The organism is Methylobacterium sp. A52T, from assembly GCF_053346095.1.
Map to the genome: position 1 here is coordinate 1 of NZ_JBKFBI010000039.1, position 42,789 is coordinate 42,789.

A 42,789-nucleotide genomic window follows, 5' to 3' on the forward strand; every position below is an offset into this window, starting at 1 on the left:
GGCCTCGCCGCCCGCGCGTCCGGCGAGACCGGACCGGCCGGGCCGGGACTGGTCGAGCCCGCGGCCCGGGCCGCCGAGCGCGTCCCGGCCCGGCGGGCCGAGGAGCGGCCGGCCAGCAGCGTCCGGGTCGAGGCGGAGCGGCTCGACGAGCTGATGGACCGGGTCGGCGAGCTGGTCATCGCCCAGGCGCGGCTCAGCCAGCTCGCCGGCCTGCATGCCGATCCCGGCCTGAAGGCCATCGCCGAGGAGATCGAGCGCCTGTCCGCGCGGCTGCGCGATACCACGATGAGCATCCGCATGGTCGCCATCGGCGCCCTGTTCGGCCGCTTCCGCCGCCTCGTCCACGACCTCTCGCGCGATCTCGGCAAGCCGGTCGAGTTCGTCACCGCCGGCGAGGAGACCGAGCTCGACAAGACCGTCATCGAGCGCCTGGCCGACCCGCTCGTCCACCTGATCCGCAACGCGATCGACCACGGCATCGAGGCGCCCGAGCGCCGCGCGGCCGGCGGCAAGGCCGCCACAGGGCGGATCACGCTCACCGCCGAGCATGTCGGCGCGCAGGTGCTGGTGAGCGTGCGCGACGACGGCGCTGGGCTCGACGCGGCCCGCATCCGCGCCAAGGCCGAGGAGAAGGGCCTGTGCGCGCCGGGCGCGGTGCTCACCGACCAGCAGATCTATCAGTTCCTGTTCGCGCCGGGCTTCTCGACCGCCCAGGAGATCTCGGCCCTGTCGGGGCGCGGGGTCGGCATGGACGTCGTCAAGAAGACGATCGAGAGCCTGCGCGGCACGATCGACATCGCGACCGAGCCGGGCGGCGGCACCTGCGTGGCGCTGCGCCTGCCGCTGACGCTCGCGATCATCGAGGGGCTGCTGATCCGGGTGGGGGCGGGACGCTACGTCATCCCGCTGGCCGCGGTGGAGGAATGCGTCGAGCTGCCCGCCAGCGAGCGCGGCGGCCGCGGGCGGGACTTCCTCAACATCCGCGGCGCGCTGGTGCCGTTCCTGCGGCTGCGCAGCCTGTTCGGGGCCGCGGGCGAGCCGGACCTGCACCAGAAGGTGATCGTGGTGGCCGCCGGTGAGGCGCGGGTCGGCCTGGTGGCGGACCAGATCATCGGCAACCACCAGACCGTGATCAAGTCGCTGTCGAAGCTGCACGCGGACGTGGCGACCTTCTCCGGGGCGACGATCCTGGGTGACGGCACGGCCGCGCTGATCATCGATGTCGGCCGTCTCGTGAGCGGCGGGCGCGCCGAGGGCGTGCGCGAGTACCAGGAGGTGGCGTGATGAGCGGCGGCGTGGCGCGCGGAGTCGTCGAGGCCGGCCCGCAGGCGGCCGCCGAAGGCGGTCAGCGGGACGGTCGGCAGGGCGGCCAGCAGGTGGTGATGTTCCGGATCGGCTCGGAGAGCTTCGCGCTGGAGGCCGGGATGGTGCGCGAGATCATCGATCCGATCCCGGCCACGCGGGTGGCGGGGGCGCGCCCGCATATCGATCGGATCGTGAACGTGCGCGGCAACGTCGTGCCTCTGGCCGACATCCGCGAGCGGTTCGGGATGCCGGCGGCGTCGGCGAGCCCGGACACGCGCTTCCTCGTCCTGGAGGTGGCGGTGGCGGGCGACCCCGTGGTCGTCGCGCTGGTGGCCGACAAGGTGTTCGCGGTCACGGAGGTCGATCCGGCGCAGTGCGAGGCGGTGCCGCCCGTCGGCACGACCTGGCGCCCGGAATACATCCGCGCGATCGTCAAGGCGGGGGACGAATTCATCATCGTCCCCGAGCTCGAGCAGATCCTCAACTGAAGTATTTCCGAAGTCTTTCCGAAGTCCTGTCGGAATCTCGTGTTTGCGTAGGGGTAAAGGGCGATGCGTTTCTCGATCAAGGCCAAGCTCGGGGTCGGCTTCGGCGCGATCCTCGTTCTCCTGGGGACGGCCAGCGGGGTCGGCTACCAGAGGCTCACGGCCGCCGACGCGACGATGAAGTACGTCCTGAGCCGCGCCGAGATCCAGAAGCAGGTCCTTGAGGGCAAGGCGCACGCCGTCCGCAGCGCGTTCAACGTCCGCGGGGCCCTGATCAGCCCGGACGAGGCGCAGATGACGGAGTTCGCCAAGCGCTCGGCGACCAACCACGGTGACGCCCTGGCGTCCCTGGCCAAGGTGAAGGCCCTGCTCATGACCGACGAGGGCAGGAGGCTCTACGAGGACCTGTCGGCCAAGTACGAGAAGCAGAGCGCGCTGGGGAACCGGGCTCTGGAGCTGACCCGCGACAATTCCAACGGGAAGACCTGGGCCGAGATCAATGCGGCGGGTCGCCCGGCGCTGGCCGCCCTGCGCACGGACCTCGACGCCCTGATCAACACGGCGACCGACGCCCAGAGCCCCGCCGGAGAGCGGCTCGCCCGGGTCGCCGCGGTGTTCAAGAGCCGGGTCGAGCGGGCCTGGGGGCAGCTGACCTCGGCCACCGGGACGACGAGCGTCGAGGCGCTCCAGCAGCGCGTCGCCCTCGCCAAGCAGTCGCGCGAGGAGATCAACCGGTCGGTGGACGAGCTCGGGTCGGCGGCCCAGGCGGCGGGAATCGCCGTGACGGCCGTCCGCGAGCGGTTCGGGACCTGGGCGTCCTCCTTCCAGCGGGCGCTCGCCCTCGTCGAGATCGGCAGCTCGGTGAAGGCGGCCGAACTGGCCTCGGGCGAGTACGCGACGGTGAGCACGGCCGCGATCAACGCGTTCGAGGCGCTGGCGGAGCGGCAGAAGCGGTTCATGGACGACGCCGCGGCCCAGGCCACCGCGGAATCCGCCCAGGGTCAGACGATCCTGCTGAGCGTGGCGGCGGCCGCGCTCCTCATGGGCCTCGGCATCGCGACCTGGCTCGCTCTGTCGATCTCCCGCGGCCTCGGTCGCGCCGTCTCGCTGGCCGACGCGGTGTCGATGGGCGACCTGAGCCAGACCGCGACGGTCACGACCAACGACGAGCTCGGCGACCTCGTCGGCGCCATGGGCCGCATGACCGAGAACCTGAACGCGACCGCGGCGCTCGCCAACGCGATCGCCCAGGGCGACCTCACCGTGGAGGCCCGGCCGCTCTCCGACAAGGACACGATGGGCCTCGCCCTGCAGACCATGCTGTCGAAGCTGCGCACCGTCGTGGCCGAGGCGACCGCCGCGGCCGGCAACGTCTCGGCGGGGTCCCAGGAGCTCTCGGCCTCGGCCGAGCAGCTGTCGCAGGGTTCGACCGAGCAGGCCTCGTCGACCGAGGAAGCCTCGGCCTCCATGGAGGAGATGGCCGCCAACGTGAAGCAGAACGCCGAGAACGCCAGCCAGACCGAGACGATCGCCCGGCAATCGGCCCAGGACGCCGAGGCGAGCGGCATCGCCGTCGGCCGCGCCGTCGAGGCCATGCAGACCATCGCCCAGAAGATCACCATCGTGCAGGAGATCGCCCGCCAGACCGACCTGCTGGCGCTCAACGCCGCCGTGGAGGCGGCCCGGGCCGGTGAGCACGGTCGCGGGTTCGCGGTGGTCGCCAGCGAGGTGCGCAAGCTCGCCGAGCGCAGCCAGGCGGCCGCGGCCGAGATCGGCACGCTCTCGTCCGACACCGTCAAGGCCGCCCAGCAGGCCGGCGACATGCTCGGCAAGCTCGTGCCCGACATCAAGAAGACCGCCAGCCTGGTCGAGGAGATCACCGCCGCCTGCCGCGAGCAGGATGTCGGCTCGGGCCAGATCAACCAGGCGATCCAGCAGCTCGACAAGGTGACCCAGCAGAACGCCAGCGCCTCCGAGCAGGTCTCGGCCACCTCCGAGGAGCTGGCCACCCAGGCCGAGAAGCTGCAGGCGACGATCGCCTACTTCCGGATCGGCGAGACGGCCGCGCCGGTGGCCGGTGTCGATCAGGCGGTGACGCGGCTGCGCGCGACCGCGGCGCGGATGGGCACGCCCTCGGCGGCGATCCGCTCCCCGAGCCCGAAGCGGGCGGGCGCGCGCGGCCCGGCCGGGGGCGGCTTCGCCCTCGACATGGGCGAGGGCGACGCGCAGGACGCCGCCTTCTCCCGGGTCGCCTGACACCTCGCCCGAGGCCCGGATCCGCGCGGTGCCCGTGCCCGCGCGGATCCCGCCGTTGTCGTGAGCCGCCGTCGCGAGCCGCCGTCGCGCGCCGCGATCCAGCCGGAGACCCTGCATGTCCAGTGTGTGGCAGTACCTGACCCTCGGCCTCGGCGCCGAGACCTTCGGGATCGACGTCGAGCACGTCCACGAGATCCTCGACTACCGGGTCCCGGCCGCGCTGCCGCAGGCGCCGGCCTTCCTGCTCGGCATGATCGACGTGCGCGGGCAGAGCTACCCGGTGGTGGACCTGCGGACCAAGCTCGGCCTGCCGCCGGTGGCGCGCACGCCGGCCACCCGGATCATCCTGCTCAACGTGCCGATGCCCGGCCGGGCGCTGCGGGTCGGGTTCGTGGCCGACCGGGTGATCGAGGTGACCGAGCTCGACCGGGCCGAGATGGAGGCGGCGCCCGAGGTCGGCGGGCGCTGGAACGCCCGCTACATCGCGGGGATCGGCCGCCGGGGCGAGGCCTTCGTGGTGGTGTTCGACCTCGTCGCGCTCATGGACGGCGACGGCCCGGCCCTGGTCGCGACCCCGCAGGCCGCCTGAGGGATCCGCCACCATGGAGGCCGATCCGGGTCACCTGAGCGACCGGCATTTCCGCTCGGTCGCCGACCTCGTCCAGCAGCATGCCGGCATCCAGCTCCCGCCGGCCAAGCGCACCATGGTCGAGGGGCGGCTGCGCAAGCGCATGCGCGCCCTCGATCTCCCGACCCTGGAGGCCTACGGCCGCCACCTGTTCGAGGCCGGCCACCTCGCGGACGAGTTCCCGCACCTCGTCGACTGCGTGACGACGAACAAGACCGACTTCTTCCGCGAGCCCGCGCATTTCGACCTGCTGCGCGAGACGATCGTGCCGCGGCTGGCGGCGCGGGGCGACCGGCCGCTGCTCAAGGTCTGGAGCGCGGCGGCCTCGACCGGGGCCGAGGCCTACACGCTGGCGATGGTCCTGCACGACATGGCCGCCGACCGGTTCCGCTACGCCATCCTCGGGACCGACATCTCCGCGGAGGTGCTCGACCGCGCCCGGACGGCGATCTACCCGGCCGAGATGCTCGACGCGGTGCCGCCGGACCTGCGCCGCCGCTACGTGATGGTCGCGCGCGATCCGGCCCGGCGCGAGGGGCGGATCGTGCCGGAGCTGCGCGCCCGGGTGCGGTTCCAGCGGCTCAACCTGATGGACGAGACCTACCCGATCGACCGGGACGTCGACCTCATCTTCTGCCGCAACGTGCTGATCTACTTCGACAAGCCGACCCAGAAGGCGGTGGTCGCGCGCCTGGCCGGGCACCTGCGCCCCGGCGGCTACCTGATCGTCGGCCATTCCGAATCCATGGCGGGCGTCGGCGTGGCCGGCCTCGACCAGATCTCCTCGACCGTCTTCGGCAAGCTGCGGGAATCCGGCCGGTGAGCGCGTCCAGACCGATCCGCGTCCTGATCGTCGACGACTCGGCCTCCGTCCGCCAGACGCTGTGCAGCATCCTGGGGACGGCACCCGACATCGAGATCCTGGGCACCGCCGCCGATCCGTTCATCGCGGCGCGCCGCATCCAGGAGGAGATCCCGGACGTCATCATCCTCGATCTCGAGATGCCGCGCATGGACGGCCTGACGTTCCTGCGCAAGATCATGGCGCAGAAGCCGCTCCCGGTGATCGTCTGCTCGACCCTGACCGAGGCCGGGTCCCGGATCCTGTTCGAGGTGCTGGAGGCGGGCGCCGTCGACGTGCTGCCGAAACCGCGCGTCGACACCCGCCAGTTCCTGCTCGAATCCACGGTCCGGGTCTGCGACGCGGTCCGGGCCGCCGCCCGGGCCAAGCTGCGCGGGAGCCGGCCGTCCCGGCCCCTGGTGGAGGCGAAGCTCTCGGCCGACGCCGTCCTGCCGCCGCCCGTGCCCGGGCGCGTCGTGGCCGGGACCGACCGGATCGTCTGCATCGGCGCGTCGACGGGCGGCACGGAGGCGCTGCGCGACGTGCTCGAGGTGCTGCCCGCCGAGTCCCCCGGCCTCGTCGTCGTGCAGCACATGCCGGAGCATTTCACGGCGGCGTTCGCCAAGCGCCTGAACGGCCTCTGCGCGATCGCCGTCAAGGAGGCGGAGGACGGCGATCCCGTGGTGCGGGGCCGCGCCCTGATCGCCCCGGGCGGTCGGCACCTCATGGTCGAGCGCCGGGGCGGCAGCTACGCGGTGTCGGTGAAGGACGGTCCCCTCGTCGCGCGCCACCGCCCGTCGGTCGACGTCCTGTTCCGCTCGGCCGCCCGGGCCGCGGCCGCGAACGCGCTCGGCATCCTGCTGACCGGCATGGGCGACGACGGCGCCAACGGCCTGCTGGAGATGCGTCGCGCCGGGGCGCAGACGGTCGCCCAGGACGAGGCGAGCTGCGTCGTGTTCGGGATGCCCAAGGAGGCGATCGACCGCGGTGCGGCCGCCAAGATCCTGCCGCTGGAGCAGATGCACCTGGAGATCCGGCGCTTCGGCCTGCCCGCGGCGCGCTGAGGCCGGGGTGGGCGCCGGGGCCGAGTCAGGTTTAGGACTGGTCGCGTTGCCCGGGCTGCGCCTCCGCCTTCGCCCGGCGTCCGCGCGCGCGGCCGGACGGTTGCGCAGCGCCGCGCCGCGTCCCGCGGGGGCCCGCCTTCACCGGCCGGGCTCCGGGAAGCCCCGTGCTCCCGCCGCGCCGCGCGCCGCGCTGGGCGACCTGCCCGGGACGGTCACCCGCGTCCCGTGTCCCGGAATCCAGCAGGTCCTGAACGCCGGGCGGATGGTCGGGCACGCGGAACAGGCGGGCCAGCCCGTCGGCGACGCCCCGGAGAACGGCGTCTGCCTGCTCGTGATCGTCCTGGCCCTGTACGACGATGAAACTCATCTGCGCACCCGGATATGGTTCGTTCAGGTCCTCAACTCGACACGCTGCGATGGGTTGCCGGGCCTGTCGGAAGTCATCCGACGATCATGCGAATCCGCACGTCATGAACGTCATGTAATCAACCGGTGGTCGTATCGCGTTGAATAATGAATGACTGTGCGCGGTGCCGACGGCGACTCACGGCGATTCCCGGAGTCTTGCTCAACGCACGGTCGGATCGCCTTCGGTGCGATACTGGGCAGAGTTGTGCTGGTGCGCCACGGCACGCGCAGCGCAGCGCGACGGCGGTTCAGTGACCGAGCGACGGGGTGTCGGACCCGTCGGTGCCGACCCGGCCGGCCGGCTCACGCGGCGTAGCGGTCGAGGGCCAGATCGTCGCTCGCGATCTCGGGGGCCCGTCCGGACACGAGGTCGGCGAGCAGGCGGCCCGAGCCGCAGGCCATCGTCCAGCCCAGCGTGCCGTGACCGGTGTTGGTGAATAGGTTCCCGACCCGCGTGCCGCCGACGATCGGCGTGCCGTCCGGCGTCATCGGCCGCAGGCCGGTCCAGAAGGCGGCTCGGTCGAGGTCGCCACCGGCCGGAAACAGGTCCTGCACCGAGCGCGCGAGGGTCTCGCGGCGCGGCAGGCGCAGGGCGCTGCTGAACCCGGCGAGCTCGGCGGTGCCGCCGACGCGGATGCGGTCGCCGAGCCGGGTGATCGCGACCTTGTAGGTCTCGTCCATCACCGTCGAGACCGGCGCGGCCGCCGGATCGGTGATGGGGAGCGTGAGCGAGTAGCCCTTCACCGGGTAGACCGGCAGGGCGATCCCGAGGGGGCGCAGCAGGGCCGGCGTGTAGCTGCCCAGCGCCGCGACGTAGGCATCCGCCCGCAGGAGGTCGCCGTCGGCGGTCTCGACCGCCGTAACCCGGTCCCCGGCGTGGTGCAGGCGCGCGATCGCCGTGCGGTAGCGGAAGGTCACGCCGAGGCCCTCGCAGATCGCGGCGAGGCGCTGCGTGAACAGGTGGGCGTCGCCGGTCTCGTCGCCCGGAAGCCGCAGGCCGCCGACGAAGACGTCGCGCACGGCGGCGAGCGCCGGCTCGGCACTGACGCAGCCGGCCGGGTCCAGCACCGTGTAGGGCACGCCGTAGGCGTCGAGGACGCGGGTGTCGTCGCCGACATGGTCGAGCTGCTTCTGCGTCCGGAAGAGCTGCAGCGTGCCCTTCTCCCGATGGTCGTAGGCGATGCCGGTCTCGGTGCGCAGGTCGCGCAGCGCGTCGCGGCTGTACTCGGCGAGCCGGACCATGCGGCCCTTGTTCCGCTGGTAGGCCTCCTCGGTGCAGTTCGCGAGCATGCGCGTGAGCCACGCGTAGAGGCGGGGCTCGAGCCGCGGCCACAGCACCAGGGGCCGGTGCCGCATCATCAGCCACTTGAGCGCCTTCACGGGGATCCCGGGCGCCGCCCAGGGGGCCGAGTAGCCGGGCGAGACCTGACCGGCATTGGCGAAGCTGGTCTCCAGGCCGGAGCCCGGCTGGCGCTCCAGCACGGTGACCTGATGGCCGGCCCGGGCGAGGTAGTAGGCCGAGGTGACGCCGACGACGCCGCCGCCGAGGATCAGGACGTGCATGGCGGGCCTCAGGCTCCGAGATAGATGCGGTGGAAGCGGTGGCCGAGGTTCGTCAGGACCTCGTAGCCGATCGTGCCGGCCGCGGCCGCGACGGCGTCGACGTCGCGCTCCGGCCCGACGATGTCGACGAGCGCCCCCGGCCCGAGGGTGCCGGGCGCCACGTCGGTGACGTCGAGGACGAGGCTGTCCATCGAGACGCGCCCGACCACGGGCAGCCGGGCGCCGCCGCACCACGCCGCGCCGCCCGCATTGCTGCGGAAGAACCCGTCCGCGTAGCCGATCGCGACCGTGGCGAGGCGGCTGTCCCGGGCGACGGTCGCCGCGTGCCCGTAGCCGACCGGTGTCCCCGCCGCGACGCTGCGCGTCTGCATCACCCGGGCCCGCAGCCCGATCACCGGCCGCATCGGGTTCTGCGCGCCCTCCTGAGGGGCGATGCCGTAAAGCGCGGCGCCGGGGCGCACCATGTCGAAGTGGAAGTCCGGACCGAGGAAGATCCCCGACGAGGCCGCGAGGCTCGCCGGCACCGCGGGCAGGCGCTGCCGGACCGCCCGGAAGACGGAGAGCTGCGCCGCGTTGACCGGGCTGTCCGGCTCGCCCGCGCAGGCGAGGTGGCTCATCACCAGCCGCAGGTCGAGGCCCGCGAGGGCGTCCGGCCGGTCGAGGAGCGCGCCGACCTCGTCCGGGGCGAGGCCGAAGCGTGCCATGCCGGTATCGACCTGGAGGATCGCCGGCAGGCGCCGCGCGCGCCGCCGGGCCAGGCCCTGCCAGCCGCCGAGCTGGGACAGGTCGTTGAGGACGGGCACGAGGTCGTGGTCCGCGCAGGTCGCCTCGCTGCCCGGGGCGGCGCCGTTCAGCACGGCGATCACCGCGCCGGGCCCGAGGATGGACCGGAGGGCGACGCCCTCGCCGACCTGGGCGACGAAGAAGTGCCGGCAGCCCGCGGCGGCCAGGACCGGCGCGACCCGGTCGGCGCCGAGCCCGTAGGCGTCCGCCTTGACGACGGCCGCGCAGGCGGCCGTCCCGGCTCGCGCGGCGAGCAGGCGGTAATTCTCCGCGATGGCCGCCAGATCGATCGTGAGGAGGGCGGAGGCCGTCCCGGCCGGGCCCGCATCGGGCCGGAGCTCGCGGTCGATCATGCTCATGGCGGCCCTCGGAACGGCGCTCGGATGCAGTGCCGGAAGGCTACACGAAGGATCGTCGAACGAGCGTGCATCCTGTCGAAGAGATTTGAGTTTTGAGCTTGGCCGTGAAAAGATCTGCGGTCAGTTCGAAGATCCTGCGAGGCGCGCGTGGACGCGATCGACCGCCGCATCATCCAGGCCCTGCGCGGCGACGGCCGGATCAGCAACGCGGATCTCGCCGCGGCGGTCGGCCTGTCGGCGTCCGCCTGCCATCGCCGCGTGCGGCTGCTGGAGGAATCCGGCGTCATCCGGGGCTACACGGCGCTGATCGGCGGCGCGGTCGACGGGCCGGGCCTCGTGGTCCTCACGCAGTTCACCCTGGACCGACAGACCGAGGACTATCTCAACCGGTTCGAGGCGGCCGTCCGGCGCTGTCCCGAGGTGCAGGATTGCTATCTGATGACCGGCACGGCCGATTACCTCGTGAAGCTCAAGGTGATCGACGCGGCCGACTACGAGCGGCTGCACAAGGATGTTCTGTCGCGCCTGCCGGGGGTCGCCCGGCTGCAGTCGAGCTTCGCGATCCGGACCGTCGTGGCCGCCGGCCGGCCGCTCTGAGGAAGCCCCGCCATGACGCCGAGCACCGAACCGCGCGGGGACGCCCCCTGCGACCTGCGCCTCCACGACGCCGCGCTCGCCGAGGGAAGCCGGGCGACCATCGACATCCGGGGCGACCGCGTGACGGCTCTGCGGGATCGCGGCGCGCCGCTGCCGCCCGCCGGCCGCACGATCGATCTCGGCGGCGCCCTGGTGCTGCCGGGCCTGTCGGACGGGCACGTCCACCTCGACAAGTGCCTGCTCGGCCTGCCGTGGCGCCCGCACGCGGCGGCGGGGTCCGTCCGCGCGATCATCGACGACGAGAAGACGTTCCGCCGCGCCACGCGGATCCCGCTCGCCGAGCAGGGCGCCGAGGCGCTGCTGGAACGCATGCTCCGCGGCGGCACGACGAGCCTGCGGACCCATGTCGACGTCGACGACGTCACGCGGCTCGACCACCTCGCCCAGATCCTCGACCTGCGGGCGCGCTGGGCCGACCGCCTGCAGATCCAGATCGTCGCCTTCCCGCAGAGCGGGATCCTGGGCTGCCCGCCGGTCGCCGACGACCTGGACGCGGCCCTGCGGATGGGCGCGGACCTCGTCGGCGGCCTCGATCCCGTCGGCATCGACGGAGACCGCGACGGTCACCTGGACATCGTCTTCGCCCTGGCCGAGCGGCACGGACGGGGCATCGACATCCATCTCCACGAGGGCGGCGCGGCCGGCCTCGCCACGATCGCGGCGATCGCGGCCCGCACCGAGGCGGCCGGGCTCGGCGGGCAGGTCACGATCAGCCACGCCTTCGCCCTCGCGGAGGCCGACGACCTGGAGCTCGGCCGGATCGCCGAGGCCCTGAACCGGGCCGGCGTCGCGATCCTCAGCAGCGTGCCGGGCGGGGCCCGATGCCCGCCGATCCCGCGGCTGCGCGCGCTCGGCGTCCCGGTCTGCCTCGGCACCGACAACGTCCGCGACTGCTGGAACCCCGCGACGGTGACCAGCATGGTCGCCCGCGCCCAGCTCGCCGCCTACCGGTTCGACCTGCGCACCGACGCGGACCTCGCGGCGCTGCTGGCGCCGATCACCGCCGTCCCGGCGCGGGTGCTGGGCCTCGGTCCGGGCGCGGTGGCGCCCGGCGCGCGGGCCGACCTGATCGCCTTCGCGGCCGGCGGCGTGCCGCAGGTGATCGCGGAGCGCCAGGAGCCCGTGCTCGTCGTGGCGCGGGGCGCCGTCGCGGTCGACCGGCGCGCCGCCGCCGGGGACCCGCCGCCGTGAACGACCGCGCGCTGCGCTACCTGCTGGCCGTCGTGCGCGCGGGCTCGGTCCGGGCGGGCCCCCCGGGGCTGTGCGGCGCCGGCCCCGCGGGGGGCCCGCGGGCCGCCCCCCCGGCGGGCCGGGGGGGGGGGGGGCGGGGCCGGGGCGCCCGCCGAGGTGCTGAACGTCGCCGCCTCGGCGGTGAGCCGGCAGATCATCGAGCTGGAGGCGCAGGTCGGCGAGACCCTGCTCGAGCGCCTGCCCCGGGGCGTGGTCCCCACCGAGGCCGGCCGCCTCGTCGCCGAGCACGCGCAGCGGCAGGCCGACGAGGCGGCCCTGCTGGAGGACCAGCTGAAGCGCCTGCGCGGGGTGCAGCGGGGCACGGTCAGCCTGCGCTGCGGCGCCGGCTTCCTGATCGACCTCCTCGACAACGCCCTCGCCGGCTTCGCCCATGATCATCCGGGCATCGCCTATCAGGTCGAGATCGGCACCACCGACGGGATCCTGGCGGCGATCGCCCGGGGGGACGCGGATATCGGCCTCGTCTACAACCCGCCCGCGCACCCGGATGTCCGCGGGATCGTCTCCGCCCGGCAGCCGCTCCTCGCCATCCTGCCGATGGGGCATCCCCTCGCCGACGGCGCGGCCCCCGTCCCGCTGCGCAGCTTCGCCACCGAGCCCGCCGCCCTCCTGCCCCCCGACCACGGGGTCCGGCAGCTGATCGGCCGCGTCGAGGCCGACGGTGGATTCCGGCTGGTGCCGCGGCTGGAGACGGCGTCCTTCGAGCTGCACCGCCGCTTCGTGATGGCCGCCATGGGCGTCGCGTTCCTGCCCCGCTTCGTGGTCGCGGCCGAGCTGCGCGACGGCCTCCTCGAGGCGGTTCCCCTGCGCGACGCCATCCTGTCGGAGGCGAGCGCCCACCTCGTCGTCCGCGCGGGGCGGCGCCTGCCGGAGGGCGCGGCGCGGCTGCTCGGCTGGCTGGCCGACCACATGGTGGCGTTCCGACCGCCGCCGGCGTGACGCGAGCGTGCGGAATTTCCGCACGCTTCGTGCAGAAATCGGTTGTTGTCGCAACGCTCGTTTGCCGGAACGATTGGGCCGCTTCGTGAGGACGGATCGGCATGACCATCGCAACGGTAGGCGTCGTCGGGCTCGGCAACATGGGTCTGGGCATGGCCGCGACCCTGGCCCGCAAGGGCTTCGCGGTCCTGGGCTACGACCTCAGTCCGGCCCGGCGCCCCGCCGCCGAGGCGGCCGGCGTGACGACGGTCGACGCCCTCAACGACGTGCTCGGCCGGGCCGACGCCCTGGTCTTCTCGCTGCCGCTGGCGCGGGACGTGGAGGCGGTGGTCACCGCGGAGGGCGGCCTCCTGTCCCGGACCGACCGGAAGGTGGTGGTGATCGACACCTCGACCTCGGATCCCGGCACGACCCGGCGCCTCGCCGAGCGCCTCGCCGCGGCCGGTCACGCGCTCCTCGACGCGCCGGTGAGCGGCGGCCCGTCCGGCGCCGCCGAGGGCACCCTGACCATGATGATCGGCGGGGCGGCGGCGGATTACGAGCTGGCCCGTCCGGTCCTGGAGGCCATGTCGGCCCGGGCGCCGCATGTCGGGCCCTCGGGCGCCGGCAACATCGTCAAGCTCGTCAACAACCTGCTGGTGGCGGCCCATCTCGTGACCACCGGCGAGGCCCTGCGCCTGTCCGAGGCGGCGGGCCTCTCGGCCGAGGAGGCCGTCAAGGTCGTCAACACCGCCACCGGCCGCAGCGCGATCAGCGAGGTCATGGTCCCGCGCTGGGTCCAGTCCGGCACCTTCGACAGCGGCTTCTCGGCCGGCCTGATGCGCAAGGACGTGCGCCTCGCCCTCGAACTCGCCGCCGAATGCGGGATCGACCTGCCGCTCTCCGCCGAGGTGAAGCGGATCTGGCAGGCGACGCAGGCCGCCATCCCCGACACGGCCGACTTCACCCGCATGGCCGATTACCGCGATCCCAAGGGAGCCCACTGATGTCCGGCACGCCCCACTCGCCCGCCGCCGACCGGGTCGCCGCCCTCCTGGCCGACCTGCTGCCGGGCGGCCGCATCGGCAGCGTCGTGGCCGGCGAGATCCTCGGCGGGACCGGCGCCGCCCTCGATCTCACCAACCCCGCCGACGGCGGCGTGCTCGCGACCTTCGCCGATGCCGGGCCGCCGGTCGTCGAGGCCGCCATGGCGGCGGCAAGCGACGCCCAGCGCGCGTGGTGGGGGATGAGCGCCGCCGCCCGCGGCCGCGCGCTGTGGGCGGTCGCCGCCCTGGTCCGGCAGCACGCCGGCGCGCTCGCCGAGTTGGAGACCCTCTCGGCCGGCAAGCCGATCCGCGACACCCGCGGCGAGGTCGCCAAGGTCGCCGAGATGTTCGAGTACTACGCCGGCTGGTGCGACAAGCTGCACGGCGACGTCATCCCGGTCCCGACCTCGCACCTGAACTACACCCGCCACGAGCCCTTCGGCACCGTGGTGCAGATCACCCCCTGGAACGCGCCGATCTTCACCGCGGGCTGGCAGATCGCGCCGGCGCTCTGCGCCGGCAACGCGGTGGTGCTGAAGCCCTCCGAGCTGACGCCCCTGACCTCGCTGGCGCTGGGCCTGCTCTGCGACCGCGCCGAGGGGATGCCCCGCGGCCTCGTCTCGGTGCTGGCGGGCGCCGGCCCAACCACCGGCGCCGCGGCGGTCGCCCATCCCGAGACACGGCTGGTCGTGTTCGTGGGCTCGGCCGAGGCGGGCGCGCAGATCGCCGCCGCGGCGGCCCGCGCCGTCGTGCCGAGCGTGCTGGAGCTCGGCGGCAAGTCGGCCAACATCGTGTTCGCCGACGCCGACCTCGACCGGGCGCTGATCGGCGCGCAGGCCGCGATCTTCGGCGGCGCCGGCCAGAGCTGCGTGGCGGGCTCCCGGCTCCTCGTGCACCGCTCGATCCACGCGTCCTTCGTCGAGCGCCTGTCGCGCGCCGCCGCGCGCATCCCGGTGGGCGTCCCGACCGACCCGGAGACGCAGATCGGCCCGATCAACAACCGGCGGCAGCGGGACAAGATCGCCGGCATGGTCGAGGCCGCCGCGGGGGCCGGCGCGACCATCGCGGCGGGCGGGGCCTGCCCCGCCGCCTTGCGCGACACGGGCGGCTTCTACTACGGCCCGACCATCGTGGACGGCGTCGCGCCGGACGCGGTGATCGCCCGGGAGGAGGTGTTCGGCCCGGTTCTCACGGTCCTGCCGTTCGACGGCGAGGACGAGGCGGTCGCGCTGGCCAACGGCACGCCCTACGGCCTCGCCGGCGCGGTCTGGACCGGCGACGGCGGGCGCGGCCACCGGGTCGCGGCGGCCTTGCGGGCCGGCACCGTCTGGGTGAACGGCTACAAGACCATCAACGTGGCCTCGCCCTTCGGCGGCTTCGGCCGCTCGGGCTTCGGCCGCTCCTCCGGCCGCGAGGCGCTGATGGCCTACACCCAGACCAAGAGCGTCTGGGTCGAGACCGCCGCCGCGCCGGCCGTGACCTTCGGCTACGTGGGCTAGCGCTGTGCCCGACCGCGGACCGACAGACTGACGGGCGCGGCGCGGGTTCCGACAGCGCGACGGTCCCCCTCTCCCGTGCGGGAGAGGGTCGGGGTGAGGGTCGAGAAGGTTCAGAATCGAGCGCACCATCGCGGCGGGTACAGGTCACGCCTCATCCGGAAAGACCTGGATCCCTCACCCTGTCCCTCTCCCGCACGGGAGAGGGGACTCGCGCTCCATCCGGCTCGGGCACGCCCCTCGGCGTCGTCCGCGCAGCGATCCACCGACAAGCCGGCGATCAAGACCGGCACGCAGAGCAACGGGGAGCCCCCAAGGGGGCCAAGGAGGATGATGATGGCGGGGGAACTGTTTGCGACGAACACGCGGCCGGTCGCGCCGCCCGTCTCGGGCGGGGGTAAGCTGACGCTGTTCCTGCTCGCCCTCGTCATCGTCGTCATCGCGGAGGCGATCGGCAACGTCAGCATTCCGGTGGGCGCCGGCAAGATCGTGCTGCTCCCGCTGCTCTGGGCCCTGCTGCTGGGCGGCGCGCTGGGGCTGATGAGCCCGCGCCTGCCCGCGCCGCTGCGGCTGTCGGGCGCCCTGCAGAACGCGGCCGGCGCCTACCTGCAGCCCGCGCTCCTGATCTTCATCGCCAAGCTCGGCCTGCTGGTCGGCGGGTCGCTGCCGAAGATCCTCGCCTCGGGCTGGGCCCTGGCCTTCCAGGAATTCGGCCACTTCTTCGGCACGATGGTGTTCGGCCTGCCGGTGGCGCTCCTGCTCGGCATCAAGCGCGAGGCGATCGGCGCGACCTTCTCGGTGGGCCGCGAGCCCAGCCTCGCCATCATCGGCGAGCGCTACGGCATGGACTCGCCGGAGGGGCGCGGCGTGCTGGCCGAGTACCTGACCGGCACGGTGTTCGGCGCGGTGTTCATCGCCCTGCTGGCCGGGCTGATCGCCAGCCTCGGCATCTTCAACCCGCTGGCGCTGGCGATGGGGGCCGGCGTCGGCTCCGGCAGCATGATGGCCGCCGCCTCGGGGGCGATCGCGGCCCAGCAGACGCCGGAGGTCGCCAAGGACGTCGCCACCTTCGCGGCGGCCAGCAACCTCGTCACCACCACGATCGGCACGTACTTCACCCTGTTCCTGTCGCTGCCCTTCACGATCTGGGCCTACGGCAAGCTGGAGCCGATCCTCGGCCGCAACCGGCCGGACGCCGCCCGCCCGGCGGCCGCCGAGCCGCAGGACGCCGCGCCGGCTCATCAGGAGGTGCGGATCGGCCTCGGCGAGACCGTGCTCGCCTGGATCCTGATCGGCGCCTACGGGCTCATCGGCAACTGGCTGACCTATGGGATCGTCCCCGACGCGAGCGTCGTGGCCGGGATGGCGATCATCATCGGCACCGTGCTCGCCGGCTGGGGCCTCTACCTGCTCCTCGGCCGGCGCCTGCCCGCCGTCCTGTGGGTGTCGATCATCGGCATGGCGCTGACCTATCCCGGGACGCCCTACGCGGCCGAGATCGCGGCCCTGACCGGCAAGCTCAACTTCCTGGCGCTGGCCACGCCGATCCTGACCTTCGCGGGGCTCTCGGTCGCCAAGGACGTGCCCGCCTTCCGCCGCCTCGGCTGGCGGATCGTCGTGGTCTCGTTCATGGCCAATGCCGGGACCTTCCTCGGCGCGGCCCTCATCGCGCAGTTCTTCATGCACCCGCCGCTGGGGTGAACCGCCGCGCCGATCGGCGTAGGGTCCGGGCGGGGGATCGAGGCGCTCCGGCAGCCTCCCGTATCTGAGAGAGATCGCATGCGCATCGAGGCGGAGACCGTGGAGCGGATGGTCGCGTGGCGGCGCGACCTGCACGCCCATCCCGAGCTGGCCTTCCAGGAGGTCCGCACGGCGGATCTCGTCGCCCGGGAACTGGCCGCCTGCGGCCTGTCGGTGAAGACCGGGCTCGGGCGCACCGGCGTGGTCGGGACCCTGAGCCGGGGCGACGGCCCGACCATCGGCCTGCGCGCCGACATGGACGCCCTGCCGATCCAGGAGGCGACGGGTGCCGCTCACGCGTCCCGGACGCCCGGCGTGATGCATGCCTGCGGCCATGACGGCCACGTGGCGATGCTGCTCGGCGCGGCGCGGCACCTCGCGTCGCGCACCGACCTGTCCGGGACGGTCCACTTCATCTTCCAGCCGGCGGAGGAGTGCGAGGGCGGCGGGCGCGCCATGGTCGAGGACGGCCTGTTCCGGCTGTTCCCGTGCGATTCCGTCTACGGCCTGCACAACTGGCCGGGCCTGCCGCTCGGGACCTTCGCGACCCGGGTCGGCGCCATCATGGCCTCCCTGGACACGTTCGAGATCGCGGTCGCCGGGTTCGGCACCCACGCGGCCATGCCGGAGCGCGGCACCGACACGCTGGTGGTCGCCTCCGAGATCGTCCTCGCCCTGCAGACCATCGTGAGCCGCCGGATCGCCCCCACGGACCCGGTCGTGCTCAGCGTCACGCAGATCCACGGCGGCGACGCCTACAACGTCATCCCCGAGCGCGCTTTCATCCGCGGCACGGTCCGCTGCCTGGACGAGGCCGTGCGCAAGCGCGTGGCCGAGCTCGTCGAGGCGATCGCGGGCGGGACGGCCGCCACGCACGGCGCCCGCGCGGAGGTCGACTACCGGTTCGGATACCCCGCCACCGTCAACACCGCCGACGCCGTCGGCACCGCCCTGGAGGCGGCCGGGGCCGTCCCGGACATCACCGCGCGCCGGGGCGAGGTCGGACCCTCCATGGCGTCGGAGGATTTCGCCTACATGCTCGAGGCCTGCCCCGGCGCCTACGCGTGGATCGGGACCGACGGGACGCGCAAGAGCCTGCCGCTCCACAATCCGGGCTACGACTTCAACGACGAGGCCCTGCCGGTCGGCGCCGCCTACTGGGCCGCGCTGGGGGCGCACAGCCTCAGGTCGTGACGCGGCGCGCACCCTGAAAGACCGCCCGCGCCGGAGGCGCGGGCGGTCCCGACGGCGGGTCTCAGGCCGCCATCGGCCCGTAGCGCCGGTGACCCTTCACGTCGAAGCGGTCGAGCATCATGACCTTGTCCCAGGCCTTGACGAAGTCCGCCACGAAGCGCCGCTGGCCGTCGCTGCCCGCGTAGGCGTCGGCGATGGACCGGAGCTGCGCGTTCGACCCGAAGACGAGGTCGCTGCGGGTCGCCTCGAACTTCGTCTGCCCGCTCGCGCGGTCCTTGAGCGCGAAGGTCATCCCGTCCGGATCCGCTTTCTCCCAGACCAGGTCGACGTCGGTCAGGTTGCGGAAGAAGTCGGTCGTCAGCACCCCGACCCGGTCGGTCAGGACGCCCCGGCTCGACCCGTCGTGGTTGGCGTTGAGCGCGCGCAGGCCGCCGGTCAGGACGGTCCATTCCGGGGCCGTCAGCGTCAGCAGGTTGGCCTTGTCGAGGAACATCTCCTCCGGCGAGACGCTGCGCGTCATCTGCCCGAAGCCGTCGTCGACGTAGTTGCGGAACCCGTCCACCACCGGCTTCAGCCACTCGAACATCTCGAGGTCGGTGAGCGCCTGGGTCGTGTCCACCCGGCCCGGCGTGAACGGGACCGGCGTCTCAACCCCGGCATCGCGGGCCGCCTTCTCCACGGCGACGCAGCCGCCCAGCACGATCAGGTCCGCCAGCGAGATCTTCTTGCCGTCGCTGCGGCCGCCGTTGAAGGCCGTCATCACGCCGCGCAGGGCCTCGACCACGGGCGCGGCCCGCCGGTTGACGGCCCAGTCCTTCTGGGGCGCGAGGGCGAGGCGGCTGCCGTTGGCCCCGCCGCGCTTGTCGCTGTCGCGGTAGGTCGAGGCCGCCGAGAAGGCCGTGAAGGCGAGATCCGAGACCGACAGGCCCGTGCCGGAGATCGCCTGCTTCAGCGCGGCGATCTCCGCCTCGCCGACGAGGTCGTAGTCCCGCTCGGGCAGCGGATCCTGCCACAGGAGCCCGTCCTCGATCACGACCTCGGGGCCGAGGTAGCGGTGCTTCGGACCCATGTCGCGGTGGGTGAGCTTGTACCACGCCTTGGAGAAGGCCTGGGTGAAGGCGTCGAAGTCGTTGAGGAACTTCTCGCAGACCTTCCGGTAGTCGGGATCGACCTTCAGGGCGATGTCGGACGTCATCATCATCAGCGGGTGCATCTGCCCCGCGACGTGGGCGTCCGGCGTCCTCGGCGCGGCGGGATCCTTCGGCGTCCACTGGAGGGCGCCCGCCGGGCTCTTGGTCTGCTCCCACTCGAACTTGAAGAGGTTCTCCAGGTAGGCGTTGTCCCACTTCGTCGGATCCGGGGTCCAGCTGCCCTCGATGCCGTTGGTCATCGTGTCCTTGCCGGAGCCCGTGCCCTTCGGGTTGTGCCAGCCCAGCCCCATCGCCTCCATCGGCGCCATCTCGGGCGGCGGCCCGATCTCCTTGGCCGGCACCATGCCGTGGCTCTTGCCGAAGGCGTGGCCGCCGGCGATCAGCGCCACGGTCTCCTCGTCGTTCATCGCCATGCGGGTGAAGGTGATCCGGATGTCGCGCGCGGAGGCCAGCGGATCGCCGCTGGCGTAGGGGCCCTCCGGGTTCACGTAGATCAGCGCCTGGTGCGAGGCGGCCAGCGGGTTCTCGAGGTCGTAGTCGGCGTCGCCGTTCTTGCCCCGCCAGCGCTTGTCGCGGTTGACCATGTCGTCGAAGCTCGAGACCGAGCCCATCTCGACGACCTCCGGTCCCCAGTAGGTGGCGTCGTCCGCCTCCCAGGCGTCGAGGCGGCCGGCGGCGAAGCCGTAGGTCGGCAGGCCCATGATCTCGAGGGCGCAGTTGCCGGTGAGCACCATCAGGTCGGCCCACGACAGGGCGTTGCCGTACTTGTGCTTGATCGGCTGCAGGAGGCGCCGCGACTTGTCGGTGTTGCCGTTGTCCCACCAGCTCGAGATCGGGGCGAAGCGCTGCATGCCGGTGCCGGCGCCGCCGCGCCCGTCGGCGATCCGGTAGGTGCCGGCCGAGTGCCAGGCCATGCGGATCATCTGCGGGCCGTAATTGCCGTAGTCGGACGGCCACCACTCCACCGATGAGGTCAGGAACTGCTTGATGTCGCGCTTGAGCGCGTCGAAGTCGATCTTGGCGAACTCGGCCGCGTAGTCGAAATCCGGGCCGAGGGGATCGGCCGCCAGCCCGTTCTGGTGGAGCACCTCCACCCGCAGGCGATGAGGATACCAGTTCTCCAGCGTCGGCCGGTTGCCGTGGGCGCCGCCGATCCGGTCGCCGCCGAACGGACACTGGCCTGCCATGTGAAACGACGTCGTGTCCGTCTTGTCGATCGTCTCGCTCATCGGGTGGTCCCCCTAGGTGTTGAGTCGCCGTGGACGGCCCCGCGCCCGGAGGGCGACGGGGACGGGACGGTGCAGCGGTCCGAACCCTCGGGACATTCCCGTCACGCTCGAAGCTGCTGACGAAATGAGGCGGCCCCCGGCGGGATCAAGTTCGGAGTGCCCGGAAGTCTCACCCGCGGCTGTGACGGGATGTCCCGTAATCGAGGCGATGACGTCCTCGTGATCCGGAGACTGGCGACACGGCCGGACGATTTCGCGGTGACGCGTCGGCATCTCGTGATCGACGAGCCCGCCGCCACCGTCGCGCGGCAGCACAGGGAAGGACTACCCTGATCCCGGGGCGCGCGGCGGCGCGGGCCGACCCGGCGGCATCCGCGCCCGCGCGACAAAGGCCATTGGCTGCGCCCGGCGATGGTCATACAGTCATACACATGACCGCCACGTCCGCGCCGCAGCCCGATCTCCGCCTGCCACTCTACCAGCGCCTGCGGGACCAGATCGCCTTCCAGATCGCCCGCAACGTCTGGCGGTCGGGCGAACCGATCCCCACGGAGGCGGAACTGGCGGCGACCCACCGCGTCGCCATCGGCACCGTGCGCAAGGCGATCGACGTCCTCGTCGCCGACGGCCTCGTCGAGCGGCAGCAGGGTCGCGGCACCTTCGTCCGGCGGCCGCGCTTCGACCGGTCCCTGTTCCGGTTCTTCCGGCATCTCGGCCCGGACGGCACCCAGGCCGTGCCGGAGGGGCGGATCCTGTCGCGCGAGGCCTGCCCGGCCCCCGCGACCGTCCGGGAGGCCCTCGGGCTGGACGCGCGCGGCGACGCGATCCGGCTGATCCGGACACGCCACCTCCAGGGCCGCCCGATCCTGTCCGAGACGATCTGGCTGCCGGCCGCGCGGTTCGCGCCGCTCCTCCAGGCCCCGCTGACGGAGATCGGCGACCTCCTCTATCCCGCCTACGAGCGCCTCTGCGGCGAGATCGTCGCCCGCGCCGAGGAGACCCTGACCGTCGGCATCGCCGACGCGACCGACGCGGGGCGCCTCGCGATCGCCGACGGGGACCCGGTCGTCGTCATCGAGCGCCTCGCCTTCGGCTTCGATGCGCGCCCGATCGAGTGGCGGGTGACGCGCGGCGCCGCCCGGGACTTCCGGTATCACGTCGACATACGCTGAAAGGCCGGCGCCTTGACGTGCCGGCCGGCGCGTGCTCATCTATTCATATAAATGACTAGTCCTCTTCGGAGGACGGAGGAAAGCCCGTGTTCCGCTGGTACCGAGAGGTCGGTCCGGCCGAGCGTCGCACCTTCTGGGCCTGTCTGGGCGGGTGGTCGCTCGACGCCCTGGACGTGCAGATGTTCAGCCTCGCCATTCCCGCGCTGGTCGCGAGCTTCGGCCTGAGCCGCTCGGAGGCCGGCGTGATCGGCGCGGTCACGCTCGTGGCGGCGGCGATCGGCGGCTGGCTCGGCGGCCTCGCGGCGGATCGGATCGGCCGCGTCCGGGCCCTCCAGATCACGGTGCTGTGGTTCGCGGTCGCGACCTTCCTGGCGGCCTTCGCGCAGAGCTTCGCCCAGCTGCTGACCCTGAAGGCGCTGCAGGGGATCGGCTTCGGCGCCGAGTGGGCGGCCGGCGCCGTGCTGATGGCGGAGGCGATCCGGCCCGAGCACCGGGGCCGGGCGCTGGGCGCTGTCCAGGGCGGCTGGGCGCTCGGCTGGGGCGCGGCCGTGCTCCTGTCCACGGCGGCGTTCGCGGTGCTCGATCAGGAGACGGCCTGGCGAGCCCTGTTCGCCTGCGGCCTCGCGCCGGCGCTCCTCCTGCTCTACCTCCGCCGCTCCGTCCCCGAGCCGGTCCGGTCCGTGGCAGGGCCGGCGCCGTCACGGGCCGGAGGGCTCGCGATCTTCGCGCCCGGCCTGCGCCGGATCACGGTGCTCGCGACGCTGCTCGGCCTCGGCGCCCACGGGGGCTTCCACGCCCTGTTCACGTGGCTGCCCACCTACCTGAGCGTCGAGCGCGGCGCCTCGGTCCTCGGCACCGGGCTCTACCTCGCCATCATCATCGCGGCCTTCGGCCTGGGCTGCCTCGTCGCCGGCGGCCTCGTGGACCGGCTCGGCCGCCGCCGGACCGTGGCGCTCTACGCCGCCGGCTGCATGGCCCTGGTCGTCCTCTACCTGCTGCTGCCGGTCGGCGGGACGGGCCTGCTCCTCCTCGGGGCACCGCTGGGCTTCTGCACGGCCGGCATCCCCGCGAGCCTCGCGGCGCTGTTCAGCGAACTCTTCCCGGACGGGCTGCGCGGGACCGGGATGGGCTTCTGCTACAACGCCGGCCGCCTCGCCTCCGGCCTGCTGCCCCTCGGCGTCGGCCTGCTCAGCGAGATCCTCGGCCTCGGCCCGGCGATCGGCCTGTCGGCCCTCGGCGCCTACGGGCTCGTCCTCCTCGCCGTCGCGCTCCTGCCGGATCGGCAGTCCGGCGGCGCGCTGATCCCCCAGACCGTGAGATGATCCGATGAACCGGCGCCTCTTCTGCCGCACCCTGCTCGCGGGCGGCGTCACGCTCGCGCTTCCCGTCCGCGGCCGCGCGGCCGGGACCGCCGTCGCCGCCGACGACGGCGTCGCGGCGGTGGACACCCACGCCCACGTCTTCACCCGCTCCCTCACCCTCACGGGCGACCGGCGCTACGCCCCCGACTACGACGCGAGCATCGCCGATTACCGCGCCATGCTGGACCGGAACGGCATGGCCCGCGGCGTGCTGATCCAGCCGAGCTTCCTCGGCACCGACAACGGCTACATGGTCTCGGCCCTGCGCTCCGCGCCGGAGCGACTGCGCGGCATCGCCGTGCTGGCCCCGGAGGCCGAGACCGCGACCCTGCGCGACCTCGCCGGGCAGGGCGTCGTCGGCCTGCGCCTCAACCTGATCGGCCGGCCGGACCCGGATTTCGCCAGCCCGGTCTGGCGCGCCCACCTCGCGCGCGTCGCGGATCTCGGCTGGCAGATCGAGGTCCAGGCCGAGGCGCGGCGCCTCGCGCAGCTCCTGCCGCCGCTGATCGCGGCGGGCGTCCCCGTGGTGGTCGACCATTTCGGCCGGATCGACCCCGCCCTCGGCATCGCCGATCCGGGCTTCGCCAACCTGCTCGGCTTCGGTCGCGGCGGCCGCGTCTGGGTCAAGCTCTCGGGCGCCTACCGCATCGGCAGCGGCGAGGCCGGCCGGCAGACGGCGGTGCAGGCCGCCGAGCGCCTGCGCGGCGCCTTCGGGGCGCGGCGCCTGCTCTGGGGCAGCGACTGGCCGCACACGCAGTTCGAGACCAAGGCCAGCCCCGCCGAGGCCCGGCGCGACCTCGACGCCTGGGTGCCGGACCCGGCCGAGCGCCGGATCGTCCTGGCCGAGACGCCCGCCGAACTCTTCCGCTTCGACCGCTAGGCCGAGGCGGCCCCGCCCGAATTCCAGCGAGGACAGGACCATGGCAACACCGACCATGCCACACGCGGCGGACGCGGCCGCCTTCGAGAGCCGAACGATGCGGAAGGTCGGCCTGCGCCTGATCCCCTTCCTCGTGCTCTGCTACTTCATCGCCTACGTCGACCGGGTGAATGTCGGCTTCGCGGCGCTGACCATGAACCACGATCTCGGCCTCTCCGCCGCGGCCTTCGGCCTGGGCGGCGGCCTGTTCTTCGTGGCCTACGTCCTGTTCGAGGTGCCGAGCAACCTCGCCATGGAGCGCGTCGGCGCGCGGATCTGGATCGCGCGGATCATGATCACCTGGGGACTCGTCGGCATCGGCTCGGCCTTCGTCACCGGTCCGCTGAGCTTCGCCACCGCCCGCTTCCTGCTCGGCGCGGCCGAGGCCGGGTTCTTCCCCGGCGTGATCCTGTACCTGACCTACTGGTTCCCCAAGGCCTACCGGGCGCGGATCGTGGCGATGTTCATGGTCGCGATCCCGCTCTCCAGCTTCTTCGGCTCGCCGCTCTCGGCGGCGCTGCTCACCCTCGACGGCGCCGCGTCCCTGCGCGGCTGGCAGTGGCTGCTGATCATGGAGGCGGTCCCGGCCGTCCTGCTCGGCGTCGCCGCCCTCGCGCTGCTGCCGAGCCGGCCGGCCGAGGCGACCTTCCTCACCCCGGCGGAGCGCGGCTGGCTGACGGACCGGCTGGAGACCGAGCGGCGCGCCGCCGAGGCGAGCGCCGGGCACCACGCCCACGGCCTCGCGGCGGTCTGGGCGGTGCTCGCGAGCCGGCAGGTCTGGCTGCTCGCCGTGGTCTACGCGGGCAGCTCGGCCACCAGCAACACGCTGTCGCTGTGGATGCCGCAGATCCTCAAGGGGTTCGGCCTCAGCAACCTGCAGACCGGCCTGCTGAACATGATCCCGTTCGGCATCGCCTCGGTCTTCATGATCGTCTGGGGCCTGCGGGCGGACCGCAGCGGCGAGCGGATCTGGAGCACGGCCCTGCCGCTGGCGCTGACCTCGGCGAGCTTCGCCCTGACCCTCCTGACGGGCTCCCTCTGGGTCACGCTGGTCCTGCTGTCGCTGGTCCTGCTCGGCAACTACGCGATCAAGGGCCCGTTCTTCGCCCTCGCCACGGAGACGCTGCCGCCGGCCCAGACGGCCGCCGGCATCGCGGCGATCAACACCCTGGCGCATCTCGGCACCGGGGCGATCACCTCGCTGATCGGCGTGCTGCGCGAGCAGACCGGCAGCTTCCCCGTCGCCCTGCTGCCGCTCTGCGCGCTCACGGGCGTCGGCTGCGCCCTGGTCTTCTGGATCGGCCGGCACCAGCCGCGGGCGGCGACCGTCGGGGCGGCCCCGTCGATCGCCCGGGGCTGAGGCGGCGGCCCGTCAGGTCGGCTGGCCGAGGATCCCCAGGATCTCCCGGCGCAGCCGCACGATCTCGGCATCGTCGCGGTGGCGCGGATAGGGCGCCGCGACGGGCAGCTCGGCCCGGATCGCGGCCGGGCGGTCGGAGAGCACGATCACGCGCTCGGCCAGCACCAGCGCCTCCTCGACGTCGTGGGTGACGAGGAGCGCGGTGAAGCGCTTCTCCTGCCAGAGCCGCAGGATCTCGGCCTGCATGGCGAGCCGCGTCAGGGCGTCGAGCTTGCCCAGCGGCTCGTCGAGGAGCAGCAGCCGCGGCGCGTTGACGAGCGCCCGGGCGAGGGCCGCCCGCTGCGCCATGCCGCCGGAGAGCTGGTGCGGGTAGACGTCGGCGAAGCCCGTGAGGCCGACGAGCCCCAGCGCCTGGTCGACGAGGGCCGCCCGCGACCGCCCGACGCCGCGGGCCTCCAGCCCCAGGGCGACGTTGCCGCGCACGGTCCGCCACGGATAGAGCGTCGGGTCCTGGAAGACGAGGAGCCGGGACGGGTCCGGCCCCTCGACGAGGTCGCCGTCGACCCGGATCGCGCCCTGGTCGGGCGGCTCCAGGCCGGCGACGAGCCGCAGCAGGGTGGACTTGCCGCAGCCCGAGGGGCCGAGCAGCGCCACGAAGCCGCCGGGCTCCACGTCGAGGCTCACCCGGTCGAGGACCGGCAGCGGCGCCCCGCGGATCGCGAAGGCGTGGCTGACGGCCTCGACCGCCAGGCGGGCCCCGGCGCTCTGAGTGGCGGGGCGTTCGAGGATCGCGGCGGCTACCATTGCACCAGCCCCTTCTGCCACGCGAGCAGGCGGTCGCGCAGGCGGAACAGCAGCGTGATCAGGGAGGAGCACATCAGCGCCATCACGATCAGCGCCGCGTACATGTTGGCGTAGGCGGCCCAGCCCTGCGCCCACTGGAGGTACCAGCCGAGACCGGACTTCACGCCGAGCATCTCGGCGACGACCAGCACCGCGAAGGAGCCGCCGAGCCCCATGAACAGCCCGACGAAGACGTGCGGCAGCGCCGCCGGGATCGCCACGCGCAGGATCAGGAAGCCGCGCGAGGCGCCGAGCGTCCGCGCCACGTCGAAATAGGCCTTGTTGACGCCCGCCACCCCCGACCAGGTCAGCACCGTGACCGGGAAGCCGGTGGCCAGCGCCACCAGGAAGGTGCTGGCCGACCACGAGGACGGGAAGACGAAGAAGGCGAGCGGCAGCCACGCCGTGGCCGGCAGCGGCCCGACGAAGCGCAGCACCGGATGGGCCCAGTAGCCCACCGCCCTGAAGGTGCCGATGGCGACGCCCAGGACGAAGCCGGTCGCCGCCCCGATGGCGTAGCCGCCGGAGAGCAGGATCAGGGAGTTGAGGATGCTGCCGCCGAGCTTCGGCCAGTCGTCGAGGAAGACTTCCAGGATCGCCTGGGGCGAGGGGAAGAACGGCATCGGCAGCAGGGCGAGCTTCGCCGTGACCGCCTCCCAGGCGGTCAGCGCCAGGGCAAGCGCCGCGAGCCAGGGGCTCCCGTGCCGCAGCCGCGACCCGAGTGTGCCGAGGCGGCCGGCCACGGGCGCGAGGGCCAGGAGGGCGAGGCCGAGCGCCGCCGCGCCGGAGCCGAGGGCCGCGGTCTCGGGCAGGTCGTCCGCCTCGGGCAGGCCGAGGGTCACGCCGGCCAGGGCGAGCCAGGCGCCGCCCGCGAGGACGATCCGCCAGGGCGGCCGCGGCAGCCTTCGGGACGGGGCGGCGGCCCGCGGGGCGACGCCGGCGGTGATGCTTCCGGACATGGCGCGCCTCAACTCAGCACGTCGGCGTAGATCCGCTCGGCGAACTTCGCCGTGTCGGTGGACCGCCGCAGGACGTTCACCTGCTTCAGCTCGTCCCCGTAGAGCGCGAGCTGCTGCTTGAGATCGCCGCCGACCGGGCTGTCGCCGTGCTGCTGGCTGCGCAGCATCGCGGCGAGATCCGCGATCGAGCCCTTGCCGCCGTAGCCGGAGAAGGCCCGGGCCGCGGCCTCGGGATCCCGGTGGACGGCGTGGCCGCCCTCCAGGATCGCCCGGGTCAGCGCGCGCGCCACCGCGCGGTCGTTCCGGATCAGGCTGCCGCGGGCGGCCACGACGCAGCAGGTGCGAGTGGCGAACTCGCCCGACAGGTTGGTGGCGACCTCGGTGAAGCGCGGGTCCTTCAGCCAGATCCAGGTCCGCGGGTCGGAATCGGCCAGCGCCTGCGCCTCGCCCTTCTCGACCGCGAGGTTGAGCAGGTCGGCCGGGTACTGCCGCCACTCCACCCCGCTCTCCGGGTCGATCCCCGCCTTGGCGAGCAGCAGGCCGAAGAAGTTCTTGGCCGGGCTCGCCTGGTCGCTGATCGCGATGGTCTTGCCCTTCAGCCCGGCGATGTCGGCGATGCCAAAGGATTTGGCGCTGAGCAGCCGCAGGCAGCCGCCGTGCAGCCCCGCGGTGATCTTCACGTCGAAGCCCTGCTCCAGGGGCTTGAGCCAGCGCAGGGCCATGCCGATCCCGGCATCGGCCTTGCCGGTGGCGATCGCCTCCAGCAGGGCCTCGGTCGAGCCGCCGAAATTGACGAACTCCACGTCGAGGCCGTGCCGGGCGAAGATCCCCTGCTCCTTGGCGAGCGGCGCGGCCGCCGTGCAGATGGCTGTGGCGTTCCAGGCCAGCTTCACGGTCCGGAGCGGGCCCGCGGGCGCCTCCGCGGCGGCGGGCCGGCAGAGCGGGCCGGGGTCGAACGGTGCCCCCGGCCCGGGCGCCCAGGCCCGGCCGGTGCCCATGCCGAGGCCGAGCGGCAGGGCCGCGGCCGCGGCGCCGACCTGCAGCAGGCGCCGCCGGGAGGGCGCGGGATCGGAGGAGGGGCTGCCCGGTCGGGAGGGCGCTTCGGTCATCTCGGGTCTCCGGGCCGCGCGGCGGGAACGGCGCGCGTCACCGCTCCGGTGGCGCCACCGGGCGGATCTGGCGTCCTCGTCTTCGGGAATGATCCGTCGAGGGATCAGGGTGCCGAGTATTCGATCGCTGCGAGACCGAGTCAACGAAAGCGTTTCCTCTATTTTCGCGCGATCGGGTAAGATCATTCACGGATCGGCGCCGTCGCGCGGCGCTCGGGCGGCTCGGCTCATCGGCGCGGGGCGTCGTTCGTCTGTCTCTCGATGATGGGATGCCGAACGATGACGGGGAAAGGCTCGATGCCGGCCCCCTGTGGGCGGAGACACGTTCTTCTTCGCCGTCCGACGACGCGGCAACATCCTCCTGCCGATCCATGAATATTCGGAACGGCATTCCGTTGACGCGACCCGGGTCCGGGCGGACCATCGCGGCTCCCGGGATGGCGCCGCGCGGCCGCCCGCCGATCACGTCGCCGAACACCCCATGACCGTCGCCGTCCCGCCCCCCGACATCGTCCGCAGCCTCGCCGGACGGCTCGCCGCCCGCGCGGCCGACCACGACCGCGCGGGGACCTTCCCGCACGATTCCCTCGCGGCGCTCCGGGAGGCCGGGCTCCTGGCCCTCACCGTGCCGCGGCGTCTCGGCGGCGGCGGTGCGGGTCTCGCGCGGGCCGCCGCTCTGGTGCGCGCGCTCGGCGCCGCCGATCCGGCGACCGCCCTGGTCGTGGCGATGCAGTACCTCCAGCACGGGCTGATCCACCGGCCCGACACCCCGTGGCCGCGCGCGCTCGCCGACGCGGTCGGCGCGGCGGCGGTGGCGCGGGGGGCGCTGATCAACGCCCTGCGGGTCGAGCCGGAACTCGGGACGCCCGCGCGGGGCGGCCTGCCGGCCACGGTGGCCCGCCGCGACGGCGCGGGCTGGCGGATCTCCGGGCACAAGATCTACGCGACCGGGGCGCCGGGGCTCGCCTACGGCCTCGTCTTCGTCCGCACCGACGAGGCGGAGCCGCGCACCGGCACCGTCCTGGTGCCGTTCGACGCGCCGGGCATCCGCATCGCCGAGACCTGGGACCATCTCGGCCTGCGCGCCTCCGGCAGCCACGACGTCCACTTCACGGACGTGCCGATCCCCGGGGACCACGCCGTCGACCTTCGGCCGCCCGGCGGCTGGTCGGGGCCCGATCCCTGGCAGCAGGCCTGGAGCTGCACCCTGCTCGCGGCCCTCTACGACGGCGTGGCCCGGGCGGCGCAGGACTGGTTCACCGGCTTCCTGCGGGCGCGCCGGCCCGGCAGCCTCGGGGCGCCGCTCGCGAGCCTGCCGCGCTTCCACGAGGCGGTCGGCGAGAACGAGCGGCTGCTCGCCGTCAACGCGCGCCTCGTCGCCGGGCTCGCCGCCGAGGTCGACGCGGGACATCCCCCGCCGCCGCGCGAGTCCGGCTTCGTGAAGCTCACCGCCACGGAGAACGCCGTCGCGGCGGTCCAGCGCGCCGCGGAGCTGTCCGGCAACGCCGGCCTGTCCCGGGCGAACCCGCTGGAGCGGCACCTGCGCGACGTCCTGTGCGCGCGCATCCACTGGCCGCAAGGGGATGCCGTCCGCGCCGCCGCCGGCAGGGCCGCCCTCGGCGCCTGAACCCGCCCTCGACCCGGAGATCGCCCCATGAGCCTGCTTCCCCCCGACGCCGTCGAGTTCATCGGCTTCGTCGCCCCCCGCCACACCTCCGAGATCCACCCGGCGGTGGGGCCGTCCATCGACCGCGACTACCTGAAGCTCCTGGCGCAGGCGCACGAATGGGGCGGGTTCGACCGGGTGCTGGTGGCCTTCCACGCGACCACGCCGGACGCGCTGCTGCTCGCCGGGCAGGTCGCCGCCGTGACCGAGCGGCTGGGGCTGATGATCGCCCACCGCACCGGATTCACGGCGCCCACCGTGGCGGCGCGGCAATTCGCGACCCTCGACCAGCTCACCGGCGGCCGGGTCGCGATCCACGTGATCAGCGGCGGCGACGACCGGGAACTCGCCCAGGACGGCGACCACCTCACCAAGGACGCGCGCTACGCCCGCACCCGGGAGTTCCTCGACATCGTCCGGCAGAGCTGGACCGCCGCGGAGCCGTTCGACTACGCGGGCGATCACTACCGGGTGGAGCGCGGCTTCTCCGAGGTGAAGCCGGTGGACGCGATCCCGGTCTATTTCGGCGGCGCCTCGCCGGCGGCGCTGGCCGTGGCCGGCCGCCACGCCGACACCTACGCCCTCTGGGGCGAGACACACGCGCAGGTCGCCGAGCTGATCGGCCGGGTGCGGGCGGCGGCCGCGCCCCACGGGCGGGCGCCGCGCTTCAGCCTGTCGGTCCGGCCGATCCTGGCCGAGACGGAGGCGCGCGCCTGGGAGCGCGCCGAGGACATCCTGGCCCGGACCCGGGCCGTCCGGGCCGCCAAGGGCCTCGGCCCGGCGGCGACGCCGCAGAACGAGGGCTCGAGACGACTCCTCGCGGCGGCGGCCGCGGGGCCGCGCCACGACAAGCGCCTGTTCACCGCCATCGCGGCCGAGACTGGCGCGGCGGGCAACTCGACCGCCCTGGTCGGCACCCCCGAGCAGGTCGCCGACGCCCTGCTCGACTATCACGACCTGGGCGTGCGGACCTTCCTGATCCGCGGCTTCGACCCGCTGGAGGACGCGCTCCAGTACGGCCGGGCGCTGCTGCCCGCCGTCCGGGACGCCCTCGGGCGCCGCGGCGCCGCCGAGGCCGCCTGATGCGCGCCGTCATCCTCGCCCTGCTGGCGCTCCTGGCGGTCCGGCCGGCGCACGCGCAGGAGGTGCTGCGGGTCGGCGACCAGCGCGGCAACGCCCGCGCGCTGATGGAGGCGGCCGGCGTGCTCGACGGGCTGCCCTACCGGCTCGACTGGAGCGAGTTCCCGGCGGCCGCGCCCCTGCTCGAGGCGCTGAACGCCGGCGCGATCGACGCGGGCGGCGTCGGCGACGCGCCCTTCACCTTCGCGGCCGCCGCCGGGGTGCCGGTGAAGGCCTTCCTGGCCTTCCGCAACCGGCAGGACGGGCTGGCGATCCTCGTGCTCAAGGAATCGCCCCTCCGCACCGTGGCCGACCTGAAGGGCAAGCGCGTCGCGACGAACCGCGGCTCGATCGGCCATCAGGTGGTCCTGGCGGCGCTGGAGGAGGCGGGCCTGCCCGCCGACAGCGTGACCTTCAGCTTCCTACCCCCGGCCGACGCCAAGATCGCCCTGGCCTCCGGGGCGGTCGACGCCTGGGCGACCTGGGAGCCCTACACCTCCACGGCGGAGCTCGCCGGCCTCGTCCGGGTGATCCGCGACGGCAACGGCATCACCCCGGGCCTGACCTTCGCGGTGGCGAGCGACGACGCGATCCGGACCAAGCGGGCGCTGCTCGCCGATTTCGGCGCACGCCTCGCCCGCGCCCGGGCCTGGGCCCTGAAGGATCCGGCGCCCTACGCGTCCGTCTGGTCGAAGCTCATCGGCCTGCCGGAGGCGGTGCCGCTGCGCTGGTTCGGCCGCGCCGCCTACCGGGCCGTCCCGATCGACGCGTCCGTGATCGCCGACGAGCAGCGCAACATCGATCTCTACGTCCGCGCCGGGCTGATCCCGAAGGCCCGCGCGCCGCGGGCCGAGGCGATCCTCGACGCGAGCTTCTCGCAAACCGCCGCCGCCGTGCAATGATGGCGCGGGAGGACCCGACATGCACGACCACGGCGACGACCACGGCCACAGCCACGATCATGGCCACGCGCACGATCACGCCCACCCTCACGCCCGCGACGACGGGGCGTCCGAGCGCTGGAAGCACGACGGCGTTCGGGTGATCCCCGGCGACCGCCTCGACGCCAACACCGCGCAGACGCCCGGCATGTACCGGCAGGCCGCGATCAACGCCGCCCGGGTCGGCGCCCAGAAGATCTGGGCCGGCACGGTGGCGATCCAGCCCGACGCCAAGACCGGCGTGCACCACCACGGCGAACTGGAGAGCGTGATCTACGTGGTCTCGGGCCGCGCCCGGATGCGCTGGGGCGACAGGCTCGAATACGTCGCCGAGGCCGGGCCGGGCGACTTCATCTTCGTGCCGCCCTTCGTGCCGCACCAGGAGATCAACGCCTCGACCGACGAGCCCCTGCACTGCGTGCTGGTGCGCTCCGACAACGAGGCGGTGGTGGTCAACCTGCCCGACGTCGAGGCCGCCGAGGCGCCCGAGACGGTGTACTGGGTCGACCCGATCCACAAGCATCCGTGAGAGACCGGAGACGGCAGCGATGAGCCGGGACCGCCAGCTGCATCTCGGCGCCTTCATGCGCCCGGTCGGCATCCACACCGCGTGGTGGCGCTATCCGGGCGGCTATCCGGACGCGAACTTCAACTTCGAGCACCTGGCGCACTTCGCCCGGCGGCTGGAGGCCGCGAAGTTCGACGCGTTCTTCATGGCCGACCACCTCGCGGTGATGAACATGCCGGTGGCGGCGCTCCGCCGCTCGGCCACCGTCACGTCGTTCGACCCGCTGACCCTGCTGCCGGCGCTCGCCGTGCTCACCGAGCGGATCGGCCTGATCGCCACCGCGTCGACCACCTACAACGAGCCCTACCACGTCGCCCGCAAGTTCGCCTCGCTCGACCACATCTCGAAGGGGCGGGCCGGCTGGAACCTCGTCACCTCCGGCAACCCGGACGAGGCCCTGAATTTCGGCCGCGACGCCCATCTGGAGCACGCCACCCGCTACGCCCGCGCCCGCGAGTTCTTCGACGTGGTCACCGGCCTGTGGGATTCCTTCGCCGACGACGCCTTCACGATGGATCCGGCGAGCGGCCTGTTCTTCGATCCGGCGAAGATGCGCGCCCTCGACCACCGCGGCGACTTCCTGAAGGTGAGGGGGCCGCTCAACGTCGCCCGGCCGGTCCAGGGCTGGCCGGTGATCGTCCAGGCCGGCGCCTCCGAGGCCGGCAAGCAGATCGCCGCCGAGACCGCCGAGATGGTGTTCGGCGCGGCCTCGACCCTGGAGGCGGCGCGGGCCTTCTACGCCGACGTGAAGGGCCGGATGCCGGCGGCGGGGCGCGACCCGGACCAGCTCAAGATCCTGCCCGGCTGCTTCATCGTCCTGGGCGAGACGGAGGACGAGGCGCAGGCCAAGAAGGCGCGCCTCGACGACCTCGTCCATCCCGACAGCGGCCTCGCCAACCTCTCGGTCCGCCTCGGCGTCGACGCGACGGGCTTCGACCTCGACGCGCCGCTCCCGGAACTCCCCGACAGCAACGCCAGCAAGAGCGGGCAGGCCCAGATCGTCGACTACGCCCGGCGCACCGGCGCGACCGTGCGGGAACTCGCCCGCAAGGTCGGCGGCTACGGCGGCCTGCAGATGGTCGGCACGGCCGCGCAGGTGGCCGACCGCATGGAGGAGTGGCTGGAGACCCGCGCCTGCGACGGCTTCAACGTGATGTTCCCGTTCGTGCCCGAGGGGCTCGACGACGTGGTCGACCGGCTGGTGCCGGAGCTGCAGCGGCGCGGGCTGTTCCGCCGGGACTACGCGGGGACGACGCTGCGCGACCATCTCGGCCTCGCGCGGCCGGCCAACCGCTTCTTCTCGCCCGACGCCCCGCCTGACGCTCCGGCTCGGCCAGGAGGCTGATCGACCCGCCGCGCGGGCCGGCGCGGGCCGGCGCGGGCCCGCGCCGTCGGGGCGCGTGGCGGATCAGGCGAACGGCGCGAACCTCCGGTCGGGTCGCGCGGTTATTCTCGGATCGTCGCGCGCGGATGGGAGGGGATCGTGCCCGAGGCTGTTCCGCCCCTCTCCGGGTGCCGCGTCCTCGTCGTGGAGGACGAGTATCTCATCGCCAGCGAGGTCAAGCGCTGGTTGCGCAGCGCCGGGGCCGAGGTGATCGGCCCGGTCCCGCGCGCGGATCTCGCCCTGGACCTGATCGCCGAGCAGACGCCCGACGCCGCGGTGCTCGACGTGAATCTGGGCGACGGGAACAGCGTCTATCCGGTCGCCGAGCGTCTCGGCGTCCTCGGCGTGCCGTACTTGTTCGCCACCGGCGACGTGCGGGTCACCGGCGCCCCGGCCCAGGCGAGCCGGCCCATCCTGGAGAAGCCGTTCGTGGCGGCGGAGCTGGTCCGGGCCGTGACCCGGCTCGTCGCGGCCGCCTGAGGCCGCCGCGCCGCCCGCCCGGCCTCAGAGGGGGCCCGGCCCCGGATGCGGGCCCATGCGCCGGCGGTCGTGCTCGATGGCGAAGACGTGGGCGTAGAGGTTCGCGACCCAGCCCCGCCCCTCGACCGTGAGGTCGAGGAACCGGATCGCGTCCCCGATCACGGGCTCGATCTTGCCCCAGAAGAACGACGGGTAGCGCTCCGCGAGGTCGGCCGGGCTGTCGTAGCCGAGTTCCGCGTTGACGCCGATCTCGGCGAATTCGTGGAACAGGGCATTCAATTTGCGCGGGTAGAGCGGGTCGCCGAGCTGCCCGATCAGGTCGGCCGCCCGCAGCAGCCCGGCCTCGGTCCCGGTCTCGCGATGGGAATCGTCCTCGGGGACCGGGAAGCGGGTCAGCTCGATCGCCCGGATGACCCGGGACGCGTCGACGAGATCGTGCGTGCCGAAGCGCTCCTGCACGGCCAGCTTCGAGCGCTCCACGTGGTAGGGCGCCAGCGCCGCGTCCGAGGCGCCCCGGGGCAGGCTGACGGTCGTGCCCTGCGCATCGATGACGAAGGCCTGCAGCCGGTCTCCGGCGCAGACGCCGCGCACGTAGCCGATGTCGTGGTAGAGGGCGGCCAGGATCATGTGCAGCCAGTCCTCGGGCGTGATGCCCTGCTGCAGGAAGCGGCCGCGGAGGATGTCCTGGGCGACCAGGGTGACGAGGGCCGTGTGGTCGCCGTCGTGGTAGAGGGCGTCGCTCCCGACGATCCGCTCGATCGTCAGGCGCGCCGCGGCCTCGATGATCTCGGCGTAGCGCGGCTCCCGGCTGCCGAAGGTCCGCTGGTAGGTCAGGGCCAGGTGCTCGCCGAGGGCGTCGGCGAGCATCTTGGTCGCGTCGAACATGGGATCCTCGCCGTCAGCTGCGTCGGGCGGCGCCGCGCCCGGCCGGGTCGATGGAGATCACGCGGATCGCCCCCCGCGATCGACGAGCCGCTCCTCGAGATAGGCCGCCGCGTCCGCGTAGAGTTCGTAGCGGCGCAGCAGCACCGCCCGCTTCTCGGCCTTCGTGGCCGCGTCGAGCTTGGCGCGGGCCCTGTCGGCGCGGGCGCGCAGCTTCCCGGCGAGCCTCTCGAAGGCGGCATCGATGCGCGCGCCGACCTTCTCGCCCTCGGCGCGCGCCGCATCCGGGTCGTCCCGTCGGCGCTTCGGCGCGGCCCTCTTCGCTTCTCCAGCCATGACGCATCTCCGGTCGCCCCGATCGGTGGCGGAACCGTATGACGGAACGATCACGGGCGCGACATGGGATCGGCCGCCGCGGGCGCGGCGCTTTCTCAGGCGTGTCACGGAACGCTGCTCTAGCTCGGCCCCGCGACGCGCAGGAGAACCGGCGATGCGGCCCGACGACAGCTCTGCCCCGGATGCCACCTCGGATGCCACCCTGGAGGCGATCCGGCGTGACCTCGCCGACAGCTACGACGAGGAGCTGGAACTCGGCCTCGAGGAGGATCGCCTCGACTGGCTCGCGGCCGAGCTCGGCGGCGCGCCGCCCGATCGTCTCGACCGCAAGGTCTATTTCCGCGCGCTGCTCCGGCTGCAGCACGAGCTGGTCCGGCTCCAGGACTGGGTGCAGGATCGGAAACTGCGCGTGGTCGTGCTGTTCGAGGGCCGCGACTCGGCCGGCAAGGGCGGCGTGATCAAGCGGATCACCCAGCGCCTCAACCCCCGCGTCTGCCGCGTCGCCGCCTTGCCCGCCCCGAGCGAGCGCGAGCGGACGCAATGGTATTTCCAGCGCTACGTCTCCCATCTGCCCGCCGGCGGCGAGATCGTGCTGTTCGACCGCTCCTGGTACAACCGCGCCGGCGTCGAGCGGGTCATGGGCTTCTGCACCGAGGCGGAGGTCGAGGAGTTCTTCCGGTCGGTCCCCGAGTTCGAGCGCATGCTGGTGCGCTCCGGCATCGTCCTGGTGAAATACTGGTTCTCGATCACCGATGCCGAGCAGGAATTCCGCTTCCGGATGCGGATCCACGACCCGCTCAAGCAGTGGAAGCTGTCGCCCATGGACGTCGAGTCGCGGCGCCGCTGGGAGGACTACACCCGGGCCAAGGAGGACATGCTGGCGCGGACCCATATCCCCGAGGCGCCCTGGTGGGTGGTCGAGGCAGTCGACAAGCGACGGGCCCGCCTGAACTGTATCAGCCACCTGCTCGACCAGATTCCCTACGGCAGCGTGGAGCACCCGGCGGTCCATCTGCCCGAGCGCCTGCGGCACGCGGACTACGTGCGCGGCCCGGTTCCCGCCGCGATGATCGTGCCGGCCGCGTACTGATCGCGGCGCGGAGACGGCGCGGGAGTCGTGATCCTGTCGCGGTGGCGCGGCTACAGCGACGCCATGGCGAAGCGCCCCATGACTCTCGACCTGTTCACGACCCTGGATATCGTCGATGACGACGTCTCGGCCGTCGTCGACGCCTATCTGGCGGATCCCACGCCCGGTTCGGTGGCGTTCGGGGACGGCTTCCGCATCGACCCCGCGGCCGCAGTGGCCTCGCATCCCTTCGCCCGGACGCTGATCGATCAGCCCTGGGCCGATGCCGGGCTGCGCCGGGCCGCCATCCGCGCCGCCATCCTGCTGGCGGAGCCGGAGCGGGTCTGACCGGATCGGCCGCCTGTCGCGCGACGGTCGCGCGATCTTCGTGGGGCTGGCCTGCCGCTGTCATCGCGCTGGCCTGCCGCTGTCATGCGGCCGTCATGGGCGGGATGGCAGGTCGCCGCCACGGCGAACCTCCCGACCCTATGCCGCCACTCCGCCCGCCCGGTCCTGCCGTGGCGGGCTTTTGTATGCCCGCGGCTCGGCCATCGCGACGACGCGCGTCGAATCGGTGCGGGGTCCCGAGCCCGGGCGTCCGCGGCGCCGCGCCGCCGGATCCTACGCCTAAATCGGTAGGTGTGCCGACCTCCGACCACACGACGCCCGGTTGTAGTCTGGGGCGGAGACGGCGCGGATGAACGGCGCGCCTTCACGGTGAACGATCGGTTTACCCAAACCGCACAATTGCGCCGACCGCCCCGATCCGGGCGCGATCGGCGGGCGTTCTACGGGCAGGTCCACCGGAGACGTGCTGACATGCTGATCCTCAACCCGATGACCGGCCAGATGGTCGAGGTGCGCGTGCCCCGGCCGAAGCCGAAGGCCGCCTGAGCGCGCCATCTCTCCGTCCGCTTCCCCGCACGCCCGCGGCCCAGGCGGCGTGCCCCTCCAGCCCCGCACGACCCATGCTGCCGACCGATCTCGACCGACCCGCCGAACTGACCCTCTGGCCGGGCTACGCGCCGGCCCAGGTGGCCGTGTCGCACAGTTTCCCGACGCTGCGGGCCGCCCTCGCCGCGGCGGTCGCGGCGATCGACGCCGAGGATGCCAATCCCTGGATCATCACCGAGGGCGGCGACATCCTCGCTCCGGGATGGATCCGCGCGAACACCGCGGGCGCCGTGCTGCAGTAGCCGGACGTCAGCCGGCGAGCCGGTCGGCGCCGCGGTTGCGCCACCGGTACTCGCTCGGCGAGATCCCGTAGCTGTCCTTGAAGCGGCGGCTGAAATGGCTCTGGGTGCAGAAGCCGCAGCTGTAGGCCAGCTCTCCGACGGCCAGATGCGCGAAGCCGGGATCGGCGAGGCGCTGCGCGGCGGTCTCCAGCCGCCGCCGCCAGATCCAGTCGGCGATGTTGCGGTCCTGCTCGCGGAACAGGGCCTGGAGGTGGCGCAGCGACACGCCGACGGCCGCCGCGAGCCGGGCGGGGTCGAGATTCAGGTCGCCGAGATGGGCCTCGATGTGGGCCAGCGCGCGCTGGAAGATCAGGACGCCCTGGATGTTCTTGGGGGTCTCGTGCGCGAGGCGTTCCGCGATGCTCGCGACGATGAGATCGACGCCGACCGACGCCATGCGGTTCGACATGTCCGGCGTCAGGCGCTCCGCGTTGCGGACCAGTTCCTGGAAAAAGGTCGTGACCATCGACGTGCCGACCTGATCCGCGCCGATCGTGAGGCACGTGAACCGGCGCGTCGAGCCGAGGGCGCGCTCCAGGGCCGCGCGCGGCAGCTCGACGAACAGCGTCTGCGTGTCGACGTCGGAGGCCATCGTCGCCGGCCGACGGTCCATCACGACGATGTCGCCGGGATTCTGGATCGCGGTGCGGTCGTCCTGCGCGCTGAACACGCGGCCCTTGAGCGTGATCGCGACGTTCAGGGTCTCGTACTTGCCGTGCCGGCGGATCGTGTCCGGGGTCGCGACGGTGGTGACGGCGCTCTGCGTCACGCGCGTGATCAGCAGCGGCCCGACCTCCGCGGCCTCCAGCGTGCCGGTGAACGCGGGCGCCGCAGCGGGCGTAAGTTCGACCGGCACGATCCGCTCGAAGATCGTCTCACGCCAGAGGCGGAAACTGTCTTTCGGCTTGAAATCCGCCGTAGAGAACAAAGTCCTCATTGAAAATTCTTGTATTCATGCATCGCCGCGCGCGCTCGGGAAAACGGTAGCACGCTTTCAGGCAAGCGCAACGGCGCCGACCAACCTAAGAGGGTTCTCGACCTTGTCAGGAGCCCGTAACGTGTCCGATTCGTCCCTCGTCAGCCCTCAATCCAATATCGTGCTGACGGCAGGGCTCGTCGCCGCCTATGTATCGAACAATCGGGTTCCGACCGCCGACCTGCCGACCCTCATCGCGCAGTGTCACGACGCGATCACCGCGCTGGCCGCCAACGGGGCGGCGTCGATCGAGGCGGCGGGGGACACGGACGCGCTGCGCGACCGGCCTACCGCCGCGCAGATCCGCAGCTCGATCCGGCCCGACGGCATCGTGAGCTTCATCGACGGGCGCCGCTACAAGACGCTCAAGCGCCATCTCACGGCCCACGGCCTGCACCCGCAGAGCTACCGCGAGCGCTACGGTCTGCCGGCCGACTATCCGATGGTCGCGCAGGAATATGCCGAGCGCCGGTCCGCGCTGGCGCGCTCCATCGGCCTCGGCGTGCCGGGCGAGCGCGCCGCCTGAGCCGACCCGCCTCGGCAGGCCGCGGCTGATTCGCGACTGGCGCTCCCGGCCTCAGGCGGCCGCGTGCCGCCCGTCCGGCAGCAGATCCCGGCTCGCCTGCTCGATCCGTTTGAGCCAGTCCTCGGCCGCCGCCGCCCGCAGGGTCGCGGCCTCGGCCCGCGCCTCGGCCTCCCGGACGCGCCTGTCGGCTTCCGCCTCGCGTTCGTGGACCTGCCGCGCCGCCTGCGCCCGCGCCTCCTCCAGGAGCGCCCGCAGGGTCCGGATCTCCTGCTGGGCAGCCTCCAGATCCGCGGCCAGCGTCTCGCAGGCGGTCGATTGCTGGTGCAGGCGCTGATCCTGCGCCTGCTTCGCGACGGTCGCGGCCGACAGGGTGTCGAGGATCTGGCTCCAGTCCGCCACCGGCCGCGACGGCGTCTCCGGGTCGGGTTCGGGGGACGCTTCGCAATGCGCCGCCGGGCTCGGCGCGTCGGCCATGACGGGGCCGTCGGCGATCCCCGGAGCCGGCTCCGTCGGTTCTCCGCGCTCACGCGCGATGCGGGCGTCGAGCTGGGCCCAGAACGTCGCGTTCATCGCCGTGGCGATTCCGCCGGGCCCGCGCCGGTCACGAAGCCGCCCGCGTCGCGGAGGCCCTGGCGCGGGCGTCCTGGGTGCTGCCCGCCTGGCCGGTCACCTGTCCGCCCGGCTGCATCACGAATTCCGCGTCGATCGTCTCGGCGATGCGCTGGAGCATCTGCTCCGCCGCCGCGGCCCGCTCCTCGGCGGCCGCGGCCCGGTCCTCGGCGGCCTGGATCAGCTTGATCGCCTGCGCGTGGACCTCGTGGGTCTCCCGCTCGGCCGCCAGCACCTGGGCGCGGGCCGCGTCCATGTCGGCGCGCACCTGCCGCAGCAGGTCCTGGACATGCGTCTCCTGCTCCTGCGCCCGGTCCTCGACGTCCCGGATGTAGCGCGCCGCGCCCTGCACCCGCTCCAGCAGGTCGGGCCACCGCTCGACCGGCGACGGGTTCTGGTTGCGCCCCTGCGCCGAGGCGCGCTCGTCCGCGGCGAGCAGGACGAGATTGCCGGTGCGGATCCGGGTCGTCGGCTCGCGGGCGTCGCGCGCGACGGCATCGATCTGGTCCAGCGCCTCGGCTTTGGGGTGCTTCGTCTGTTCCATCACGCGTCCTGCCGACAGGGTGCAGCGCAAGCCTTCGGTGAGGCATCGGCGTCCGCCTCACACCGACGGAAAATGGTTAACAACTCCTTAATGTTCGCGCTAGGGTTGCGCTGCCGCGGCGATACCCGCGCGACGTCGCGCGCGGGACCGCCGGATCGCGGGCCGTCTCACGGGTAGCGGACAGGCTGCGGGTCCTCCGGCAGCGGGATGAACTCGGCGTCGTTCGGCACGGTGTCGAACCGGCCCTGGCGCCAATCCTCCTTGGCCTGCGCGATCCGCTCGGGCCGGGACGAGACGAAGTTCCACCACAGGTGGCGCGGACCGTCCATTGGCTCGCCGCCCAGAACCATGAAGCGGGCCGATTCCGTGGCGCGCACGCTGATGCGGTCGCCGGGCCGGAACACCAGCAGCTGGCCGGGGCCGAAGCCGTCGCCGGCGATCTCGATGGCGCCCGCGACCGTGTAGATCGCCCGCTCGTCGTAGGTCGGATCGAGGGGCAGGACGGCGCCGGCCTCGAGGGCCACGTCGGCGTAGACCATCGGGCTCGAGGTCCGGACCGGCGAGCGCGCGCCGAAGGCCTCGCCGGCGATCAGCCGGACAGTCTTGCCCTCGCCGGTGAGGACCGGCAGCGCGGCGGCGTCGTAATGCTCGAAGGCGGGGGCGTTCTCCTCGTCCCGGTCCGTCAGCGCGACCCAGCTCTGGATGCCGAACAGGCGGGAGCCGGTCTGACGCAGCGTCGGCGCGGTGCGCTCCGAGTGCGTGATGCCGCGGCCGGCGGTCATCCAGTTCAGCTCGCCCGGCCGGATCGGCAGCTCCGTGCCGAGGCTGTCGCGGTGCATGATCTCGCCGTCGAACAGGTAGGTGACGGTGGAGAGGCCGATATGCGGGTGCGGCCGCACGTCCATGCCCTGCCCGAGGAGAAACTCCGAGGGGCCCATCTGGTCGAAGAAGATGAAGGGGCCGACCATCCGGCACTCGGTGGAGGGCAGCGCCCGGCGCACCGCGAAGGAGCCGAGATCGCGCGAGCGGGGCACGATCAGGGTCCGGATCGCGTCGCAGCTGAAATGGTCGCCCGGGATCGGGTCATCGGCATTGTGCCAGCTCATCGCCTTGCTCCTCCGCGCGGGGATCGGCCCCCCATCCGCAGGCATCCTGGACCGGGAGCGTCCGGGTTGGAACAGAAACGATCGAAACGCATCGTTTCCGAAAAATCGCCCGATCGTCCCGGCCGGGGCGACGGCCTACCAGGGTGTCGGCTTGGGGTTGCGCTCGTCGAATCCGCGCTGGTGCCAGTACGGGTAGATCGGGGTCTCCTGGCTCGCCGCGTCGAGCCGGGCGACCTGCTCGGCCGTCAGGGTCCAGCCGAGGGCGCCGAGGTTCTGCTTCAACTGCTCCTCGTTGCGGGCGCCGACCACGATGTTGCACACGGTCGGCCGGGTCAGCAGCCAGTTGAGCGCGACCTGCGCCACCGTCTTGCCGGTCTCGGCCGCCACGGCGTCGAGGGCGTCGACCACGCCGAACAGGTAGTCGTCGGAGACCGGCGGCCCGCCCTCGGCGCCGCCGGCGGCGATGCGGCCGCTCTGGTTGGCCTGTCCGCGGCGGATCTTGCCGGTGAGACGGCCCCAGCCCAGCGGGCTCCAGACCATCAGGCCGACGCCCTGGTCGAGGCCGAGCGGCATCAGCTCCCACTCGTAGTGGCGGCCGATCAGCGCGTAGTAGCCCTGGTAGGCGACGTAGCGGGCGAGCCCGTGGCGCTCGGAGGTCGCGAGCGCCTTCATCAGCTGCCAGCCCGAGAAGTTGGAGGCGCCGATATAGCCGATCTTGCCCGCGCGGGTGAGGTCGTCGAGCGCCCGCAGCGTCTCGTCCACGGGGGTGAGGGCGTCGAAGCCGTGCATGAAGTAGACGTCGATATGGTCGGTGCCGAGCCGCTTCAGGCTGGCCTCGCAGGCGCGGACCAGGTGGTAGCGCGAGGAGCCGACCTGGTTCAGCTCGTCGTTGAACCGGAAGGTCGCCTTGGTGGAGATCAGCGCCCGGTCGCGCTTGCCCTTCAGGGCCTGGCCCAGGATCTCCTCCGAGGCGCCGCCCGAGTAGATGTCGGCCGTGTCGAAGAAGTTGACGCCGGAGTCGAGGCAGAGATCGACCATGCGGGTCGCCTCGGCGACGTCCGTCTGCCCCCAGCGCTGGAAGAATTCGTTCGTGCCGCCGAAGGTGCCGGTGCCGAAGCTGAGCACCGGCACGGTGAGGCCGGAACGTCCGAACTGCCTGTAGTCCATCGGATCCTCGTCGCGATCGCGGCCGCCGCGCGGCGGCGCGCCTGCCGGATCAACGCGCCGCGCCGCCCGGTTTTCCCGGCCGGC

General features: G+C 73.1%; 40 protein-coding genes. 27 read left to right on the forward strand and 13 right to left on the reverse strand.

What is annotated here, in order from left to right; translation table 11 throughout:
* The 6 genes from ACLBYE_RS11995 to ACLBYE_RS12020 form a co-directional block, all read left to right on the forward strand.
* Positions 1-1,284: chemotaxis protein CheA (locus ACLBYE_RS11995; protein ID WP_447694373.1), on the forward strand; the 1,284-nt coding region annotated here is incomplete at its 5' end.
* Positions 1,284-1,793, forward strand: a complete 510-nt coding sequence (locus ACLBYE_RS12000; RefSeq protein ID WP_447694374.1) for a chemotaxis protein CheW — start codon at positions 1,284-1,286, stop codon at positions 1,791-1,793. The genes ACLBYE_RS11995 and ACLBYE_RS12000, both read left to right, overlap by 1 nt.
* A 63-nt stretch (positions 1,794-1,856) precedes the next feature.
* Positions 1,857-4,046, forward strand: a complete 2,190-nt coding sequence (locus tag ACLBYE_RS12005) for a HAMP domain-containing methyl-accepting chemotaxis protein (protein ID WP_447694375.1) — start codon at positions 1,857-1,859, stop codon at positions 4,044-4,046.
* A gap of 115 nt (positions 4,047-4,161) precedes the next feature.
* Entirely contained in the window at positions 4,162-4,635 is a 474-nt protein-coding gene (locus ACLBYE_RS12010) for a chemotaxis protein CheW (protein ID WP_026604606.1), read from the forward strand.
* A gap of 13 nt (positions 4,636-4,648) precedes the next feature.
* Positions 4,649-5,497, forward strand: coding sequence for a CheR family methyltransferase (locus ACLBYE_RS12015; protein ID WP_447694376.1), 849 nt, complete (start codon positions 4,649-4,651; stop codon positions 5,495-5,497).
* A complete protein-coding gene (locus ACLBYE_RS12020; protein WP_447694377.1) occupies positions 5,494-6,579 on the forward strand; it encodes a protein-glutamate methylesterase/protein-glutamine glutaminase in 1,086 nt (361 codons plus the stop codon). The genes ACLBYE_RS12015 and ACLBYE_RS12020 overlap by 4 nt, the downstream gene beginning before the upstream one ends.
* A 711-nt stretch (positions 6,580-7,290) precedes the next feature.
* Here the strand turns inward: ACLBYE_RS12020 and ACLBYE_RS12025 are convergent.
* Positions 7,291-8,550 (reverse strand): D-amino acid dehydrogenase, encoded by a 1,260-nt coding sequence (locus tag ACLBYE_RS12025; RefSeq protein ID WP_091977935.1) that lies wholly within the window; start codon positions 8,548-8,550, stop codon positions 7,291-7,293.
* An 8-nt stretch (positions 8,551-8,558) separates the two neighbouring features.
* Positions 8,559-9,692, reverse strand: a complete 1,134-nt coding sequence (gene alr, locus ACLBYE_RS12030) for an alanine racemase (RefSeq protein WP_447694378.1) — start codon at positions 9,690-9,692, stop codon at positions 8,559-8,561.
* A 147-nt stretch (positions 9,693-9,839) separates the two neighbouring features.
* Between alr and ACLBYE_RS12035 the strand changes: the two genes are divergently transcribed.
* The 7 genes from ACLBYE_RS12035 (at position 9,840) to ACLBYE_RS12065 (ending at position 17,994) form a co-directional block, all read left to right on the forward strand.
* Positions 9,840-10,289: an Lrp/AsnC family transcriptional regulator gene (locus ACLBYE_RS12035; RefSeq protein WP_192710968.1), complete on the forward strand. Its 450-nt coding sequence runs from the start codon at positions 9,840-9,842 to the stop codon at positions 10,287-10,289.
* Between the two features lie 12 nt (positions 10,290-10,301).
* The gene (locus tag ACLBYE_RS12040; RefSeq protein ID WP_447694379.1) at positions 10,302-11,540 is read left to right on the forward strand and encodes an amidohydrolase; all 1,239 of its coding nucleotides are present in this window, start codon (positions 10,302-10,304) and stop codon (positions 11,538-11,540) included.
* 156 nt (positions 11,541-11,696) lie between these two features.
* Complete coding sequence (locus ACLBYE_RS12045) at positions 11,697-12,539, forward strand: LysR substrate-binding domain-containing protein (RefSeq protein ID WP_447694380.1); 843 nt, start codon at positions 11,697-11,699, stop codon at positions 12,537-12,539.
* Positions 12,540-12,640: 101 nt separating this feature from the next.
* Positions 12,641-13,525 carry an NAD(P)-dependent oxidoreductase gene (locus tag ACLBYE_RS12050; protein WP_447694381.1) on the forward strand — a complete coding sequence of 295 codons (885 nt, stop codon included), beginning with the start codon at positions 12,641-12,643 and terminating at the stop codon, positions 13,523-13,525.
* Complete coding sequence (locus ACLBYE_RS12055) at positions 13,525-15,063, forward strand: aldehyde dehydrogenase family protein (protein ID WP_447694382.1); 1,539 nt, start codon at positions 13,525-13,527, stop codon at positions 15,061-15,063. The genes ACLBYE_RS12050 and ACLBYE_RS12055 overlap by 1 nt, the downstream gene beginning before the upstream one ends.
* Before the next feature lie 333 nt (positions 15,064-15,396).
* Positions 15,397-16,761, forward strand: a complete 1,365-nt coding sequence (locus ACLBYE_RS12060; protein WP_447694383.1) for a DUF3100 domain-containing protein — start codon at positions 15,397-15,399, stop codon at positions 16,759-16,761.
* A 78-nt stretch (positions 16,762-16,839) separates the two neighbouring features.
* Complete coding sequence (locus ACLBYE_RS12065; RefSeq protein WP_447694384.1) at positions 16,840-17,994, forward strand: M20 aminoacylase family protein; 1,155 nt, start codon at positions 16,840-16,842, stop codon at positions 17,992-17,994.
* 61 nt (positions 17,995-18,055) lie between these two features.
* Here the strand turns inward: ACLBYE_RS12065 and katG are convergent, their stop codons facing one another.
* Positions 18,056-20,374: a catalase/peroxidase HPI gene (gene katG, locus ACLBYE_RS12070; protein WP_447694385.1), complete on the reverse strand. Its 2,319-nt coding sequence runs from the start codon at positions 20,372-20,374 to the stop codon at positions 18,056-18,058.
* Between the two features lie 431 nt (positions 20,375-20,805).
* Between katG and ACLBYE_RS12075 the strand changes: the two genes are divergently transcribed.
* The 4 genes from ACLBYE_RS12075 to ACLBYE_RS12090 all read left to right on the forward strand — a co-directional run bounded on the left by ACLBYE_RS12075 (position 20,806) and on the right by ACLBYE_RS12090 (position 25,186).
* A complete protein-coding gene (locus tag ACLBYE_RS12075) occupies positions 20,806-21,546 on the forward strand; it encodes a GntR family transcriptional regulator (protein ID WP_447694386.1) in 741 nt (246 codons plus the stop codon).
* 86 nt (positions 21,547-21,632) lie between these two features.
* Positions 21,633-22,868, forward strand: coding sequence for an MFS transporter (locus ACLBYE_RS12080; RefSeq protein ID WP_447694387.1), 1,236 nt, complete (start codon positions 21,633-21,635; stop codon positions 22,866-22,868).
* A 4-nt stretch (positions 22,869-22,872) separates the two neighbouring features.
* Positions 22,873-23,787, forward strand: a complete 915-nt coding sequence (locus ACLBYE_RS12085) for an amidohydrolase family protein (protein ID WP_447694388.1) — start codon at positions 22,873-22,875, stop codon at positions 23,785-23,787.
* 40 nt (positions 23,788-23,827) lie between these two features.
* Positions 23,828-25,186 carry an MFS transporter gene (locus tag ACLBYE_RS12090; RefSeq protein WP_447694389.1) on the forward strand — a complete coding sequence of 453 codons (1,359 nt, stop codon included), beginning with the start codon at positions 23,828-23,830 and terminating at the stop codon, positions 25,184-25,186.
* 12 nt (positions 25,187-25,198) lie between these two features.
* Here ACLBYE_RS12090 and ACLBYE_RS12095 read toward each other — a convergent pair whose 3' ends face one another.
* From ACLBYE_RS12095 to ACLBYE_RS12105, 3 genes are read right to left on the reverse strand one after another with little or no spacing between them, the layout of a single operon-like run.
* Positions 25,199-25,990: an ABC transporter ATP-binding protein gene (locus tag ACLBYE_RS12095; protein WP_447694390.1), complete on the reverse strand. Its 792-nt coding sequence runs from the start codon at positions 25,988-25,990 to the stop codon at positions 25,199-25,201.
* Positions 25,984-26,988, reverse strand: a complete 1,005-nt coding sequence (locus tag ACLBYE_RS12100; protein WP_447694391.1) for an ABC transporter permease — start codon at positions 26,986-26,988, stop codon at positions 25,984-25,986. Before ACLBYE_RS12100 ends, ACLBYE_RS12095 begins: the two co-directional genes overlap by 7 nt.
* Positions 26,989-26,996: 8 nt before the next feature.
* Entirely contained in the window at positions 26,997-28,097 is a 1,101-nt protein-coding gene (locus tag ACLBYE_RS12105) for an ABC transporter substrate-binding protein (protein WP_447694392.1), read from the reverse strand.
* A gap of 481 nt (positions 28,098-28,578) precedes the next feature.
* On the opposite strand from ACLBYE_RS12105, the gene ACLBYE_RS12110 reads away from it, so the two are divergent.
* From ACLBYE_RS12110 to ACLBYE_RS12135, 6 genes are all read left to right on the forward strand, one after another.
* On the forward strand, positions 28,579-29,724 hold the full coding sequence (locus tag ACLBYE_RS12110) for an acyl-CoA dehydrogenase family protein (RefSeq protein ID WP_447694393.1): 1,146 nt from the start codon (positions 28,579-28,581) through the stop codon (positions 29,722-29,724).
* A gap of 27 nt (positions 29,725-29,751) precedes the next feature.
* Complete coding sequence (locus ACLBYE_RS12115; protein ID WP_447694394.1) at positions 29,752-30,846, forward strand: LLM class flavin-dependent oxidoreductase; 1,095 nt, start codon at positions 29,752-29,754, stop codon at positions 30,844-30,846.
* Positions 30,846-31,784 (forward strand): ABC transporter substrate-binding protein, encoded by a 939-nt coding sequence (locus ACLBYE_RS12120; RefSeq protein ID WP_447694395.1) that lies wholly within the window; start codon positions 30,846-30,848, stop codon positions 31,782-31,784. The genes ACLBYE_RS12115 and ACLBYE_RS12120 overlap by 1 nt, the downstream gene beginning before the upstream one ends.
* 19 nt (positions 31,785-31,803) lie before the next feature.
* Positions 31,804-32,352, forward strand: coding sequence for a cupin domain-containing protein (locus ACLBYE_RS12125; RefSeq protein WP_447694396.1), 549 nt, complete (start codon positions 31,804-31,806; stop codon positions 32,350-32,352).
* A 19-nt stretch (positions 32,353-32,371) separates the two neighbouring features.
* The gene (locus ACLBYE_RS12130; RefSeq protein ID WP_447694397.1) at positions 32,372-33,736 is read left to right on the forward strand and encodes an LLM class flavin-dependent oxidoreductase; all 1,365 of its coding nucleotides are present in this window, start codon (positions 32,372-32,374) and stop codon (positions 33,734-33,736) included.
* Between the two features lie 138 nt (positions 33,737-33,874).
* Positions 33,875-34,255 (forward strand): response regulator, encoded by a 381-nt coding sequence (locus tag ACLBYE_RS12135; protein WP_447694398.1) that lies wholly within the window; start codon positions 33,875-33,877, stop codon positions 34,253-34,255.
* A 24-nt stretch (positions 34,256-34,279) separates the two neighbouring features.
* On the opposite strand, the gene ACLBYE_RS12140 is transcribed toward ACLBYE_RS12135, so the two are convergent.
* Both ACLBYE_RS12140 and ACLBYE_RS12145 read right to left on the reverse strand, forming a co-directional pair.
* Complete coding sequence (locus ACLBYE_RS12140) at positions 34,280-35,140, reverse strand: hypothetical protein (RefSeq protein WP_020091038.1); 861 nt, start codon at positions 35,138-35,140, stop codon at positions 34,280-34,282.
* A gap of 57 nt (positions 35,141-35,197) precedes the next feature.
* Positions 35,198-35,473, reverse strand: coding sequence for a hypothetical protein (locus tag ACLBYE_RS12145; protein WP_447694399.1), 276 nt, complete (start codon positions 35,471-35,473; stop codon positions 35,198-35,200).
* Positions 35,474-35,627: 154 nt separating this feature from the next.
* Between ACLBYE_RS12145 and ppk2 the strand changes: the two genes are divergently transcribed.
* From ppk2 to ACLBYE_RS12160, 3 genes are all read left to right on the forward strand, one after another.
* Entirely contained in the window at positions 35,628-36,563 is a 936-nt protein-coding gene (gene ppk2, locus ACLBYE_RS12150; protein ID WP_447694400.1) for a polyphosphate kinase 2, read from the forward strand.
* Between the two features lie 27 nt (positions 36,564-36,590).
* Positions 36,591-36,890, forward strand: coding sequence for a hypothetical protein (locus ACLBYE_RS12155; protein ID WP_447694401.1), 300 nt, complete (start codon positions 36,591-36,593; stop codon positions 36,888-36,890).
* 620 nt (positions 36,891-37,510) lie between these two features.
* Entirely contained in the window at positions 37,511-37,738 is a 228-nt protein-coding gene (locus ACLBYE_RS12160; protein WP_447694402.1) for a hypothetical protein, read from the forward strand.
* 7 nt (positions 37,739-37,745) lie between these two features.
* Here the strand turns inward: ACLBYE_RS12160 and ACLBYE_RS12165 are convergent, their stop codons facing one another.
* Positions 37,746-38,714 carry a helix-turn-helix domain-containing protein gene (locus ACLBYE_RS12165; protein WP_447694403.1) on the reverse strand — a complete coding sequence of 323 codons (969 nt, stop codon included), beginning with the start codon at positions 38,712-38,714 and terminating at the stop codon, positions 37,746-37,748.
* A 121-nt stretch (positions 38,715-38,835) separates the two neighbouring features.
* Between ACLBYE_RS12165 and ACLBYE_RS12170 the strand changes: the two genes are divergently transcribed.
* Complete coding sequence (locus ACLBYE_RS12170; RefSeq protein ID WP_020091031.1) at positions 38,836-39,279, forward strand: MucR family transcriptional regulator; 444 nt, start codon at positions 38,836-38,838, stop codon at positions 39,277-39,279.
* 51 nt (positions 39,280-39,330) lie between these two features.
* Here ACLBYE_RS12170 and ACLBYE_RS12175 read toward each other — a convergent pair whose 3' ends face one another.
* The 4 genes from ACLBYE_RS12175 to ACLBYE_RS12190 all read right to left on the reverse strand — a co-directional run bounded on the left by ACLBYE_RS12175 (position 39,331) and on the right by ACLBYE_RS12190 (position 42,705).
* On the reverse strand, positions 39,331-39,849 hold the full coding sequence (locus tag ACLBYE_RS12175) for a hypothetical protein (protein WP_447694404.1): 519 nt from the start codon (positions 39,847-39,849) through the stop codon (positions 39,331-39,333).
* Between the two features lie 31 nt (positions 39,850-39,880).
* Positions 39,881-40,432, reverse strand: coding sequence for a hypothetical protein (locus tag ACLBYE_RS12180; protein ID WP_447694405.1), 552 nt, complete (start codon positions 40,430-40,432; stop codon positions 39,881-39,883).
* Between the two features lie 167 nt (positions 40,433-40,599).
* Entirely contained in the window at positions 40,600-41,538 is a 939-nt protein-coding gene (locus tag ACLBYE_RS12185) for a pirin family protein (protein ID WP_447694406.1), read from the reverse strand.
* Positions 41,539-41,673: 135 nt separating this feature from the next.
* Positions 41,674-42,705, reverse strand: a complete 1,032-nt coding sequence (locus ACLBYE_RS12190; protein WP_056522820.1) for an aldo/keto reductase — start codon at positions 42,703-42,705, stop codon at positions 41,674-41,676.
* Positions 42,706-42,789 lie beyond the last annotated feature (84 nt).

Excerpts from the sequence above, each read along its gene's own strand:
- ACLBYE_RS12000 (WP_447694374.1), top strand. The coding sequence starts at position 1,284 with ATGAGCGGCGGCGTGGCGCGCGGAGTCGTCGAGGCCGGCCCGCAGGCG.
- ACLBYE_RS12005 (WP_447694375.1), top strand. The coding sequence starts at position 1,857 with ATGCGTTTCTCGATCAAGGCCAAGCTCGGGGTCGGCTTCGGCGCGATC.
- ACLBYE_RS12010 (WP_026604606.1), top strand. The coding sequence starts at position 4,162 with ATGTCCAGTGTGTGGCAGTACCTGACCCTCGGCCTCGGCGCCGAGACC.
- ACLBYE_RS12015 (WP_447694376.1), top strand. The coding sequence starts at position 4,649 with ATGGAGGCCGATCCGGGTCACCTGAGCGACCGGCATTTCCGCTCGGTC.
- ACLBYE_RS12025 (WP_091977935.1), bottom strand. The coding sequence starts at position 8,550 with ATGCACGTCCTGATCCTCGGCGGCGGCGTCGTCGGCGTCACCTCGGCC.
- alr (WP_447694378.1), bottom strand. The coding sequence starts at position 9,692 with ATGAGCATGATCGACCGCGAGCTCCGGCCCGATGCGGGCCCGGCCGGG.
- ACLBYE_RS12040 (WP_447694379.1), top strand. The coding sequence starts at position 10,302 with ATGACGCCGAGCACCGAACCGCGCGGGGACGCCCCCTGCGACCTGCGC.
- ACLBYE_RS12050 (WP_447694381.1), top strand. The coding sequence starts at position 12,641 with ATGACCATCGCAACGGTAGGCGTCGTCGGGCTCGGCAACATGGGTCTG.
- ACLBYE_RS12055 (WP_447694382.1), top strand. The coding sequence starts at position 13,525 with ATGTCCGGCACGCCCCACTCGCCCGCCGCCGACCGGGTCGCCGCCCTC.
- ACLBYE_RS12060 (WP_447694383.1), top strand. The coding sequence starts at position 15,397 with ATGGCGGGGGAACTGTTTGCGACGAACACGCGGCCGGTCGCGCCGCCC.
- ACLBYE_RS12065 (WP_447694384.1), top strand. The coding sequence starts at position 16,840 with ATGCGCATCGAGGCGGAGACCGTGGAGCGGATGGTCGCGTGGCGGCGC.
- katG (WP_447694385.1), bottom strand. The coding sequence starts at position 20,374 with ATGAGCGAGACGATCGACAAGACGGACACGACGTCGTTTCACATGGCA.
- ACLBYE_RS12075 (WP_447694386.1), top strand. The coding sequence starts at position 20,806 with ATGACCGCCACGTCCGCGCCGCAGCCCGATCTCCGCCTGCCACTCTAC.
- ACLBYE_RS12085 (WP_447694388.1), top strand. The coding sequence starts at position 22,873 with ATGAACCGGCGCCTCTTCTGCCGCACCCTGCTCGCGGGCGGCGTCACG.
- ACLBYE_RS12090 (WP_447694389.1), top strand. The coding sequence starts at position 23,828 with ATGGCAACACCGACCATGCCACACGCGGCGGACGCGGCCGCCTTCGAG.
- ACLBYE_RS12095 (WP_447694390.1), bottom strand. The coding sequence starts at position 25,990 with ATGGTAGCCGCCGCGATCCTCGAACGCCCCGCCACTCAGAGCGCCGGG.
- ACLBYE_RS12100 (WP_447694391.1), bottom strand. The coding sequence starts at position 26,988 with ATGTCCGGAAGCATCACCGCCGGCGTCGCCCCGCGGGCCGCCGCCCCG.
- ACLBYE_RS12105 (WP_447694392.1), bottom strand. The coding sequence starts at position 28,097 with ATGACCGAAGCGCCCTCCCGACCGGGCAGCCCCTCCTCCGATCCCGCG.
- ACLBYE_RS12110 (WP_447694393.1), top strand. The coding sequence starts at position 28,579 with ATGACCGTCGCCGTCCCGCCCCCCGACATCGTCCGCAGCCTCGCCGGA.
- ACLBYE_RS12115 (WP_447694394.1), top strand. The coding sequence starts at position 29,752 with ATGAGCCTGCTTCCCCCCGACGCCGTCGAGTTCATCGGCTTCGTCGCC.
- ACLBYE_RS12120 (WP_447694395.1), top strand. The coding sequence starts at position 30,846 with ATGCGCGCCGTCATCCTCGCCCTGCTGGCGCTCCTGGCGGTCCGGCCG.
- ACLBYE_RS12125 (WP_447694396.1), top strand. The coding sequence starts at position 31,804 with ATGCACGACCACGGCGACGACCACGGCCACAGCCACGATCATGGCCAC.
- ACLBYE_RS12130 (WP_447694397.1), top strand. The coding sequence starts at position 32,372 with ATGAGCCGGGACCGCCAGCTGCATCTCGGCGCCTTCATGCGCCCGGTC.
- ACLBYE_RS12140 (WP_020091038.1), bottom strand. The coding sequence starts at position 35,140 with ATGTTCGACGCGACCAAGATGCTCGCCGACGCCCTCGGCGAGCACCTG.
- ACLBYE_RS12145 (WP_447694399.1), bottom strand. The coding sequence starts at position 35,473 with ATGGCTGGAGAAGCGAAGAGGGCCGCGCCGAAGCGCCGACGGGACGAC.
- ppk2 (WP_447694400.1), top strand. The coding sequence starts at position 35,628 with ATGCGGCCCGACGACAGCTCTGCCCCGGATGCCACCTCGGATGCCACC.
- ACLBYE_RS12160 (WP_447694402.1), top strand. The coding sequence starts at position 37,511 with ATGCTGCCGACCGATCTCGACCGACCCGCCGAACTGACCCTCTGGCCG.
- ACLBYE_RS12165 (WP_447694403.1), bottom strand. The coding sequence starts at position 38,714 with ATGAGGACTTTGTTCTCTACGGCGGATTTCAAGCCGAAAGACAGTTTC.
- ACLBYE_RS12175 (WP_447694404.1), bottom strand. The coding sequence starts at position 39,849 with ATGAACGCGACGTTCTGGGCCCAGCTCGACGCCCGCATCGCGCGTGAG.
- ACLBYE_RS12180 (WP_447694405.1), bottom strand. The coding sequence starts at position 40,432 with ATGGAACAGACGAAGCACCCCAAAGCCGAGGCGCTGGACCAGATCGAT.
- ACLBYE_RS12185 (WP_447694406.1), bottom strand. The coding sequence starts at position 41,538 with ATGAGCTGGCACAATGCCGATGACCCGATCCCGGGCGACCATTTCAGC.
- ACLBYE_RS12190 (WP_056522820.1), bottom strand. The coding sequence starts at position 42,705 with ATGGACTACAGGCAGTTCGGACGTTCCGGCCTCACCGTGCCGGTGCTC.